Origin of the sequence: Streptomyces sp. NPDC020965, from assembly GCF_044333555.1 — a bacterium.
GTDB lineage: Bacteria > Actinomycetota > Actinomycetes > Streptomycetales > Streptomycetaceae > Streptomyces.
In genome coordinates, this window is the sequence record NZ_JBIRRE010000009.1 from 372657 (window position 1) to 429721 (window position 57065).

Sequence of the window (57065 nt, forward strand, 5' to 3'; positions counted from 1 at the left end):
GAGTTCGGAGTGTTCGCGCAGCCAGGACTTGGGCGTCGTGGGCTCTTCGGCCGTCGGGGACTTCGGTGTGGTCACAGTCCCAGCTCCTTCAGCACCGAGTCGACACGCTTGTTCTGCTCCTTGAGGAAGTCCCCGAACTCGTCACCGGCGAGGAAGGCGTCGCTCCAGCCGTTCTTCTTCAGCGACTCCTTCCACTCCTTGGATGCCTGGAGCTTCTCGATCAGCCCGACGAGCTTCTCCCGCTCGGAGTCGGAGATCCCGGGAGGGGCGACGATGCCGCGCCAGTTGGTGAACTCGGTGTCGAGTCCGGACTCGCGCAGGGTGGGCCCGTCGAGGCCGGGCACCCGCTCGGGGCCGGTGACGGCGAGGAGTCGCAGCTCGCCCGATTTGATCTGGTCGAGGTACTCGCCGACGCCGGAGACGCCGAAGGAGACCTTGTTGCCAAGGATGGAGGCGAGCAGTTCGCCACCGCCGTCGTAGGGGACGTAGTTGACGTCCTTGGGCGGGATGCCCGCCGCCTGCGCCATCAGCATGGGCGCGAGGTGGTCGGGGCCACCGGGCGAGGATCCGCCGCCCACGGGCAGCTTGCCGGGGTTCTCCTTCCATGCCTTGAGCAGGTCCTGGATGGTTTTGTACGGGGAGTCCTTGGACACCACGACGATGTCCTGCTCCTCGGTGATCCGAGCGATCGGGGTGGTGTCGGCGAGGGTCTTGGGGGACTTGTTGGTGTGTACGGCGCCGACGACGCCGAGGCCCATGGACATGGCGAGCCGGCCGTTGCCGTGCTCGCCGACGAGCCGGGTCAGTCCGACGGTGCCACCGGCGCCGGGCAGGTTGAACACCTCGATGTCGGAGGTGAGGTCAGCCTCTTCGGCGTTCTTGGCCATGGTCCGCGCGGTGATGTCATAGCCACCGCCGGGAGTGTTGGGGACCATGAAGCGAAGGCCCGGGATCTGGGTGCCGGTGTCGGAGCCCTTGCCCGCGCTGAGCAGCGGCGGCCCCACGAAAACCAGCAGCGCTGCCCCGAGCAGGGCGAGGGGAGTGCGCATTCGCACGTGAGCCGCCTCTCGTTAGGGGAGTGTGAAGTGGCCCACATGTTGCCTGTGCGTTAAGAAAGTGTCTCTCTTCCGGAATCAACGGACGTTGTGGTCATTGTGGTCACGGGCCTAGCGTGTGCGGGTATGAACGTGCTGGTGGTGGACGACGACTTCATGGTCGCGAAGCTGCACAGCCGCTATGTGGCCACGACGGAGGGCTTCCGGGTCGTCGGTGTGGCCCACAGCGGTGGTGAGGCTCTACGCGCGGCCGAGCGACTTCGGCCCGATCTCGTCTTGCTTGATATCTATCTGCCCGATATGGACGGGATCACTGTGCTGCGTGAGCTGCGGGCGGCGGAGGAGCGTGACGCGACGCGGGCCAGCGTCGATGCGCTCTTCATCACCGCCGCCCGGGACGCGGGTGTGGTGCGGGCAGCACTGCGGGCGGGTGCGCTGCACTATCTGATCAAGCCATTCAGCCAGTCGGCGCTCCAGGAGCAGCTTCGGCATGTGGCTGCCCTCCGATCCCGTTTCGAACGGCTCGGAGAGGCGCGTCAGGAGGATGTGGATCAGATCTTCGGGACCCGTCCGCCGGGGTCCCGGGGGCTCCCCAAGGGGCTGGCGGCACACACCGCCGAGCTGGTGGAACGGATCCTGCGGGAGCGCGGCGGCGATCTGTCGGCGTCCGAGTGCGCCGAGGCGGGCTCGCTGTCCCGGGTGAGCGCCCGGCGGTACCTGGAGTACTTCGTGGAGATCGGGCGGGTGGAGGTGACCCTGCGGTACGGCGGTACGGGCCGACCAGAGCGGCGCTATCGGCTGGCGGGCGGCGGGCGGGGCACGAGCCCCGGCGCGGGCGGGGGTGAGCGGCCGAGAACGGGCGGGGGGTGAGCCCGGGCACGGGCGGGGAGGGGAACCCTCGGCACGGGCGGAGGGTGGGCGGCCGGGAACGGGCGCGGACGGCGGGGGTCAGACCCGGCCGAGGTCCTGGCTGATCCAACGCTGCGGACGCATCCGGACCACCAACTGCTCGCCCAACTCCTTCTCGGCGAACTCGACATACGGGCCGATCTTGTCGGCGGGCATATAGCGGGCCGTGATCTCCACGAGCTGGTCACGGGTGGCGGGGGCGGCGGAGACCACCGGCCCCTCCACGGAGACGTACCGCACGGTGGGCGCCAACCGGTCGACCATCAGGGAGAACCGGCCCGCCCGCTCGATGAGCCGCTGCTTGCGGGAGTCCTCTCCGGTGATGATCCAGGCATCGCCACCCGGGGTGTACTGGTACCAGATCGGCACCGTGAGCGGCGCCCTTCCGGCGTCACCCGAGTCCACGGCCAGGGCCGCGATATGCGGCTCGGCCAGAAACTGTTCACGTTCTTCACGGGTCAGGGCCATGGATGACTCCTTCGCTCTGGGGCGTGGACCGCGCGGGGGCGCCGGAGTTCACCGGCTGGATCAGCTTAACCAGCTAAGCGCCGAACGTGTATGGAGCCGGAAAGATATGGACAAGGAGAACACCGGTTTGAGATTTCCCGGGCGGAGATAACGACGGGAAACTCGCACAGATGAACGGCCCGCGGGCACGGGGACACCGAGCGGCGGGGTACGGCCCGCACACCCGGGGCCCCCGGCCTGAGGGACCTCGGCCCGGAGACCTCGACCAGCGGCCCGACCGTGCGCCGTCCACCCTGATACGCCATGGTCCGCGGGGGGTCGGTCGATGCCCGGGCACCTGTCGGCGCGACCCCGGGGCGACTCCCCAGCCGGGGGGAGCGTCGGGCAGTCCGTCGGCCGGCCGGATTCTCGTCCGTGATCCGGTCCCCCCTCATCCGTAACCCCGGCCGATGCCCCTGTCCGCAATCAGCGGGCGCCTTGTCCGTAATCCCCTCCCGGAGCCCGCCCCTAAAGATATTCACGCCCCCGCAGGGACCATAGAGAAGCCCATGACTATTGACATCGTGAATCCGATCTGCGCACGCCAGCGACCGGACGCGGACCATTAAGGATGGACACCCCGGAAGGGAATTCATCCCGCCCGAAGAGGGTCGGGCGAAAAACACGCCGATACCGCGTGCACGGACCGTGTGGAATTCCGTCACACGCGTCCCAGTGGCGGACGTCCCCGGGGCGCGGCGCCGGGTCCCGGCCGTCCCCCCCGCCGGCAGGGGCCTCTCCGGTGCCGGGCGGCGCGGCCGGCCACCTTTCTGAGCCCCCTCTTATCGGCCCCTTAAGGGGAGCATAAGGATGCCCATGATCCCGTCCCCACCGGCGAATTCGGCGTCCGGAGCGGCTAACTTGCTGATCGCCGGAGCCGGTTCGAACGACCGCTCACCAGGCGAGCGGAGGGCCCCACCCGCCCGTTCGAGCCGGTTCCGGTCCCCCACAGCAACCGTACTGAGGAGAACCTCACCATGACCGCTCGCCGTATGGCCGCCACGGTCGCCGCACTCGGCGTCGCGCCGCTCGCCCTGACCGCGCTGACCGCCGCGCCCGCCGCCGCGCACGGGTCGATGGCGGATCCGGTCAGCCGGGTCTCCGCGTGCTTCGCCGAGGGTCCTGAGAGCCCGGACTCGGCGGCGTGCAAGGCCCTGGTCGCCGCGGGTGGCACCCAGCCCCTGTACGACTGGAACGAGGTCAACCTCGCCGACGTCAACGGCGCCCACAAGCAGCGCATCCCGGACGGCAAGCTCTGTAGCGTGGGCCGTGACAAGTACAAGGGCCTCGACGCGCCCCGTACCGACTGGCCGTCCAGCCAGCTCTCCCCCGGCAGCCACACCTTCCGCTGGCGCGCCACCGCCCCCCACCGGGGCACCCTCTCGCTGTACATCACCAAGGACGGCTACGACCCGACGAAGCCGCTGAAGTGGTCGGACCTGGAGGCGCAGCCCTTCGTCTCCATGGTGGACCCGCCGCTGGTCAACGGCTCGTACGTATTCCCCGGCACCGTGCCGAACAAGTCCGGCCGCCACCTGGTCTACTCGATCCTCCAGCGCTCGGATTCCCCGGAGGCTTTCTACACCTGCTCCGACGTGGTCTTCGGCAAGGAGAGCGGCGGCGTGACCACCCCGGCCGCCAAGGCGCCGTCGGACCAGGAGATCAAGCAGGGCGCGACGAAGTCCACCGTCGACCACAACGGCCACGGCGGTGACTCGCCCGGCGAGGTGAAGAAGAACGCGACGCACGTCGCCCACCAGGCCGGCACCAAGTCCACGGGCAACACCCCGGTGACCAACGCCGTCGTCGTCGCGTCGAACACCGAGACCGCCAGCCTCGCGGAGACCGGTGGCGACAACACCACTCCGTACATCGCGATCGGTGGCGCCGCCGCGCTCGCCCTCGGTGCCGCGGCCATGTTCGGCACCGCCCGTCGGCGCGCGCTCGGTGGCCGTAGCGCCCGCTGACCCCCCTTACCCACCCGGTTCCCCCACACCGGTGGTGATCGGCCCGCGCGTCCGTCGGATTCCCGACGGGCGCGCGGGTCGTTTCCGGTCCGGAGCCCGGGTCGTTTCCGGTCCGGAGCCCGGGTCAGCCATTCGGCCCCGCCCCGACTGCGCCCGGCCCCGGCACCACCGAGCGTGGGGCCATGGCAACGGACGGAACTCCCGACGGACCCCCGCGCACCCGGTTCGCCGACGAGGTGCGGGACGCGGTGAGTCTGCGGGCGGCACTCCTGGTCATCGGGGTGCTGGCGCTCCAGCTCGCCTTCATCACCTCGTACATCGGCGCCTTCCACCTGCCGAAACCGCACGAGGTGCCGCTGGCCGTCGTCTCCCCGACCGGACAGCTCACCGACGAGACCGTACGGCGCCTCTCCGAGCTGCGCGGCGACCCGCTCGACCCCCGGGCCGTACCGGACGAGGCGACGGCCCTGCGGCAGATCGAGAACCGGGACGTCGACGGGGCGCTGATCGTCGATCCCCGGGGCACCACCGACCGGCTGCTGGTCGCCAGCGCGTCCGGCGCCTCACTCGCCGACGCGCTCGCCGAGATCGTCGCGCTCACGGAGCGGGAGCGGGGGCGCGCCCTCGATGTGGTGGACGTCGTGCCGGACGCCCCCGGCGACGCCCGGGGGCTCTCCTCGTTCTACCTGGTCGTGGGCTGGTGCGTGGGCGGCTATCTCTGCGCCGCGATCCTCGCGATCAGTGCGGGGGCGCGGCCCGCCAATGCCCATCGGGCCCTGATCCGGCTGGGTGTGCTGCTGCTGTACTCGATCGTCGCCGGTCTGCTGGGCTCGGTGATCGCGGGACCGGTGCTGGACGCGCTGCCCGGCAGTCTGCCGGCGCTCTGGGGTCTGGGCGCGCTGCTGGTCTTCACGGTCGGCGCGATCACCCTGGCCCTCCAGGGTCTCGCGGGCATCATCGGCATCGGGCTGGCGATCCTGCTGGTGGTGGTGTTGGGCAATCCGAGTGCGGGCGGGGCCTATCCGTATCCGCTGCTGCCGCCGTTCTGGCGGGCCATCGGGCCCGCGCTGCCCCCGGGGGCGGGCACCTTCGCGGCCCGTTCCATCAGCTACTTCCGGGGGAACGGCGCGGGCGGTCCGATGCTGATCCTGGCCGCCTGGGCGGTGGTGGGTTCGGCGGTCACCGTGGGGTGCGCCCTGCGGCGGCGGGCGCCGGACCGGACGGGCTGAGGCGGCGGACTCCCGAGCCGACGGGCCGAAGCGGCGGGCTCCGGAGCGGACGGGCCGAGGTCCGGTACCCCCGCGCGGGGACACCGGACCTCAGCACACCGGAAGGGTGGGCGTACGGGTCAGCCGATCTCGGCCCCGAACGTCGCCAGCACCTCCGGCACCGGCTGGAAGAACGTCACTCCACCGGCCGAGCAGTTACCACTGCCACCGGAGGTGAGCCCGAGGGCGGTGTCCCCCGCGAAGAGGGAGCCGCCGCTGTCCCCGGGCTCCGCGCAGACCGAGGTCTGGATGAGACCGTTGACGACGTCCCCGTTGCCGTAGTTCACGGTGGCGTCGAGGCCGGTGACCGCGCCGTCGTGGAGCTGCGTGGTGGAGCCGCTGCGCTGTACCTGGGTGCCGACGGTGGCCTCGCCCGCGCGGGCGATCGGCTGGGTGTCACCGTTGTAGAGGTTGACCTCGCTGGGGGCCGTGGCCCCGGAGGCGTACTTCACGAGGGCGTAGTCGTTGTCGGGGAAGCTCGATTCGACCATCTCACCGACCGCGGAACCGCCCGCAGTGCCGGACCACTGGCTGCCCGTCTGCCCGCAGTGCCCGGCGGTGATGAAGTGCGGCGCGCCGTCCTTCACCACGTTGAAGCCGAGCGAACAGCGGCCGCCGCCCGAGTGGATGGCGTCGCCACCGGCGAGGTACGGGGTGAACTCGCCCGCCGTGCGCCGCAGCTCGGCCTTGTCGCCGAGCTCCCGCACGGTCTGGTTCAGTCGGGTCAGGGCGGCGCCGGTGACCGTACGGTCGGCGGTGACGACGACCTTGTTGGTGACCGGGTCGACGGCCCAGGAGGTGCCGGGGACGTTCGCCCGGTCACCGACGCCCTGCCGGGCAGCGGCCAGTTCGGCGAGGCTGTGCGCCACGATCCGGGCCGTGCCACCCGCGTCCCGGACGGAGTCGGCGGCGGCCTCGTCGACGACGTTGACCACCAGGGTGCGGGCGCCCGCGTCGTAGTACGTGCCGGCCGCGTCGGCGCCCAGTCGCTTGTCGAGACTGGCGGCCAACTCCCCGGCGGCCGTCGCCGAGAGCTTCTTCGCCGTAAACCCCTCGGTCCGGTCACTGGCGTTGGCGCTCTGGAAGGTCAGGCCCGCGATGAGCAGGGCGACGGCGGCGCCGCCCGCGACGACGGTCCTCCTGCTGGATATGCGTCGGTGCTGCAACTTCGACCTCCTGTGGGGGCCGCGTCCGGGCAGTGTGGGGGGAGCCGTGGACGCGGAGGATGGGCCGCCCACTATGGCGATACCGATCGGTAGCCCACAAGACCGACCCCAGGACGGGCACACGACAACGCGCGGGCGTTCACGGCGCCTTCACGGGGTGTGCGACGGCCACACCTCTGTGACCATCGCCCCCGATGACGGCATGGACCGTGCCGGACGGAGCGGGTGAGGGGTGATCTTCGACCGTCGGGGGAATGCGAGAGAGTTGGAGCCCGCACGGTGGGGCACCCGGCGAAGGGGGCGGGAGTGCGGCATCGTGTGCGCGCGGCTGACGGACGGCATCTGATGGTGGAGCGGCTGGGGGACCCGCGCGGCAGACCGGTCTTCCTGCTCCACGGGATGCCCGGCAGCCGGCTCGGTCCGGCGCCGCGCGGGATGGTGCTCTATCAGCGCCGTACCCAGCTCATCGCCTATGACCGGCCCGGCTACGGCGGTTCGGACCGGTTGGCCGGACGGAGTGTGGCCGATGTCGTCCAGGACGTCCGGGCCATTGCCGACCATCTGGGTCTGGAGCGGTTCGCCGTGGTGGGCCGCTCGGGCGGCGCCCCGCACGCGCTGGCCTGCGCGGCGCTGCTGCCCGAGCGGGTCACCCGGACCGCCGCGCTGGTCACCCTGGCGCCCCGGGACGCCGACGGTCTGGACTGGTTCGAGGGCATGACCGCCTCCAACGTCCTGGAGTTCACCTCGGCCGCCAACGACCCGGCCGGGCTCACCGAACGCTTCATCCTGCGCTCGGCCGAGATCAGGAAGGATCCGATCCGACTCCTTGACGATCTGCGCCGGGAGCTGACCGACTCCGACCGGATGGTCGTCAAGGACGCCGGGGTCCGGTCGATGCTGCTGCGCAACTACCAGGAGGCGCTGCGGACCTCCGCATACGGCTGGATCGACGACGCGCTCGCCTTCTGCGGCCCCTGGGGCTTCGACCCGGCGGACATCACCGGGCGGGTGATGCTCTGGCACGGCGAGAAGGACGTCTTCTCCCCGGTGGGCCACTCACGGTGGCTCGCCCAGCGCATCCCCGGCGCGACGGCGGTCCTGGAACCCGCCGCCGCGCACTTCGACGCGCTGCACGCCCTGCCCCGGGTGCTGACCTGGCTGCTCGACGACTGACGCCCCTCCGCCTGGGGGCCCCGGAGACAGGGAGACGGGGCCGTCATACAGGGGCCATCAGACAGCGAGTGGCTCCAGATCCCGGTGCACCCGGCGCTCGTCGCGGGCGATCCGGGTCAGCGCGTGGTCCTCCCCCAGCAGTCCCCGCAGCTCGTCCACCGTCTCCGCCCGCAGCCGGCCCGCCTCCTCCTTGCGCCCCAACATCCCGAGGGTGACCGCCAGATTGGACGCGATGCCCAGCACTTCGGGGTGGTGGGCGCCGAGGACCTCGCGCAGCCGGGCCACCGTCCGCTCCTCGATCTTCAGCGTCTCCTCCAGGCCGCCGAGGTCGGCCAGCGCGTTGGCGAGGTTGATCCGGCTGTAGAGGGCGTGCGGATGGCTCTCCCCGAGGATCTGCCGCATCGTCTCGCTGACCTCGCGGAGCAGTTCCTCCGACCGCTCCGGATCGCCGCAGCCCCAGAGGAAGATTCCCAGGTTGTTCCTGGCGGCGAGGGTGTAGGGATGCCGCTCCCCCGGCACCCGTCGGTACTGGTCCGCGACCTCCTGCGCCAGATCGCGCGCCGCGACCGGCTCCCCCGCCGCGAACAGGTCGGCCGCCAGATTCAGATCGCAGGCCAGGGTGTCCGGGTTGGCCGAGGAGTAGCGGGCCCGGTAGCGGTTGCGGGTGGCGGTGGTCAGTCGCCGCGCGTCCTCCAGCCGGCCGGCCCTGCGCAGCGACACCGCGAGGCTCTTGCCCGCCGCCAGCGTGCCGGGGAAGGCCCGGCCGAGCTGAGTCTTGTACCGGTCGTAGGTGCGGGCGAGCAGGGTCACCGACTCCTCGTACCGGCCGACCTCGCGCAGATCGCGGGCGAGGGAGGCGGCCGAGGAGAGGGTGTACGGGTGTTCCGGCCCGAGCACCTCCGTACGCCGGTCGAAGACCTCCTGGTCGATCTCGCGGGCCCGCGCGTACTGGCCGACCATCCGCAGGTTCAGGGCCAGGTTGTTGGCCGCCGCGAGGGTTCGGGGGTGGGACTCGTGGAAGATCTGGCTGAACCCGTCGTGCGCCTCGGTGGCCAGCTCCATCGCCCTGCCGTACTGGCCGAGGGTGCCCAGGTCCATCGCGAGACCGCTGGTGGTCATGTACGTGTGCGGATGGGTGGGGCCCAGGACCCGCTGCTGCCGCTCCAGGGTGATCTCGTCGAGCTCCTTCGCCTCCACGTAACGGCCCTGCGAGCGGTAGATGTTGGAGAGGTGGAAGCGCAGGTAGAGGTATTGGAGGTCGTCGTTGCCGAGCATCTCCCGCCAGGTGTCCCGCACCTCGGTGGCGATGGCCGCCGCGCTGACCCAGTCGCCGCGCTTCCACAGGTAGCGCACCCGGTCGATGAGCAGCCGCCGGGTCTCCGGCTCCGAGCAGGTGCGCGCATCCGACGGGCTCAGATGCGGCCAGATGGTGGCGAACCGCGCCCAGGTCTCGGGGTTGTCGATCGGCTCGTCGTCGTCGGGCCGGGCCCCGGCGAGCACCCGGTGGACGGCGTGCCGGGCGTCCCGCTGCTCCTCCTCGGTGAGCTGGGCGCGGATGACGGCCTGCACCAGCCGGTGCACCTGGATGCTGTTGGAGACCTGGTCGACCTTGGCGAGGGCGAACCGGCCGATCTCCCGGATGACCCGCCCGAGCACCAGCTTCTCCTGGAGGGAGGCGTCGTACGGCTTGAGCGCGTCGATCATCTCCTTGCTGTAGAGCAGGTTCGCGGAGATCGGCTCGGGGGCGAAGAAGGCGCAGAGCTGGAGCAGCCGCACCGCCGCGGGCGAGCGCTCCTTGAGCCGCTCGATGGAGAGGTTCCAGGTCGCGGCGACCGGCTCGGGGTACCCCGGGGGCTGGTTGAGCGCGAGCACGCTGGTGGCCTGCTCCCGGAGCCGGTCCAGATACTCGGACACGGGGGTGGCCGTCTCCGCGATCCAGGCCGCGGCCTGTTCCACCGCGAGCGGCAGGTCGCCGACGGCCTCCGCGACCTGGTCGGCCTCCTCGGCGCGCAGCCCGCGGGCCCGGCGCCGGAGGTGTTCGATGGACTCCTCGCGGGTGAAGACGTCGATGGGCAGCGCGTCGCCGTACTGGGACCAGCTCTGGTTCCGGGAGGTGACGAGGATGTGCCCGGGGCCCTGCGGGGGCAGGAACCGCTTGAGCCGCTCGGGGTCGTCGGCGTTGTCGAAGACCAGCAGCCACCGCGACGATGGCACTCCGCGCCGCAGCAGGTCGATGGCCTCCCGGGACGCCGACGCCATGTCCTCGCCGCCGTGCGCACCGAGGCGTACCGCGAGTTCGGCGAGTCCGGAGATCACGTCGTCGGGCTGTTCCGACGAGATCCACCAGACCAGGTCGTAGTCGGCCATGAACCGGTGCACGTACTCGATGGCGACCTGGGTCTTGCCGACCCCGCCGAGTCCGTACAGGGTCTGCGGCTGCGGCAGCACGGCGGCGACCGGCATCCCGCCGCCGAGCCGGTCGCGCATCCGCTCCAGCACCACGGAGCGTCCGGTGAAGCCGGGGTTGCGGGGCGGCGCGTTCCAGATCTTGGGCACGGTGCCGGGGAAGCGCGGTCCCGGCGCCGCGCTGTCGGGGAGTTGTACGGGGCGGTCCAGGGCGCGCAGCAGCGCGCTGGTGGCCTGGACCTCGTCCAGCCGGAAGAGGTCGACCGGGTTGCGGTCGATGTAGGGGGCGCTGAGCCGGACGTCGCCGACGCGGACCGGCACCAGTTGGTGCCGCCCTCCGCCGGGGTCGCCGGCCGCGGCGCGCTGCCAGACGCCGATCGCGGGGGCGGACTGGAGGTAGGCGCCGGAGAGCAGCACCACGGTGCGGGCCGCGCTCTCGCCGGCGAGGGTGTCGTTGGCGGCCGGTTCGCGCTGGAGGGAGACGTCGCGCGGGAGGACGCGGAAGCCGGCCCGGGTGAGCAGGGCCTCGATCCAGTCGGCCCACATCCGGTTCTCGGCGACATAGCTCAGGACGAGGTCGGCGGGGAGCGTGGGCCGGCGCCGGGTGAAGGCGTCCCTGATGCGGAGGCGGGTGTCGTCGCCGACGGTGGGCATCGAGGTGACGCGCTGTTCGGTGATGACGGTGGTGAGCCGTTCGAAGGCGGAGAGCAGGGAGTTCGTCAGTCCGGCCTCGTCGCCGAAGGTGGCCAGCGTCTCCTCGTAGGCGTAGTAGGGCCGGTAGGGGATCTCCACCGCGCCCCAGTAGGAGGTGAGGTCCTCCCCGGTGAGGCCGCTGGGGAAGCGGTCGAATCTGACCCGGGCCAGCGCGCGGCCGGCGTCGGCCTTCTCCTTCTCCCCCTCGTCGATGCGCATCGGCACCGGGTAGATCTTGATGCCCCGGCCGCCGTAGCGCTCGTCGATCTGGCGGGCGACGGAGGCGGCACCGTCGATGGACTGGTCGCTGAGGGTGAAGCAGTCGACCAGGATGTCGGGGAGGTGGACGGTGCAGATGTCGGCGATATCGCTGAGTCCGGTGCGGCTGTCGATGAGGACGTAGTCGTAGTTGGCCTTCATGTCCGCGCGCAGCGCGTCGAAGAAGAGGCCGCCGCCGAGCCGGTCGTAGAAATTGTCCCAGTCGAAGGTGGAGACGGTCGCCGAGTACTCCCGGCTCTGTTTGCCGGCGGAGACGAAGTCAAGGGTGCCGCCGTCGGGGAACTCCCAGCCGAGGAGTTCGGGGGCGAGGGAGACGGCGTGCGGCTGGACGCGCGCGTAGTCGACGTGCCAGTCGTCCCGGCGCCCGGCGTCGGGGGTGATGGCGGCCCAGGCGTACTCGGTGATCAGGTCGATGACCCCGGTGGTGGCGCCGAGCGTCGACGGATCGAGGAAGGGGTGGAAGAAGCGGTGCAGTCCGGGTGCCTCCAGGTCCCAGTCGACCGCCAGGACGCGCTTGCCGTTCGCGGCGAGGATCCAGGCCGTGTTGGCCAGGGCCATCGTGCGGCCGGTGCCTCCCTTGTAGGAGTAGAAGGTGACGACGCGTCCGTCACGACTGGCTGTCATCCGTGTCCTCCGCATCGGGGGCCGTGCGCGTGGTCGGGACGTAGTGGGTGGTGCCGTACTCGGCCACCGGGCCGCGGAGCCGGGGCCGTTCGGGCCGGGCGGCCCCGGGCGACGAGGCGGGCGGGAAGACGGTGGCGTGCCGGAGGTACTCCTGGGCCGCCGATTCGACGACCTGGGGCAGGATCTGCCCGAAGGCTTCCATGCTGAGGACACCTCTCGCGGCCGCCCGGCAGGCGGGTCGGCCTTGTCTCATCTGGTGCGGCATGGTGCGTTCCAGCCTCTCGACGAGTTGCGCCTCGGAGATCCGGCTCTGCGGGTCGTCCCGGTTCCAGGGGACGACGACACTGACCCAGGGGCGCGGCTGGGCGTCGAAGGCGGCGAGCCGGGCGCACCGGTCGTCGTCCTCCAGGGCCCAGCGGTCGACGAGGAGTATCTCGGGCCGGGTGGGCGGCTGACTGTGGTCGGGCGGTGCCTCCAGATCGAAGGCGGAGACGGTGGCCTGGTAGTTCAGCGAGCGGACCAGGTCCTGGGCGACGAGCGCGAGGGGCCGCGCCGAGTCGGGGTGGTAGGGGTTCCAGTCCTGGGACTGTTTGCCGTAGTAGTCGGGGGCGCGGCCCTCGGGGAGGTCGTGCCGGGTGGGCGCGGCGATGGTGAGGTGCATGGGCCGGGGCCCGCCGCTGGGTTTGCCGAAGGCGCTGGGGGCGTGTCGGTAGTCGACCGGGCTGCCGGAGGCGATCCGGGTCGAGTCGGCGACGCTGACGATACGTTTTGCCAGCTCATAGACGGCGGCCTCGTACTCTTCGGCGAAGATGCGCAGTTTGATCAGGCCGTAGAGTCCGTCGGTGAAGTAGCGGTCGCCGAAGGCGCGGTGGTTGAACTGCAGTCGCTCGGCCGGGCCGGGTAACTGCTCCGGTGGTATCGGCACCCAGAGCGCGGGCACGATCGCCTCGGCCGGCCGGTTGGACTTCGCGTGGTGGTAGATCGCCCGCTGGGCGAAGGCGTACCACTCCTTGCCGCACATCTCGCTGGCGAAGTAGCGCGGGGAGAAGAGCGGCACGAAGACCCGGCAGTTCGCCAGCACCTCCCCCAGCCGCTCCGACCAGCCCTCGCCCGAGCGGATCTCCCGGTCCATGAACCCGGCCGGGGCACCGGCCGGTAGATCGGTCAGGGCCATCACATGGCCGCAGAGATCCCGGAAGAGCCGCTCCACCCACATGTCCGGGTCGGGGCCGCCGGCCCCGTACCGCGGTGTGTGCGCGTAGCTCAAGAAGAAGTACGGCCGATGGTCCGCCGTACGCTGCGCTGATTCCGACACACGACCCCCGTCCTGCGTGTACGCCCGCTCCCCCAGCCGGTGTCGATGACCGGGTGAGCGAATGACTCGTTCCGGAGTCCGGCGCGCTCCGGTTCCCCCCGCCGGTCAGTCGGTGAACACCCCTTGTCGTTCCGTACCGTTTCCCGTTCAGCACGGTTTACCGGCCGGTGCGGTTCCCGTGCGGCGCCGATTCTTGATCACCGGCGTGCTCCGATCACCGGCCTTTCGGGTCACCGGTGCCCCCGGTCACCCGCTTCCCCGGCACCCGCTCTTCCGGGTCATCCGCGTATCCGGGCCAGTGACGTATCCGAGCCAGTGACGTATCCGGGTCAGTGGCGTTTCTCTGTCATCCAGCCGACCGCGTGATCGACCGCGTCCTTGATCGGGAACAGCCGTGCCGGCCTGCCTCCCAGTTGCCCCGTCGACTCCATTCCCCAGGTGAGAGCCGCGCCGATGGCACCGAAATCGCTTTCGTCGAGCTGGACGTCCTCATACTCCGTCCATTCCTTACCCCCATTGGGCAGCAGAACTACACAACGATACGACCTCAGGGGAGCTTTGGTGCGGTATTCGGCGAGATGAAAAGCAGTACAGACGTCGAAATCCACATTGATCATCAATATGTGCGCCTCCGCACGGTAGAGCGCCCCCAGCGGGGACGCCTCACCGAGATGGGAGGTGAGGGTGTGGCCGGCGAGCAATTCGGCGGCCCGGGCGCCGACCGCGGCGAATGAGGTCTGCGGATGGGCGCTGCGGACGGCCCCGGGCGCGGTACGGATCGACTCGGCCAGCCGGCCCATGCCCTGGCTCGGGGTGGTGGCCGGATCGAAGGCGGGCATCGCCGCCCGGAAGGCCGTGGCCTGTTCGGGGGTCATCAGCCGCACCAGGGCGCGGTACGAGTCGGAGGTGTCGGAGTTCGCCTCGGTGAAGGCGGGCGTCACCAGGGTGCCCCCGGGGCCCAGCGCGTCCAGCAGCGCGTCCCTGAGGGTGTCGGAGTGGAGGTCGGTGGCCCGCAGCGCGGCGTGGACCAGCAGGGTCATCCCCTCCCGTACCCCCACCGCGCGCAGGGACCGCGCCAGGTGCTCGCGATCGCCGCGGTCAGCCACGGCGACGCTCGTTCCCCCGCTCGTCCCGCTCGTACCCCTGCGCGCGTGCCGGCACGGGCCGCGCGCGTGCCGGCCCGGCCAGCTCGACCGCCAGCTCGGCCAGCAGTCGCCGGCCGGCGACCGTCAGCTCCGGCGCGCCGGCCAGCGTCTCCAGCGCACGCCTGGCCTGATCCGCACCCTCGGGGACGAGGGCCACCAGACCGGCCCTCTCATGGACTCCCGCCAGCAGTTCGGACACCGGAACCTCCCCCTCCTGCCAGGGCGCCGGATGGCGCCACCAGCCGTCCTGGGCGTAGAGATCGCAGACTTCGAGCAGGGCGTTCAGCTTGGCCCGCCTGAACTCCCGCAGCAGCGCCACCGCCAGTTCGCCGGGGGTGCGGGGCAGCGCGATCCCGAGCGCTCCATAACCGTGCCCACGCGGGACCGGCTCACGCGTGGACGACCGGCCAAAGACCGCCGGTTCCCCCGGGTCCGGGGAGGGTACGGGGGCCAGCGGGGTCAGGGTGGTCAGGCAGTCGGCGGCCTCCGCGGCCGGCCCGGGGGCGGCGGCGCTCAGCAGCGCCCAGGCCGCGGTGAGCCGTTCGTCCCAGTGGGCCGCCTCGGCGTCGTCGAGCCTCGGCCGTACGGGTCCGGCGAAGGAGTCCCGGTAGGGATCGAGGTCGTCCAGCCGCAGCGCCGGCACGCCGTCCGCGCCGCCCACCGTCCGCACCGGCAGCCAGCCGCCGTCCGCCCGTCCGAGGCGCACCCGGCGGGGGGCACGGCCGTCGACGGTGACGGTGAAGCCGTCCCCGGTGGCGCGGACCCCGGCCGTGCCGTGTGTGCCGGGGCCGCCGACCGTCAGGGCGCCGAGGGTCGGCAGCGTCAGCGTCCCGTCCGCGTACGGCACGGGGACCGTGATCCGCTCGCCGGGCCGGGCCGCGGGGACCGGGCCGCCGATCCCGGGCCGCGACGCGTCCCGGACCAGTGCGGCGGCGAGGTGGGCGGGCAGCCGGAGCGCGTGGTCGACGGCGTCCGGCCGTCCCGCGTCGAGCGCGTCGAGGCTCTCCCGCAGCCAGCTCCGGGTGTACGGGTGGCCGTAGACGCCGTCGAGCAGATCGCCGTCGCCGTCCAGCGCGAGGGCCAGCTCCCACGCCCGGTCCCAGGCCGCGCCACCGCGCCCGGCCAACTCTTCGTGGAGCGAGGCGAGCAGGGTCCTGGTGACCTCCTGGTCCTCGGCCAGCAGCGCGCCCGGGTCGGTCACGGCCGCCGGTACGAGCGCGGTGGCGGAGCGGTGCTCGACCCCTCTGATGAGGGCCTCCAGGTCGGCGCAGTAGACGGAGGTGTTGTCGAAGCCGTTCCGTGCGCGGTAGCGGTGGGTGTAGAGACCGCCGCCGCAGGAGCGCACCACCGGGCAGTCGCGGCAGGTCGCGGTGACCCCGGCGAGTTCGCGCTGGCGGGCCCTGACCCCGGGGTGGGCCGCGACCTCGTCGAAGGTGTGGGTGAAGACGTCGAAGCCGGTGGCCGCGGCTCCGTCGTAGGCGCTCTTCAAGGAGTCGACCTGCTCCAGCGCGCCGTCGGTCTCCACCACGACGAGGTCGGTGGGGGCGAGCCCCAGCGATTCGGTGAGGCTGGGGCCGCCCGCCAGGGTGGAGAGCACCGAATCGAAGAGTCGTACGGGCACCTGCCGGCCCAGCTCGTCCCAGCGGTCGAAGACGGTCAGCAGCCAGTCGGCGTACGCGGTGGGGGATCCCTCCGGCCGCGGCGGCGGGGTGTCCCAGGTGGCGTGCGGCAGCAGGAAGTCGACGCGCGGGGGATCGAGTTCGGCGAGCGCGTCATAGACGGCGATCGGGTCGTTGGCGATGTCGACCGTGCAGAGCAGACCGAGGTAGAGATGGCGGTAGCGCTCCTGGCGGAGGAGTTCGACGGCCCGGAGGACCAGCGGGTGACTGGTGCGCCCGTCGGCGAACCGGCGGTGCCGGTCGTTCGCGGCGCGGTCCCCGTCGAGGGAGATGCCCACCTTGACGTCGTACGCGTCGAACAGGTCGAGGTACCGGGGGCTGAGCTGGAGGCCGTTGGTGTGGATCCGCAGGTCCAGGGCGGCGACCCCGTCGAGCGCCGTGGTGAGTTCCGCACAGACGCGGCGCAGTCGCGTGGGCCCCGCGAGCAGTGGCTCCCCTCCGTGCAGGATCACTGACACGGAGGGCAGGGCATGACGTTTGACATGCTCGGCCAGTCGCAGAGCCGTCCAGGAAATCGCTTCGTCGGAGATCGCCTTGGGGCGGTTTCGCCAGGTGTGATCGGCGTGCTCGTAGATATAACAGTGGTCACATGCGAGATCACATCTACTGTGAACTTTCAGCACGATCTCGCGGAATGGGACCAGGGGTCCAGTCATTCAGCCATTCTAGAGCGACGAGTTGAAGGTGGACGCCTCCGCGGTACGCCCGGCTGCAACGGGGCGGACCCGGGCCAACTTCTTCGCTGCTTCGCTCTCACGCACATCGATCCGCGCCAACGGCACACGGTTCTTCTTCGCAGCGGCGAAGGATACTGAGGTCTGAAACGTCATGGGCGGGCCGTCCTCGATCGTGTGTTCTGTGCGGATTACCACGCACCATTGCGGTGCTGGCGGCACGACTTTACTCTCATGGCCACTCGCGGCAACTCAGCACGTGGACATGGCACAAAAGAGTTGCAACGCATTCTCGCAGGCGGGTACGGAACAAGCCATTCCGCCTAAAGAGTGACAGTAAAACCGCAGACAGGGGGGCACATGACCGGGTTACCCGGCCCACGCGCCGGCACCGTGTTCCGCACCAGCGATCTACCCGCTCTCTTCCACCATACGGATGTCACCGCCGTCGCCCACCAGCGCGAGGCCGTCGGATCCAGCCGCCGTCAGCTACTGCTCCTGGTCGCGGGGGCCGCCGCCGCGGCCCTGCCGTCGGCCTGGGAGCCCAGCGACACCATCCATCTGTCGGGCGCGCTGAGCGCGCTCGCCTACGCCGGCGTACTCCTGTACGGCTACCGGGCCTCCAGGCGCCGTGCGAAGTCGCATTGGCAACTGAACCGCTCCGCGGCGGAGTTCATCAAGTCGATGTGCTGGCGCTACTGCGTCCACGGAGCGCCCTTCGGCATCCGCGCCGACGAACCAGACGGACTCTTCGCCGAACGGCTGGAGGACGGACTGCGGGAACTGGCCAAGGTCGGCTGGCAGGACCCCCGGGCGGCCGGTACGCCGGGGGGTCGGCGGACCGGATCCGCCGTCGCGGTGCGGGGGAAGGCGCCCGCCACGAGGGAGCCCGCCACGGCGGAGGCGGACCAGGGGGGCCGGGCCGCGGCCGGGGGCCGGGCATCGCTCGACGCACCGGGCGCGGGGACCGGGCCGGACGGGGCGGTGCACGACGGAACCGGGTCCGGGTCCGCCGCGCTCCGGGAACTGATCACGCCGGGGATGCGACGGCTGCGCGCCCAGCCGTTCGGCGTCCGCCGGGAGACCTACATCAGGGACCGGCTGATCGAACAGCGCAACTGGTACCACCGCAGCGCGGAGAACTCCCGTCGCGCGACCCGGTTCTGGTCCCTCTCGATCGGTCTGCTGACCCTGCTGGCGCTGTTCTTCTCGCTGCTGCACACCTTCACGCTCGCGACCGCAGCCCAGGTGCCGGGGCTGCTGTCGGCCGCCGCGGCCGGGTCGGTGGCGTGGAGCGAGATCCGCCGCCATCAGCCCCTGATCGCCGCGCACTCGCTGGTCGAGGAGGATCTGGCGGCGATGCACACGGCGATGGAGACCTCGGTCACCGACGCCCAGTGGCCGTCGGCGGTCTACGAGACGGAGCGCATCGTGTCGCCGCAGCACACGGACTGGCTGGTCCGGCACCGGAGTTGACCGACCGCCGCGGGGGGACTCCTGAGGGGCGCGCCCGGCCGCCCCTCAGGGGGCAGGTGCGCTCTCCGCCGCCCTTCGGGGATCCGGGGGCACGGAACGCCACCCTCAAGGACCCGAGGGCCACGCGGAACGCAGACCCTCAAGCCCCGGGGGCCGCTCGACGGCTCCCAGGGGCCCGGGGTCAGCTCGGCACCGTCGCGCCGCAGGTCCCGAGGGTCACTCAACGCAGGCCCTCAGGACCGGGGACCCCTTGAGGCGCGCGCCTCAGGGGCCCGGGGGCCGCTCGATGCCGTCGCGCCAGATGACCGTCACCGGCTTCCCCAGTTGCCGGGCGTAGTGGACGATGTCGGCCGTCCCGCCCAGTCCACGGGCCGGACACCCGTCCCACACCGCGAGCAGCCGATCGCAGTTGTCGGCGATGTACGCCCCGGCCGCGTAGTACGCCTCACCCGTCGCGTGCGGGTAGTCGAGCCGGACCTCCCGGGTGGCCCGGCCCCGGAGCTGTTGGAAGCTGTCCCACTCGCCGGGGGCGGTGAAGTCGTTCGGGTAGTCACCGCTGGGGATGACCACCGTCAGCTCGGCCCCGCACTCCAGCGCGATGGCCGCGAAGAGCTGGTCCGCGCCGACCGCGAGACTGGAGAACACCTCCAGCGCGCCCTCGTGCCGACCCAGCACGGTCCGCAGCCCGGCCCTGACATGGCGGTAGGCCGCGGAAGGAATATGCCGGTGGCCGGTCACTCCGATGCGTTTCATCGTTCCCGCGCCCCCCGATCTCCGCACCCCCGAAGCCCTGTCATCGTCCCAGACGACGGCCCGGCGTCGAGCCCCCCGTACGCCATCCGAACGTGGCGGTGGCGGACAACTCCCGGCGCGCGGAGGGTCGTCCCGGCGCGCGCCCGGAGCGGAATCCCGACCGGGAGTCCCAGGCCCTGACCGGCACACCCGCACCGGAGCGGGGTCTCCGGCACCGGGTTCCCCAGCTCTCCCCCCTGGTGCGTCAGTAGACCCTGACCCCGTAGGCGTCGAGGGCCTCGGCGACCGGCTGGAAGAACGTCGTACCGCCGCCCGCACAGGTGCCGATGCCGCCCGAGGTGAGCCCGACCGCCTTGGCGCCCGCGTGCAGCGGCCCCCCGCTGTCGCCGATCTCGGCGCAGATGTTGGTCCGGATCATCCCGTGGACCACCTCCCCGCCGCCGTAGTTCACGGTGGCGTCGAGGCCGGTGACGGTGCCCGCGCGGACGCCCGTGGTGGACCCCCGGCGGGTGACCGCCATACCGACCCTGGCGGGCACCGTGCCAGTGATGTCCACGGTGCCGACGCCGCCCGGCCGGGGCAGCCGACCGTTGACGTACCGCACCAGACCGAAGTCGTCGCCGGGGAAGCTCGAACCCGCCGTGGGCCCGATGGCGGTGGTGCGCGCGGCGTTGGTGTACCAGGTGCCCGCGCCTTCGGCGCAGTGGCCCGCGGTGAGGAGTAATAGGTGCCGCCCCTGCGGACGTTGAAGCCCGCGGAGCAGCGCCACCCGGTGGCGTGCACCGCGTCGCCCCCGGCGAGGAGCTTGGTGAACACCCCGGGGGTGCGCTCGACCCGGATCACGCCGGCGTGTACACCCGCCGCCTTCCTGATCCGTCGCGTATCGGCCCGCGAGACGGTGCTGTCGGCGGTGACGATCAGGGTCCCGGTCGCCGGGTCGGCGTTCCAGGCGGTGCCGGGCACATCGGCGGCGAGCAGCGCATCGCCGGCGGCGGCCAGTCCGGCCGCGCCGGAGAGCCGGCTGGGCTCGGCGTCGGCGCTGGGGACCCCGCCCGGTACGGCCAGCGCGGCGGTGACGAAGAGGCCGGTGGTGACGGCGAGCCGCCGTAGGTGCCCCGTACCGGAGAGACAGGGGTGGTCCCCGCCACGGGAGGGGCGAGGGTCGGGCTCGGTACGGGAGGGGCGAGGGTCGGGCTCGGTACGGGAGGGACAGGGGCGGCTTTTGATACGGGATCGAGCGGTAGGGGAGAGAGGGTTACGGGATCGAGCGGTACGGGAGCGGGCGCTGGTCGGCTCGGTCCTCATGGGGGCGTCCCTCCCGGGGGAATCCGGGCCCGTCGGGGGGTGGGGGCCCATGCGGTGCGGACGGCGGGCGGTTACTTTCCGACGACCGGGACGACCGGGACCCTCCGGGTCCCCCGGCGCGTTGATCGGGAGTATTCGGACCGCTGATTCGCGGCGCAAGGGGTGTTTCGGCCGGGCGGCATCGCGCCGTCCGGTGCACGGCTGCTCCGGACGGCACGGCGGGTGGGCGCCCCGGCCGGTCAGCCGGTGCGGAGGGCCCGCTCCCCGGCCGGGACGCCGATCGGCAGGGTGTTCCCCGGCGGCGGCAGGGGGCAGATGAAGTGGTCCGCGAAGGCGCACGGCGGCAGCAGCGCGCGGTTGAAGTCGACGGTCACGGTGTTGTCGGCGGCCGGTGCCGGGGGCCGCAGGAAGCGGAAGCGGTAGCTGCCCGCCCCGCTGGTGGCGTCCGCGAAGACGGCCCAGAGGGAGCCGTCCTGTTCGACGGCGACCCGGAGCGTGCGCTCCGCGCCGTCGAGGTCGAAGGCGATCTCGCCGCCGAGGCCGAGCCCGCGTTCCCGCCCGTCCGCGTTGGCCACCCGGACGCTCCGGTGCTCCGGGTAGGGGCGGAAGTGCCCCGGCCGTACCCAGCGGGGGTCGTACGGGGTGGTCTCGATGCCGGTGAACGCCCGGCGCGCGGGTGCGTCCGGATCGAAGTCGCGTACCGACCAGAGCCCTTCACGGCGCATCACCACCAGCCGCCGTTGACCGTGGGCGATCCGGGATCCGGGGATGGGGCCGTGGTCGGCGGTGAGCCGGACCGTGCCGGTGAAGGGCTTGCCGTCGAGGGTGAGACCGTCCGGGTCCGCCGCGCGGAGCACCACCTCGTCGCCGTCGGCGCTCCAGCGCCCCGGGACGGCCGGAACCCGTCCGTCGGGGTGGTCCGCCAGCCAGTGGGTCCCGGTGAGGGAGAGCGGCCCGTACGGCGCGGTGATGGTGTCGATGCGGTGCTCGTGCCACCGGCGCCAGTCGCGCGGTTCGGGTCCGCCGTGACCGTCTTCGGCTGCTTGTCGTGCGTCCGTACTCATGCCGTCAACCTTTCCACACGGGCGTGGGCAGCCCGAGGTGGGAACGGAGCGTCGTGCCCTCGTACCGGGTGCGGAAGATCCCCCGTTCCTGGAGCAGCGGGACGACCCGCGCGACGAAGTCGTCGAGTCCGCCTGGGGTGAGGTGGGGGACGAGGATGAATCCGTCGGCCGCCCGCTCGGTGACGAAGGTGTCCATCGCCGCGGCGACGCTGTCGGGGCTGCCGATGAAGGACTGCCGGCCGGATGTCTCGACGACGGTCTGGCGGATGGACAGTCCCTTGGCACGGGACAGCGCGCGCCAGGCGGCGACGGTCTCGAAGGGGTCGCCGCCCGCGCGGGCCCGCCCCTGGACGATGGTGGCGCCGGGGTCGGGGTCGATCTCGGGGAGCGGCCCGTCGGGGTCGTACGAGGAGAGGTCACGGCCCCAGACCTGTTCGGCCGCGAGGAGGGCGTTCTGCGGGGTGATCTGCTGGCGGAGGAGTTCGACGGACAACTCCTGGGCCTCCGCGTCGGTGTCACCGATCACGAAGGTGACGCCCGGCATCACCTTGAGGTGGTCGGGGTGGCGGCCGTGGGCGGCGAGGCGGGATTTGACGTCGGCGTAGAAGGCGCGGCCCGCCTCCAGGGTGCCGTGCCGGGTGAAGATCACGTCCGCGGCCGCGGCGGCGAAGGCGCGGCCCTCGTCGGAGTCGCCCGCCTGGATGACGACCGGGTGTCCCTGTGGGGAGCGCGGGAGGGTGAACTCCCCTTCGACGGTGAAGTGGGGTCCGGTGTGGGCGAAGGGCCGCGGTCGCCCCTCGGGTGTCCAGGAGTCCCAGAGTGCGCGGGCCGTACGGACGAACTCGGCGGCCCTGGTGTAGCGGTCGGCCCGGTCCAGATAGCCGCCGCGCCGGAAGTTCTCGCCGGTGAAGGCGTCGGACGAGGTGACGACGTTCCATGCGGCCCGGCCGCCGCTGAGGTGGTCCAGGGAGGCGAGTCTGCGGGCGAGTTCATACGGCTCGTTGAAGGTGGCGTTGACGGTGGCGGCGAGTCCGAGCCGGTCGGTGACGGCCGCGAGGGCGTTGAGGACGGTGATCGACTCGGGACGGCCGACGACGTCGAGGTCGTGGATGCGGCCCTTGTGCTCGCGCAGCCGCAGCCCCTCGGCGAGGAAGAAGAAGTCGAACAGTCCGCGTTCGGCGGTGCGGGCGAGATGGTCGAAGGAGGCGAAGTCGATCTGGCTGCCGGAGCGGGGGTCGGTCCAGACGGTGGTGCTGTTGACGCCCGGGAAGTGGGCGGCGAGGTGGAGCTGCTTGCGGCGCTGCCCGCGGCCGCGGGGTTCGCGTACGGCGGTCATGGGGTCCCCCCGGTGGTGACGTACTGGTTGGCGGGTCGGGCGAGCCCCAGGTGCTCCCGGAGGGTGCCGCCCGGGTGGAAGGTGCGGAACAGGCTGCGGTGCTGGAGCAGGGCGACGGTTCCGTTGACGATGCGTTCCAGATCGCGGTGGGGCGCTATGGGGGCGAGGTGGAAGCCGTCCACGGCACCGGCCCGGTGCCATTCGGTGATCAGGTCGGCGAGGTCCACGGGGCCGCCGCTGTAGTACGTGGACTGGGCGGCCAGCCGGGGTCCGTCGGCGAGCCCCGGCTCCGGCGTGGCCTCGCTCTCGCCGAGGTCGACCGCGAGCGAGAGCAGTACGCGGACGGTGTCCGGGTTCCGGCCGTGGCCGGCGGCGTCGCGACGGATCGCGGTACGGAGGGCGGCGGCCCGCTCGGGGGAACCGGCACGGACGAGGACGACGTCGGCGTGCCGGGCGGCGGCGCGACGTCCGGCCTCACCGGTGCCGGTGATGTCGATGAGGGTGATGGGACGGCCCTGCGGCGGCCGGGGCACGATCGAGGGCCCGCGGACCCGGAATCCGGTGCCCTGGAAGTCGACGTAGTGCAGCTTTTCGCGGTCGATGAAGCGTCCGGTGGCCGGATCACGGATCTCGGCGTCGTCCTCCCAGCTGTCCCAGAGCCGGGCGACGACATCGGCGACTTCGCCGGCCTCCCGCCAGAGCGCCGCGGTGGGCGCGGCGGGCCGCCGCCCGAAGAGCCGGGCCTCGGCCTCGGTCGTGGAGACTCCCACGGCCCAGCCGGCCCGGCCCCGGCTGACCCAGTCGAGGGTGGCGACCGCGGTGGAGACGTGGAAGGGCTCGGTGTGGGTGGTGGTCACGGTCGGCACCAGACCGATCCGCCGGGTGAGCGGGGCGACCCGGGCCAGTACGGCGAGTGCGTCGGGGCCGGGGCGGGCGAACGAGTCGCCGAGGGTGACGAAGTCGAGGGCGCCGTGCTCGGCGAGCCGGACGAGGCCGGCGTAGTGCTCGGCGTCGTACCGCGCCGGGCCGTCGAGCGCGACGGCCAGATGCAGTGGTCGGGTGACGGACATGGTGTGGCGTCTCCGAATCGGTCGGTTCCGGCTGGCGGAGGTGCGGAGTACGTGGGGCGGGGCTGGAACGGGGCGGTACTGGGTCGGGGCGGAGCGGAGTACGTGAGGCCGGGCAGTGCTGGATCGGGGGCGGGGCCGGGCTGGATCGGGGTGGCGCGGAGTACGTGAGGCCGGGCAGTGCTGGATCGGGACGGTGCTGGATCGGGGTGGCGCGGGTCTTCGAAGTCCCGTCGGTCCGCCGTGCCCTCCGGCCGTGCCGCCGTGCCGGGCAAGCGCATCCCGTCGCGCGGCTCAGCCGCTGAGACAGGGCCGACAGGAGAGCGCGCGCAGCAGGGTCAGGGCGGTGCGCGCGGTGGCGTCGTTCTGGCCGAAGGCGGCGCCGCCGGTACGGGGCCGGGTGAAGGCCCCGCCCGATCGGGCGTCGGTGTGCGGACCGAGCGCGAAGCGGCGCGGGTACGGCCGCCCCGCCCGGTCCAGCACCCGCCCGTCCGCAGGGTCCACGGCGAGTAGCCCGGTGGGGGTGGCGGCGGCCCCGTCCTCGAACAGCGAGCGCAGCAGCGGGCTCCGGGTGCGGTGCACCGTCGGTTCCGGCAGCCGCGCCTCGACCAGGGCGCGGGCCTCGATCCACTCCCCCGGCACGCTGGCGCCACCCGCCCGGAACACCCCGCGCCGCTCGTCGGCGGTCACCGTCATGTCCGCGCCGACGAAGCGGACGATCCCGGCGCGGGAGAGCGCGAGGAGTTGGCGCAGCCGGACGCCCGGGGGCCCCGAGGCGAGGTAGCTGAAGAAGCCGTGCCACCAGCCGCCGATGTCACCGAGCCGGATGAGCTGTCCGTAGACGGAGAGCAGGGCCGAGAACACGGCGAGGTCGGCGCTGTGCGCGGGGTCGTGGCGGCGGGTGAGGTCGGCCTCGATATGGCGGCGCAGCCCGTCCTGGAGCGCGTCGTAGGACGGGAAGCGCCGGCCTTCCAGCGGTCGGTCGAGTGCCTGGAGGTCGAGTCGGTCGGCGGGGTCGGGGACGGCGGCGGCGATCAGGGCCCGGAGTGCGGGGCTGTCGGGCTCGGCCGCCCCGTACCCCTCGGCGAAGTCGCTCGGGGTGCCCCGGGTCCGTTCCCGGTGGGCGGTGAAGAGTCGGTGGTAGTGGGCGTGCCCGGCTTCCTTGGCGATGAGTGGCCAGATGTCGCGCGCGAAGTCGAGGGACGGCAGCTTCCGCAGCGCTTCGGTCCGGTCGGGGTCGAAGAAGCGGGGCAGCGGTGGTCGGTCGCCGTCCTGCGGGTAGCCGATCTTCGCGCGGTACGGGACGCCGCGCCGCGATCCGACGTGCAGCACCGGTTCCCGGCCGGAGGGGAGGTACTCGCCGTTCCGGTGCCGTCCGCCGCGGCCCTCGGTGAGGAGGACCATGAGGTCGATGAAGGCGAGTCCGAAGCCGCGGACGATGACGGGTTCGCCCGGCGGCAGGGCGTCGAGGTCGCTGTCGGCGGTGTGGTCGGGCGGCAGGTGGACGAGCCCGTTGCGGCGGGCGAAATCGGCCAGCGCGCGCTGTTCGGCGTCGGGTTCGGCGTCGAGGTGCCCGAGGGTGAGGACGACCGCGTCGGCGGCGAGGGGTTCGGCGCGGTCCCGGAGCGTGACCAGTTGGCGCCCGTCCCGTGTGCCGGTGATCCGCAGGGCGGAGGTCCGGTGCTCGCGGACGGTGACGGTCGGCGGGAGGGCCGCCACCGCCTCCTCGTACACCCAGCGCAGATAGCCGCCCTGCCGTCGGCGGGTGGGGAAGGTGGCGCCGTCGAGACCGGCCCATTCGGCGAGGGTGGGCCCCCGGCGGATCGGGCCGTCCTGCCGGACCGTCTCGTCGGTGAACATGGTGACGTCCTCGGCCATGGAGTTCATCCAGAGCAGCGGGGACTGGTCGGTGCGCCATATCCGGCCGGCCCCCGGCGGGAAGGGGTCCACGAGGTGGAGGTCGAGCGGCAGTTCCCCGTACAGCTCGGGAAGGTTGGCGGCGAGCCGTTCCAGCACCCCCGTACCGCGCGGGCCGGCCCCCACGATGACGAGGGACGGTCTCATCGGTCACCCGCCGCGACGGCGGTGGTCCGAGCCGGGCGGGACACCGGTGTGACGTCGGTGGTTAACGCCAAGGCGGCGGACGCGGCGGATGCGGCGGGGCTCAGCGGTCGGGTCGCGGGAGCGGGATCGGCGGCGGGGAACTCGGGGGCGACATCGGTGGATTCGGCCATACGAAGGCTCCGTGGATGCAACGATCGAACACGGGACGACCTTCACCGGAGTCAACCGGAAACACCGGGCACACGATGATGCCGGGACGCGTGGCGGACCGGCCCCTCAGCACGATCCGCTCCCGCAGGCTAGGCGGTGGGGACGGCCCGCTGTCAAGGCTGTCCACACTGTGGGCGTGATGTCTCACGGCAGTTGACGCGGAAACGGATGCCTGTTCCACTTGTGCCATGAATTCGCAGCAGCCGCTGGTCAAGCGCTCCCACATCGACCTCGGTCGCGTGTGGTCCGCCTCCTGTTGAGCCGACCTCGCTGCTCCTGGGGCGCCGTTCACCGCGCCCGGCCGTGATTCCCTGTCGCGTCAGTCCGTGCCGCCCATCGCGCACGGCACCGCGCATCTCTCCTCGTACGGCCTTCACCACACCGCGACGCGCACCGCCACCCCCCTCACCCCATCACCCGCCGCCGCCCGCCCCTCAAGCGCCGGCGAGGCCGCAATTCAGCCCGTCCGGCGATTGAGGACGGACCCTTGTACACAGGGGGCTGGAATGGACAGGCCCCTCAGACGGAACCGCCAGCCCGTAGCCATGCCTCCCGCAGGCACCGGCACCTCGCCGGGCACTGCCCCCAACCCCGCGCCTCAAGCGCCGGCGAGGCTGCAAATTCAGCCCGTCCGGCGATTGAGGACGGACCCTTGTACACAGGGGGCTGGAAAGGGCAGGCCCCTCAGACGGAACCGCCAGCCCGTAGCCATGCCTCCCGCAGGCACCGGCACCTCGCCGGGCACTGCCCCCAACCCCGTCACCCCGACGGCGGCGGTCACACCCCATCCGGCTTACGGCTTACGGCCCGAGCTCGGCGCCGTCAGCAGTCGCAGCCGCAGTCCGGGCAGTCGCAGTGGTCCCGGCACCCCTTGCGCCGCTTGCGCGACCAGGGGCCCTCATAGGTGTCCGCACAGCACATCTGGCAGCTACAGCAGACCCAGGTGAAGGCGGCGCACCCGGCCAGGAAGCCACGCGGTTTGGGCTGCTGCGGATCGGGCGCGGACGGCCCGGAGCCGCCACCAGAACCGCCCGCACCCCCGGAGCGACCCGCACCCCCGGCGCCGAAGGGGTTGCCGGAGCCCGAGGCGCCGAAGCCACCGGGCTGACCGCCACCTGACGGGTCGCCGCCCCCCTGCTGGCCGGCGCCGTAAGGGTTGCCGGAGCCGCCGTACGGGTTCCCGCTCTGCGCCTGGTGGGAGCAGGTCGTCGTCCCGAAGACCCGGTTCACCGCGGCGGCCGTCTCATGCGCGAGCAGGACATGCACCAGCTTGTCGTCCACGAAGCGGACGTCCCGCAGCGCGAGCCGCATCCCGTGGATGGCGTCGTCGGCGAACCGGCGGGCCTCCGTGAGGGAGGTGCCGGTCCCGGTCAGCGGGTTCCAGGCACCGGCTGCGGCGTCGGCCGCCCGGTCCTCCACGGCGTCCAGCAGATGCGCCAGCCGCCCGAAGAGCCGGCCGACCTCGGCGAGCGGGGCCATGTTCTCCGGTCGCCCGGCGAGCACGGCGGTGTGCGCGAAGGCGGCGGCGGTCGCCGTCTCGGTGGGCTCGGTGACCGTCAGTACGGAGGTCCCGGGCCCGGCGAGCGCCTCGATCCCGCTCTGCCGGTCGACCGCGTCGAGCAGGACGGCGGTGTCGAAGCCCAGCTCCGCCCCCGTCCGCGCGCCGGCCCGGTCCCAGCCGGCCGCGACCTTGCGCGCGGCGGCGGCCACCGGCCTGCGGGCCAGCAACCCGTCCCGGTCGGCGACATGGTCCCGCACCTTCGCCGACGCCAGCACCAGGGAGACCGCGGCGGCGAGCCGGGCCCCCTCGCCCCGGGCGACGGGTGCGGTGCGCATGGCCCGCAGGGGGCAGGGCCCCGCGGTGCGCCGGGCGTCGGGCGCGCGCTCGGCCTGAGCCTCCGTCAGGACCGATACGATCAGGCCGTCGTAGTTGGTCACCATGCGGGCGAACTGGCCATGATCGGCGCGGAGCGCCAAGCAGAGGCCACAGAGGTGAGCCATCCACTCCGTTTTCAAGCCATCGGTGAGTCGATGGGCGCAGGGCCTGACTATTCCGAACATTTGCTGATCCCCCGTGCGTCGTGCGGCAGTGCGGGCATCGTATCGATCGACCCGTTCACCCGTACGACCCCTGCGTCACCCATCCGGCCCGACGTTCCTATTTTGGACAGATCACCCGCCTTATCCAGGAAGAACCCTGACGAACCGCCACATCCTCTGCATCAGTACCGTCACGAAACCCCTGCGCGGCGGCTATCCACTTGGCGCCCGATCCGCATGATGGACGAGCATAGGGACAGGAAAGACGTAAGACCGCTCGTGAGCGGACCACAGTGGAAGGAGGCGTCGATGGGATCTGTGCGCAAGGCGAGCGCCTGGCTGGGACTGGTTGAGGACGACGAGCGTCATCACTCCGACAGGTACGCCGAGTACGCCGAGTACGGCGAGTACTCCGACGATGCCGAGACGGGTGACGCGTGGGTCACCGACCCTCGGGTGCGCGTTGCCTCCGAATCCGCCCCGGCCGAGAGCCGCAGGATCGCCACGGTCTCGCCCACCTGTTTCCGGGACGCCCGGGGCATCGGTGAGCTGTTCCGGGAGGGCGTCCCGGTCATCGTGAACCTGACCTCGCTGGAGTCCGGCGACGCCAAGCGCGTCGTGGACTTCGCGGCCGGGCTGACCTTCGGGTTGCGCGGATCCATCGAGCGGGTGGCGACCCGGGTCTTCCTGCTGAGCCCCGCGCATACGCAGGTCGTCAGCGGAGAGGCACCGGGCCGGCCCCAGGACGGCTTCTACAACCAGAGCTGAGCGGGGCGCTCGCCGACTCCTGTCCGGTCACCGCGCTTCATCGGTCACCGGAAGGCGTCCAGGCCGGTGAGCGCCTTGCCCAGCACGAGCTGGTGCATCTCGACGGTGCCCTCGTAGGTGAGCACCGACTCCAGATTGGTCGCGTGCCGCATCACCGGGTACTCCAGCGAGATCCCGTTGGCACCGAGGATGGTGCGCGCGGTACGGCAGATCTCGATCGCCTCGCGCACATTGTTGAGCTTTCCGAAACTCACCTGCTCGGGGCGGAGCCCGCCCGCCGCCATGCGCCGCCCCAGATGGTGGGCGAGCAGGATGCCCTTGTGCAGCTCCACCGCCATGTCGGCGAGTTTGGCCTGGGTGAGCTGGAAGCCACCGATGGGCCTGCCGAACTGCTCACGGGTGCGCGCGTACTCCAGCGCCGACGTGAAGCTGGCGCGCGCGGCGCCCATCGCGCCCCAGACGATCCCGTAACGGGCGTGGTTCAGACAGCTCAGCGGCCCGCGCAGGCCGGTGACCCCCGGCAGCACGGCGTCGGCCGGCAGCCGGACCCCGTCCAGCACCAGTTCACTGGTGACGCTGGCGCGCAGGGACCACTTGTGCTTGATCTCGGGCGCGGAGAAGCCGGGGGCGTCGGTCGGTACGGCGAAGCCGCGGATGCCGTCGTCCGTCTGCGCCCAGACGACGGCGACCTGGGCCACCGAGCCATTGGTGATCCACATCTTGCGACCCGTCAGCACCCAGTCGGAGCCGTCCCGCCGGGCGTGCGTGCGCATCCCGGCCGGGTCGGAGCCGTGGTCGGGCTCGGTGAGACCGAAGCAGCCGATGATCTCGCCGGCCGCCATCCCGGGGAGCCAGCGCAGCCGCTGCTCCTCGGAGCCGTACCGGTGGATCGCGTACATGGCGAGCGAGCCCTGTACGGAGACCAGGGAACGGATGCCGGAGTCGACCGCCTCCAGCTCCAGACAGGCCAGTCCGTACTGGACCGGGGTGGCGCCCGCGCAGCCGTAGCCGGTCAGCGGCATCCCGAGGGCACCGAGCGCGCCGAGTTCCCGGGTCAGTTCCCGGATCTCCGGCAGCTCCCCGCGTTCGTACCAGTCGGCGATGTGCGGGAGCACCCGGTCGGCCGCCCAGTCGCGCACGGTGTCGCGGATGGCGAGGTCCTCGGGGTCGAGCAGATCGTCGAGGCCGAGGGGGTCGGCGGCGTCGAAACGGGCGGGCTTCGCGGATGCGGACATGTCATGGCCTCCGATGACGCTGGCGAGCGCTCGCCGACGGCACGACGGCACGGGTCAACAGCGCACCCCCGACCACGCTCACCCGAACAGGGGAATCGAAAAACTAGCGGTGCTAGTAAACGAATCCCGACGGTACGGGGTCAGCCCGCCGGGCGTCCAGACCCGCTCGCCGCGGCCGGCGTCCGGCCGGCCTGGACCGTGGGCCCCGCCCCCTCCGACGGGGCGCGCGGCGGCGGACACTTCTCGGCCACCACGCAGTCCATCAGCCGGGGCAGTTTCAGCGCGGCGAGCGCGCCGAGCAGCAGCAGCCCGGCACTGACCAGCAGCGTGACATGGAGTCCGGTGACGAAGGAGTGACGCGCCGTGGACCGCAGCACCTCACCGGCCGCGCCACCCAGTCGGTCCGACACCTGGTACGCCTCGCCCAGCGAGTTCGACGCGGCGGAACTGGCGGCGCGCGGGACACCCGCGAGCGAGTGGAAGGCGGGCGCGTAGGCCGCGTTCATGACGCTGCCGAGCAGCGCGATGCCGATCCCCGCGCCCAGTTGGTACGAGGTCTCGCCGATCGCCGCCGCCCCGCCCGCGTGCTCCGCCGGGGCATCGCTGAGCATCGACTCGTACGCCGCGAAGAGCGTCGTCTGGAGCCCGAAGCCGAGCAGGACGAAACCGGTGGTCAGCAGGAGCGGACGGTCGTCCTGGCCCATCAGCGTCAGCAGCAGCACGGCCGCCGCGGTCAGGGCGAACCCCCAGCAGGCCATCCGGCGCGGTCCGACCCGGCGCAGGGTGTACGAGCCGGTCGCGCCGGCCGCCATCGCGGCGAAGGTGAGCGGGAGCAGCCGCAGACCGGTCTCCAGCGGGCCGAGGCCCAGGATGAGCTGGAGGTACTGGACGGCGATCAGCTCCAGGCCGACCAGCGCGAGCATCGCGAGCACGATGCAGCCCACGGAGGTGGAGAAGGTGGCCGATGCGAACATCCGGATGTCTATCAACGGATGGCTGAGCCGCTTCTGCCGGCGGACGAACAGGGCCAGCAGCACCGCGCCGGCCAGCAGCGGACCGAGGGTCGCGGGCTCCAGCGGGGAGTGACCCACGCCGAGCCGCTTCACCCCGAGGACCATGCCGAGCACCCCGGCCGCGGCCATCAGCGCGCCGAGCACGTCCCAGGGCCCACAGAGGTCCCCGCGGGACTCGGGCAGCAGCCAGCGGCCCAGCGGGAGGATCACGGCCATCAGCGGGATGTTGATCAGGAAGACCGAGCCCCACCAGAAGTGCTCGATGAGGAAACCGCCCAGCACCGGCCCGGTGGCGGCACCGACGGCGGCCACCGCCGTCCATATCCCGATCGCCGTCGCCCGCTCGCGCCGGTCCGGGAAGACGGTACGGAGTATGGAGAGGGTCGCGGGCATGATCATCGCGCCACCGACGCCGAGCAGGGCGCGCGCGGCGATCAGCACCTCGGGGGTGGTGGCGAGTGCCGCCGCCGCGGAGGCGACACCGAAGATGCCGTATCCGATGAGCAGCACCCGGCGCCGTCCGACCCGGTCGCCGAGGGTGCCGAAGAGGATCAGCAGGGCGGCGCAGATCAGCGGGTAGGCGTCGACGATCCACAGCAGTTCGACACCGGTGGGACGCAGATCCTCCGTGACCGCGGGGACGGCGATGTGGAGCACGGTCGCGTCCAGCGCGACCAGCAACAGACTGACACAGAGGACGAAAAGGACGACCCAGCGGTTGGCGCCACCGGCGACGGCACGCAACCGTGCGGCCGTGGTCGTCCCTGACATGCGGTACCTCCAGTGGTGCGCTCGCGCTCGGTGGGCCGGCCGGGGACGGGGACGGTCCCTCCGGGCGGTCCGGCATCGACGGGCGAGCGAGCCGTCAGCGTACGCGAGTTCAAGCCGTGGGCGAGTGGCACCCCCTCACCACTTCGGGCCGGGGAGTGTGGCGTACGACACGCCCGCGCGCCCCGGACCGGCGCCCGCGCGCGGCGCCGGTCCGGAAGGTCCCCGACCGCTCCTGAGGCGTCGGGAAATCGATACATCCGGGCGGCACGCGTCAATTCATGGCGCGAAAAGGGCCTTCGGTGGGAGCACCGACGCAATGGTGCTCATGACATCGGGAATTTCTGAATTGTCGCATGATTGACGCGCGATAAATCACGCCACTGAGACCCACTCCACATCACATCGTCATCACAAAGCAGCGGGATCGACCTAGCCACACACTCACTCGCTGTAACGTCGATAGGGTGCGTACCGACATCTTCGCCCGCTTGGACCGAGAGCCGGAACCGCCGAAGATAGAGATCCCGCGGATGAGCCGCACCCGTCTCGCCCTCTTCGGCGGGACGTCTGCGTTCTATCTCGCCATCGTCGTCGCCGTGCTGGCGTCGACCTGGTTGGTGATCATCGACTGGAAGGTCATGCTCTTCCGGCCCTACCAGCAGTGGCCGGAGCTGCACGCCTTCCTCGACTACTTCGTGGTCCTCGGACAGCGCGGCCCCACCGCCGTGATGGTCGCCGCCTGGCTGGGCTGGCGCTCCTGGCGTCAGCACACCCTGCGGCCCCTGCTGGTGCTCGGCGTCTCGCTGCTGCTCCTCAACACGACCGTGGGCGCGGTCAAGATCGGCCTCGGCCGGCTCGGCCCCCACTACGCGACCCAGGTCGGCTCTCCCGAGCTGTTCGCCGGCGGCGATATATTTCCGTCAGGACATACCGCGAACGCGGTCGTGACCTGGGGAATCCTGGCCTATCTGGCCACGACTCCGCTGACTCGGCGCTATCTGTCGGCGCTCTCCGCCACGGTCTCGCTCGGTGTCGGTCTCACCACCGTCTACATCGGTACGCACTGGCTGAGCGATGTGCTGCTCGGCTGGGCGGCCGGGCTGCTGATCCTCCTCGCGCTGCCCTGGTGCGAGCCGCTGATCGGCCGCGCGGAGGCGTGGATCCTCGGACAGCGCGAACGGTGGCGCGCGCGCCGTCGGCTCGCTCCGTCGCTGCCGGTCGCCACGGGCGGCCCACGGCCCGGAATGGTTCCGCGGCACGCTCCGCTGGAGCCCGCGGAGGCCCCGGCGCGTGAGCCGGTGGGGGCGGTGGGGACGCTCGCCGGGGCGGGCGGCCGGTCCACCGCGCAGCTCACCCAGCAGAGACCGCACACCGCCCGCTCCGAGCGGACCCCGCTCACCCCGTCGGGTCACCGTCGCCCGTCGTCGGCACGGCACCCCACCGGAAGCTGATCCGCCTTCCCGCCTCTCCCCCGCCCCAGCGAGTACGACACAGGGCCCCGATGCCGGATCGGGGCCCTGTTCTCTGCGGTGCCCCTTTTACGTGGGGGGCGGGGGCCGGGACGGCGTACGGGCGTACGGGCGTACGGGACAGGTGTACGGGTCCGGGCGGCCGGGGGCACGCGACAGCGGCCCCCGGGGGCGGGAGGCGAGGGGCTCAGCCGTGCCAGCAGCGGATGACCGTGCCGCCCCGCACCTCGAAGTTCAGCCTGCCCTCCAGATACTCCAGGGTGATGATCGCGCCCGGAGGCAGGGACCGCACCGTGGTCCAACCACCCTGCCGGGCTCGTCGCTCGGCGTCGTCGGCCGGCAGGCCGACATAGGACTCGGGGGCGTCGCCCGGCGCTGCGGAAGAAGGCTCTATGGGTGCCATGACACCCACCGTAGGCGGCAGCGGACGGTGACGGAAGCCGAGCGGGGGTTGATCCGCCGGCAGTCCCGCACACCTCAGTGGTCACGCTTCTGTCACAGGTCACGACACGCGTTCAGCCTAAAATCCATCACCCGAACGGGCAGTTCGACACCTGGGGCACGGTAATTCCCCCGCAGGTCGAGGATCATGCAGAATTCCCGCTGGGAATGCGCCTGGGACGAACACCGGAGGGCGAATTGACGGACCGTGAAGCATCCACCGTTTCCTTACAGAATCCCCCCGCGTGTTCGAATTCCCCGGTGGGTCGGTCGACAGCGGAGCGGGTTCCGGGGCGCGTACGCACCCCTGGGCGCGCGGCCACCGGGCGGGCGCCCCGAGCCGGACGCGGGACCGATCAAACCCGGCCAAGAGCGGCGGGACGCGGGTGACCGGTACGGAGACCGCGCGAGCCGCGGGCCCCCCGACACCGGCCAGGCGCCCGGGTCGCGTACTCGCGGAATGGCTGACCACCACCGACCACAAGAAGGTCGGGCACCTCTATCTGATCACTTCCTTCGTCTTCTTTCTGATCGCCGGCCTGATGGCGCTGCTGATGCGCGCCGAACTGGCCCGTCCGGGGCTTCAGCTCATCGACAACGAGCAGTTCAATCAGGCGTTCACCCTGCACGGCACGATCATGCTGCTGCTCTTCGCCACCCCGGCCTTCGCGGGATTCGCCAACGCGATCATGCCGTTGCAGATCGGCTCACCCGATGTGGCCTTTCCGCGGCTGAACATGTTCTCGTACTGGCTCTACCTCTTCGGCGGGCTGATCGTCCTCGGCTCGCTGCTGACGCCGAGCGGGCCGGCCGACTTCGGCTGGTTCGCGTACGCCCCGCTGAACTCGCTGGAACGGTCGCCGGGCGTCGGCGCGGATCTATGGATCATGGGACTCGCGCTGGCCGGATTCGGCACCATCCTCGGCGCGGTCAACTTCGTCACCACCATCGTGGCGATGCGCGCCCCGGGGATGACGATGTTCCGGCTGCCGATCTTCACCTGGAACGTGCTCTTCACCTCGATCCTCGTGCTCTTCGCCTTCCCGGTGCTCGCGGCGGCGCTGCTGGTCCTGGAGGCGGACCGGAGGTTCGGGGCGGTGGTGTTCCAGCCCCAGAACGGCGGGGCGCTGCTCTGGCAGCACCTGTTCTGGTTCTTCGGGCATCCCGAGGTCTACATCATCGCGCTGCCGTTCTTCGGCATCGTCACGGAGATCCTGCCGGTCTTCTCCCGCAAGCCGATCTTCGGCTATCTCACGCTCGTCGGCGCGACGATGGCCATCACCGGGCTCTCCGTGGTGGTGTGGGCGCACCATATGTTCGCCACGGGGGCGGTGCTGCTGCCGTTCTTCTCGTTCATGTCGTTCCTGATCGCGGTGCCCACCGGGGTCAAGTTCTTCAACTGGTCGGGCACGATGCTCCGGGGCTCGCTCTCCTTCGAGACCCCGATGCTGTGGTCCGTCGGCTTTCTGGTGTCGTTCTTGTTCGGCGGGTTGACCGGAGTGATCCTGGCGTCACCGCCGATGGACTTCCATGTCACCGACTCGTACTTCGTGGTGGCCCACTTCCACTACGTCGTCTTCGGCACGGTCGTCTTCGCGACCTTCGCCGGCTTCTCCTTCTGGTGGCCCAAGCTCACCGGCCGGATGCTGGACGAGCGGCTCGGCAAGATCCATTTCTGGACGCTCTTCGTCGGGTTCCACACCACGTTCCTGGTGCAGCACTGGCTGGGCGCCGAGGGGATGCCCCGGCGGTACGCCGACTATCTGGCGGCCGACGGCTTCACAGCCCTCAACACCCTGTCGACCATCGGCTCGTTCCTGCTGGGGGCCTCCACGCTGCCGTTCCTCTACAACGTCTGGAAGACGGCGAAGTACGGGGAGCGGGTCACGGTGGACGACCCCTGGGGGTTCGGGCGGTCACTGGAGTGGGCCACCCCCTGTCCGCCGCCCCGGCACAACTTCACCACGCTGCCCCGGATCCGCTCGGAGTCGCCGGCCTTCGACCTGCACCACCCGGAGTTCGCCGCCTTCGAAGCGGCGGACCGGGAGGCGATCAGCCGAGCGCGTGCGAAAGACGGTCCCGGACGGTCCTGATCCGCTCGGTCAGCTCCACCGGCTCCACGACCTCGAACTCGACGCCGAGGAGCACCACATGGATCACCATCACGTCCAGGCTCGACGCGCCGGTCCGCAGCAGACAGCTCTTCTCGTCGATCGCCTCCAGCACGCCGACGGACGGGCCGACGACCTTCGCGGCCTCGGCGGCCGAGAGGTGCAGGCGGAAGGTGGCCCGGGTGGCGTAGACGCGGGTGGAGACGCCCTGCGAGACATAGGCGGCGAGATCGTCGGCCGGTGGGGTGCGCGGGGTGAAGCGGGGGCCGTGCGGCGGCTTCGGGACGATCCGGTCCGCCCGGAACGTACGCCAGTCTTCCCGGTCGATGTCCCAGCCGACCAGGTACCAGCGGTGCTCGGTGCAGACGAGGCGGTGGGGTTCGACGGTACGGCGGCTGCTGGCTCCGGAGTGGTCGCTGTACTCGAAGCGCAGCCGTTCGCCGTCCCGGCAGGCGTTGGCCAGCTCGGTGAGGACGGAGGGGTCGATCAGCGAGCTCTGCGGGCGCAGCATGGGCACGGTGAAGGCGTTGAGCGCGCAGACCCGCCGCCGGAGCCGGTCCGGCAGCACCTGCTCCAGCTTGGCCAGGGCGGCCACGGACGCCTCGCCGATGCCCTTGATGCCATGGCCGGCCGCGGTACGCAGTCCGACGGCGACGGCCACCGCCTCGTCGTCGTCGAGGAGGAGCGGCGGCAGTTCGGCGCCGGCGCCGAGCTGATAGCCACCGCCGGTGCCGGGGCTGGCGTTGACCGGGTAGCCCAGCTCTCGCAGCCGGTCCACATCGCGCCGCACGGTGCGCGGGGTGACACCGAGCCGTTCGGCCAGTTCGGGGCCGGACCAGTCGCGGTGCGCCTGGAGCAGCGAGAGCAGGCGCAGGAGTCGTGCCGAGGTCTCCAGCATGGGGAGAGTCTGCCAGTGCTCGCGGACAGCTTCTGTCCGCGATTCCCTGGCGGAGAGGGCCGGGCAGCCGCCCGGCCGGTGACATGACCGGCGCCGTCGCGGACCGCGGCCACCGTCGCCCGCGCCGGCCCGCGCCGGCCCGCGCCGGCCCGCGTCGCCCGCGTCGCCCGCGTCGCCCGCGTCATGCTTGCCGCCGGTGCCGCCCTTACCCGCGCACCGCCGCTTCCACCGTGCCGGGGGTGGTTACCGCTTCCTCTTGCGTATCGCGTCGGCCAGCCCGTGGCGGAGGGAGTACAGCCCCGCGTGGAGCGTGCCCCGGACCCGGTACGCGGCGTCGCGCAGGCCGCCGCGCGGGCCGGACCGGTCGCGGGCCAGCAGATCGGTGAAGATGGCCTCGTGGCGTTCGGCGATCCGCGCCGGATCGAAGCGCTCGGCGGCGGCAAGGGCCGCGGTGGCCGTGCGCCGACGCAGTTCGTCGTCATCGATCAGTTCGAGGAGCGCGGCGGCGACGGCGGCCGAGTCGCCGACGGGCACCAGCCGCCCGTCCACGCCGTCCTCGATGATCTCGCGCGGGCCGTGCGGGCAGTCGGTGGCGACGACGGGGAGGCCGCAGCGCATCGCCTCGACGATCGTCATCCCGAAGGACTCCCGGGCGGAGGTGACCGCCGCGATCGAGCCCTTGACCCACTCCGTCTCCATCGGATGGGCGTTGCCCATCAGCGCGATGTTCTTCTCCAACTGTCGCTCGGCGATCAGCGCCGTGAGCGTGTCCCGTTCGTTCCCGGTGGCGTCACCGCTCCCGTAGATCCGCAGTTGCCAGTCGGGCCGGGCCTCGGCCACCGTGGCGAACGCCTCGACGAGGACGTCGTACCGCTTGACCCGGGTGAGCCGGCCCGCGGCGACCACGAACTTGGCGGTGCTGTCGGCGGGCGGCACGGCCGGTGCGGGCACACTGTTGGGCACCCCTTCGATCCGTACGCCGGGCAGGCGCATCCCGGTGCGGTACGCCCGCGCGTCCGCCTCGGTGACCGTGGTGATCGCGTCGAGCAGCGGATAGCGGTGGCTGATCTCCCGGCGCAGCCGGTAGCCATGGCTGTCCAGCGAGAGGTGTTCCTGGGCCACCCGGACGATGGCGCGGTCGGCCTGGCGGGCGATGTGGACGTTGAGCCCCGGCCGGGTGCCGACGACGACATCGGCGCTGAGTGAGCCCAGATGGGCGGCGATCCGGGCGTCGGTCAGCCGGCTGTACTGGCGGTGCCTGCCGTCGCCACGGGGGAAGACCTTGGCGGGGCGCTGGTAGTCGGGATGGTCGCCGTCGAAGTCGGGGCTGTGCTTCCGCAGGTCGACCAGGTGCTTCATGGTGACGCCGGTCGGCACTCCCATGAGCGGTGTGTCGCGGTGCCGGAAGACCGAGACGACCTCCACCTCGTGCCGTTCGGACAGGGCCTCGGCGAGGGTGAAGGTGGTACGGATCGTTCCCCCGATGCCGTACCCGTTGTGGAGCAGGAATGAAATGCGCATGCCGCTGAGCGTCCGTTCCCCCGTGGTCAAAAAATGGTCAAGATCGGACTCTACTGCGCCGATTCGATCAGAGAACGCCAGGGGTGGAAGGGACGTGGTGGATGGAGCAATCGGTTCACGCCATCACCCGGTCCCGGGTCCGTACGGGTGACGGGATCCGGAGGCGGATCGAGGTATCGCGGCCCGGGCTCGCGGCGGGAGCCGCACGACCGGGTTCGGTGCGGGAGCGGCACGGGGGCACGTGGCGTCCCGGCCCCGGGCAACAGGCCCGGAGGTCGCCTCGCCGACCGGGCACCCGGGGCCGGGACAGGAGCTGCCCGACAGGCCGCTCCGGGCCACGACGCCGGGAATCACGGCACCGGACACCGGGGTTCAGGGCCGGCGCGGACCAGGGCCGGCGCGGACCGGTCCAGCAGGGGCCAGACGGGCAAGGATCAGGCCGGCAGGGGCCAGAGGGGCAGGGGTCAGGCCGGCAGGGTCAGCAGCATTCCCACCGTCAGGTGGTCCGGCGAGGGGCCGATGACGTCCCGGTTGGCCTCGTACAGGGCCTGCCAGCCGCCCTTCACCCGGAACCGGGTGGCGATGGCGAACAGTGTGTCCCCGGGCTGGACGGTGTGCGCCCGCCCACTGAGCCCGTACCGCTGCGAGCAGACCGGCCACGCACCCCAGCCCTGCGTCCGCAGTACGTCCTGCGCCACCGTGATCTGCTGGGCGCGGGTGGCGAGGTCGGCGCGGGGCGCGTACGTCAGCCCGCCGAACCCCTCCCAGGTCGGCTGCCAGAACTGCAGACCGCCGTACTAACCGTTGCCGGTGTTGGCGGCCCAGTCGCCGCCGCTCTCGCACTCCGCGACGCAGCTCCACGGCCAGCCCGTCGCGGCACAGGCATGGGTGCCCGGCCCGGAGTCGACGCCGGCGCCGGGGCTCCCGGGCGCCGGCGGGGGCGGGAGCGTGGGTGCCGCCAGCGCGGTGCCCCACGGCAGGAGGGCCAGCAGCAGGGCCGCCACGGCGACGGCCGGCGAGCGGAAGGTCGGCATCGCCTCACGCTAGGCGGCCCCGCGGCGCGCGGTCCGGCGCCGCGCACAGCCCGGCCCACCGCCCCACCCGGTCGGCCCCACCCGGGGACCGACTGCTGCCCGGAGCCCCCGACTACCGCAGGTAACGGCGAAATCAAGTCGCCCCATTGATTCGCGGATTTCCTGATTTGTCGACCTACCGACGAACACACCAGAGCCGGACCGATCCCCCAACGCCCGCACCCCCACGCGCCGTTGACCCGGAGTAACCGTTTCCGCCCGTCTTCTCACCACCCGCGCCGGTTGGTTCGATTCGGTTCCCCGCCATGCGTGACTCCGGCCACCTGAGCCCGTTGAACTCTTTATGAGCCGGGACTCACCCGGTCCACCAGATCAAGTCCGAGGAGCCACCCGTGCCGCGCATGCTCGACGTCAGTGAGGACGTACGCGCCGAGATCGGTGATGAAGAAGCCGACCGGCTGCTCACCGGCGAGAACGCCCCGGGCAGCTACGACTGCACCTCCTGCCGCACCCCGGGCGACACCGAGCAGGAGCGCACCAGCACCGTGCTCTTCGTCGGCGAGGAGTCCGCCGTTCTCGCCTTCGCCCACGCCGGCTGCATCCCCTCGCAGGTCGTCCAGATCGCCGAGGCCGAACTACAGGGCGCCGTCCGGTCCATCACGGGCGACCAGCCCGGCCCGTACGGGACCGCCGCCAACCCGCTGAACGTCGCCCCCGGCCAGGCGGTCCTCGGTATCACCAGCGGACTGATCCTGATCAACGGCGAGCTGCATCCGGCCCTCGTCGTCGAACCGACCGCGCCCATCGCCCGCCCCGGCACCCCGGGCGACGGCGTGGACGACTTCCTGCCGCTCCTCATCGAGCAGGGCTTCCAGCCGGTCCACGACGTCAACCAGCGGCCCGGCCCGCTGCACGGCTGGTCCGTGCTGCTCGCCATGGGCCAGCTACACGCCGTGCTCCAGCCGGGCACCGGCGGCGGCACCCCGGTCGCCTGGTGGCAGGCCCATCAGCCGCTCCAGGTCACCGAGGGCTGGCGGACGGCCGCCAACAAGTCCCACACGGTGCTGGTCTACGCCGCCCCGGCCGGCTCGATCGGCCAGCAGCCGCGCGAGGACCTGCTGCGGGACTCGCTGGAGAAGGCGGCGGCGGGCGGGCGGCTGGTGGCCGTCGCGATGCCGCTGGCGGGCACCTGAGCCCCCGCCCGGGCCCGACGCCCCCGGGGGCACCCGCCCGCCGCGTGCGCCCCGTACCCCCGCCACCGTACGGGCGTACGGGCGGCGAAACCCCGGGCGGTCGGGAGTGACGGGCGGGACCCCCGGTCGTTTCAGGTACGTGCACTCATACGACCCCTCCGGCCCGCCGTACCAGAGCGGCATCCCGGGTATGCGACCCGCGCACGAGACCACCGCGGGCCACTCCCCCACACCCATCTTCGACCGGCTGTACGCCGAGTACCGCAGGTCGTTCCGGACGCTGCCCGGTGACCGGAGCGGTGAGGAGGATCTCGGCTTCCAGGCGTTCGGCCCGGGGCCGACGGGCGGCCGGGGACTCGCGGCGGTGAGCCACACCCCGTACCCGGGGGCCGGCTGGGCGCCGTACCCCGTACCCCGGGCGTACGTCACCCACCATCCGGCCGCGCTGCCCCCGGCCCCGCGCGGCGGCTGACCGCTGGCGTCACGGCCCCCGGCGTCACGGGGGCGCCGGTACGGGGACGGGGCGCCGCCCCAGGACCGGTTCACCCGGTCCGGAGCGGCGCCCCGTCGTCCGTCACCCGCGCGGGCGGGCGATCACTTCTTGCGGCCGCGCTTCTCCCGCACCCGTACCGAGATGTGGATCGGGGTGCCCTCGAACCCGAACTCCTCACGGAGCCTGCGCTCCACGAAACGCCGGTAGCCGTGCTCCAGGAAGCCGGAGGCGAAGAGCACGAACCGCGGCGGCTTGGTGCCCGCCTGGGTGCCGAAGAGGATGCGGGGCTGCTTGCCGCCCCGGATCGGGTGCGGGTGCGCGGCGACGATCTCGCCGAGGAAGGCGTTGAGCCGTCCCGTCGGCACCCGGGTCTCCCAGCCGGCCAGCGCGGTCTCGATCGCCGGGACCAGCTTCTCCATGTGGCGGCCGGTGCGGGCGGAGACATTGACCCGGGGCGCCCAGGTGATCTGCGCCAGCTCGGTCTCGATCTCGCGCTCCAGGTAGTACCTGCGCTCCTCGTCGAGGTTGTCCCACTTGTTGAAGGCGATCACCATGGCACGGCCCGACTCGACGGCCATGGTGATGATGCGCTGGTCCTGCACGCTGATGGATTCGGTCGCGTCGATCAGGATGACCGCGACCTCGGCCTTCTCCACGGCGGCGGCGGTGCGCAGGGAGGCGTAGTAGTCGGCGCCCTCCTGAAGGTGGACCCGGCGCCGGATACCGGCGGTGTCCACGAACTTCCAGGTGACCCCGCCCAGCTCGATCAGCTCGTCGACCGGGTCACGGGTGGTGCCCGCGATCTCGTTGACGACCACCCGGTCCTCGTTGGCGACCTTGTTGAGCAGCGAGGACTTGCCGACGTTCGGACGGCCGATCAGGGCGATCCGACGCGGTCCGCCGACGGCGGTGCCGAAGGTCTGCGCCGGAGCCTCGGGCAGCGCCTCCAGGACGGCGTCGAGCATGTCGCCCGTACCGCGGCCGTGCAGGGAGGAGACGGGGTGCGGCTCGCCGAGGCCGAGGGACCACAGCGCGGTGGCGTCCGCCTCGCCGCTGGGGCCGTCGACCTTGTTGGCGCAGAGGACGACGGGCTTGCCGGCCCGGCGCAGCAGCCGGACGACGGCCTCGTCGGTGTCGGTCGCGCCGACCGTGGCGTCCACCACGAAGACGACCGCGTCGGCGGCCTCGATCGCGTACTCCGCCTGGGCGGCGACGGATGCGTCGATCCCGAGGACGTCCTGCTCCCAGCCGCCGGTGTCGACGAGCTTGAAACGGCGGCCCGCCCACTCGGCCTCGTAGGTGACCCGGTCGCGGGTGACACCCGGCTTGTCCTCGACGACGGCCTCACGGCGGCCGATGATCCGGTTCACCAGGGTCGACTTGCCGACATTGGGCCGGCCGACGACGGCGAGAACCGGCAGCGGGCCGTGACCGGCCTCACCGAGGGCGTCCTCCACCTCGTCTACTTCGAAACCCTCTTCCGCGGCGAGCTCCATGAACTCCGCGTACTCGGCGTCGCCGAGTGCTCCGTGGTCGTGCTGGTCGTTCATGAAGTCCGTTCCTCGTTCGTCAACCGGATCACGATCACGCGATCCACTACTCAAGTCTTACCCGGCGCGCCCGGTGAGGCGCCTGGCGTTTTCCAGGTGGGCGGTCAGCCGCTCCTGGATGCGTACGGTGGCTTCGTCCAGCGCCGTGCGGGTACGACGGCCGCTGCCGTCACCCGCCGCGAAGGCGTTCCCGAAGACGACGTCCACCCGGCCGCGCAGCGGAGGCAACGCCTTGACCAACCGTCCGGCGCGCTCCGTGCTTCCCAGTACCGCGACGGGTACGACGGGGGCTCCGGTGCGTACGGCGAAGTAGGCGAGCCCGGCGCGCAGCGAGGCGAAGTCTCCTTCGCCCCGGGTGCCCTCCGGGAAGATGCCCAGGACCCCGCCGTTCTCCAGGACGCCGATGGCGCCGGTGACGGCGGTGCGGTCGGTGCCCGTGCGGTCCACTTTGAGCTGACCGATTCCCAGCAGGAAGGGGTCGAGCGGACCGACGAACGCCTCTTTCTTGATCAGGAAGTGCACCGGCCGGGGGGCGGTGCCCATCAGCATGGGGCCGTCGACCATGTGCGAGTGGTTCACCGCGAGGATCACCGGGCCGGCCGACGGGACCCGCCAGGCGCCCAGGACCCGGGGCTTCCAGAGCCCGTACATCAGGCCGATGCCTATGCGCCGTCCGACGACCGCGCCGCGCGCGGAGGGAGCGGTCACCGCACCGCCCGCCGCTCCGTGCCCGCAGCGCCCTCGGCGGCCTCGGCGGCCTCGGCGGCCTTGGTGGCCGCTCCGCGGCGGGACTCGACCAGGGTCACCACACACTCGATGACCTGCTGGAGCGACAGCTCGGTGGTGTCCACCTCGACCGCGTCGGCGGCCTTGGCCAGCGGGGAGGTCTTCCGGCCGGAGTCGGCCGCGTCCCGCTTGATCAGGGCTTCCTTGGTGGCCGCGAGGTCAGAACCGGCCAGCTCGCCACTGCGGCGGGCGGCCCGGACCTCGGCCGACGCGGTGAGGAAGATCTTCAGATCGGCGTCCGGGAGCACTGTGGTGCCGATGTCCCGGCCCTCGACGACGATGCCGGTCACCGCGGAGGCGGCGATGGCCCGCTGCAGCTCGGTGATCCGGGTCCGCACCTCGGGGACCGCGCTGACCGCGCTGACGCGGGAGCTGACCTCCTGGGTACGGATGGGGCCCGCGGCGTCGACGCCGTCGACGGTGATGGTCGGCTCGCCGGGGTCGGTGCCGGAGACGATGACCGGCTTGGCCGCCGCGGTGGCGATCGCGGCCGGATCGTCGATGTCGACACCGTTGTTGATCATCCACCAGGTGATCGCCCGGTACTGCGCGCCGGTGTCCAGGTAGCTCAGCCCCAGCTCGGCGGCGACCGCCCTGGAGGTGCTCGACTTGCCCGTGCCGGCGGGGCCGTCGATGGCGACGATCACGGATTCCACGGTGTCGGACACCTTTCCTGGGGGGTGCGGGGGCCGAGCGGAAGTGCGGTGGGCCCCGAACAAGGTTACCGATTGCCGGGACCCGTCACCGACCACGGACGGGCGGAAGCGGTCGGGGCCGGGCCTGAGGACCCCGCGGCAGGTCCGGCCGGAGCGCCCGCGGCACCCCGGCCGGACCTGCCGGCCATGGCACCGGGCACCCCCGCCGGGGGGGGTGGGGGCCGTCCCGTGATCCGCCGGGGGGGCCGGGGGCGCTACTGCCGGATGGACCAGCCCCGGTCCCGCAGGGACGCGGTCAGCTCCGGGGCCGCCGCGGGCTCCACCATGAGCTGCACCAGACCCGCCTGCTGTCCCGTGGCGTGCTCGATGCGGACGTCCTCGACATTGACGCCCGCACGGCCCGCGTCGGCGAAGATCCGCGCCAGCTCGCCCGGCTGGTCGCTGATGAGCACCGCGACGATCTCGTACGAGGCCGGGGCGGTGCCGTGCTTGCCGGGGACCCGGGCGCGGCCCGCGTTGCCCCGGCGCAGCACGTCCTCGATGCCCTCCACCCCGCCCCGCCGCTCGGCCTCGTCCGCGGACTGGAGCCGGCGCAGCGACCGGACCGTCTCGTCGAGGTCGGCCGCGACCCCGGCCAGCACATCGGCGACCGGGCCCGGGTTGGCGGAGAGGATCTCCACCCACATCCGGGGGTCGGATGCGGCGATCCGAGTGACGTCCCGGATGCCCTGGCCGCAGAGGCGGACGGCCGTCTCATCGGCCTCCCGCAGCCGGGCGGCCACCATGGAGGAGATGAGCTGGGGGGTGTGGGAGACGAGTGCGACGGCCCGGTCGTGGGCGTCGGCGTCCATGACCACCGGGACGGCCCGGCAGAGCGCGACCAGTTCGAGGGCGAGGTTGAGGACCTCGGTGTCGGTGTCCCGGGTGGGGGTGAGCACCCAGGGCCGCCCCTCGAAGAGGTCGGCGGTGGCCGCGAGCGGACCGGAGCGTTCCTTGCCGGCCATCGGATGGGTGCCGATGTAGGCGGAGAGGTCGAGGGCGAGCCCCTGGAGTTCCCGCCGGGGGCCGCCCTTGACGCTGGCGACGTCGAGATAGCCGCGGGCGATGCCGGCGCGCATCGCGTCGGCGAGTGCGGTGGCGGTGTACGCCGGGGGCACGGCGATGATCGCGAGGTCGACGGGCCCCTCCGGGGGCTGGTCGGTGCCCGCGCCGAGCGCGGCGGCGGTACGGGCCCGCTCGCCGTCGTGGTCGACGAGGTGGACGGCGACCCCGCGGCCGGCCAGCGCGAGGGCGGCCGAGGTGCCGATCAGGCCGGTTCCGATGACGACGGCGGTTCTCACTGGGCGATGTCCTTGCGCAGGGTGGCGGCGGCTCCGAGGTACACATGGGTGATCTCGGCCCGGTCCAAGCTCGACTCGATATGGGCGAGGATCCGTACGACCCGGGGCATCGCGCCGGTGACGTCCATCTCCTGCGCGCAGATCAGCGGTACGTCGGTGATGCCGAGCCTGCGGGCGGCGGCGGCCGGGAAATCGCTGTGCAGATCGGGGGTCGCCGTGAACCAGACGCTGATCAGATCGTCGGCGATGAGTCCGTTCCGTTCCAGAATGGCGGTGAGCAGCTCGCTGACCTGCTCGTCCATGTGCCCGGGCTCGTCCTGTTCGAGCTGGACGGCTCCACGGACCGCTCGTACCGCCACGTCGTACTCCTTCTCGGTGCCTCGTCTGCGCGGGTGCTCCGATCAGCGTAGTCAGCTCGGCGCGGTCGGCTCGGCGCGGTCGGCTCAGCTCGGTCAGCCGCGCGGGAGGGGCGCGGCCCCCGGGTGCCGTCTCGGCGCCCCGGAGACGGCACCGGCGCGGAGACGGATGCGGAGGCCAATGTCACCCGGCCGGGACCACCCCGCCACTCGGCACCCCCCGGCGCCTGCCGGGGCGGCGGATCACCGTCCTCAGGGGAGCCGACCCCGCTCGCATAGCCTGTTCCCATGACACCGGACGAGCTGATACGCGACCACACGATCTACTCCTGTGTCATGGGCTCCCGGGCCTTCGGTCTCGCCACCGAGAGCAGCGACACCGACCTCCGCGGGGTCTTCGTCGCCCCCACCCCGCTCCACTGGCGCTTCGAGAAGCCGCCGACCCACATCGACGGTCCGGACGACGAACAGTTCTCCTGGGAGCTGGAGCGCTTCTGCGTGCTGGCGCTGCGGGCGAACCCCAACATCCTGGAGTGCCTCCACTCCCCGCTCGTCGAGCGGATCGACGACACCGGCCGCGAACTGCTCGCGCTCCGGGAGGCGTTCCTGTCCCGCGCGGTGCACCAGACGTTCGTCGGCTACTCGCTGGGACAGCTCAAGAAGCTGGAGGCGGACGTACGACAGCACGGCGCGCCCCGCTGGAAGCACGCCCAGCATCTGCTGCGCCTCCTGCTGAGCTGCCGGGATCTGCTCCGTACGGGAGAACTCGTCCTCGACGTGGGCGACGAGCGGTCCCGGCTGCTCGCGATCAGGAACGGCGAACACTCCTGGCCCAAGGTGGAGTCCTGGGTCGCGAGCGCGGCCGACGAGGTGGACGCGGCGGCGCTGCGCAGCCCGCTGCCCGCCGAACCCGACCTGGCCAGGGTGGAGGACTTCCTCGTCCGGGTCCGCCGCGCCTCGGCGCTCTGAGGGGCTCCCCCCGGCCAACTGGGGGAACCCCGTCCGGGCGGCGGGTCAGGCGTCCCAGAGCGCGCCCAGTGACATCAGGTCGCTGTGGTGCTCGACCCGTTCGGACCACTCCTTGGGCCAGGCGCCGGCGCCCAGGTGCGCCCCCGCGAACGCGCCCGTGAGGCAGGCGATGGAGTCGGAGTCGCCCCGGGTGCAGGCCGCCCGGCGCAGCGCGGTGACCGGGTCGCCGGGGAAGAGCAGGAAGCACTGGAGGGCGGTGGCCAGGGCCTCTTCGGCGATCCAGCCGTCGCCGGTGGTCAGGCAGGGGTCGGTCTCCGGGGCGGGGTCGCGCAGGGCCGCCGTGAGCCGGTCCAGGGCGGCGAGGCACTCGTCCCAGCCGCTGGCGATGAACGCCTCCGGGGTGCGGGCGCTGGAGCGGCTCCAGAGGGTGCCGAGCCAGCGCGCGTGGTACCGGGAGCGGTTGTCGTACGCGTAGGAGCGCAGCCGGCCCACCAGGCCCAGCGGCTCCACGCCGCGCACCAGCAGGGAGACAGCGTGGGCGGTGAGATCGCTCGCGGCGAGCGCGGTGGGGTGGCCGTGGGTGAGCGCGGACTGCAACTGGGCGGCGCCGGCCCGCTGCTGCTCGCTCAGCCCGGGGACGAGCCCGATCGGCGCGACGCGCATATTGGCGCCGCAGCCCTTGGAGTCGATCCGGCTCGCCTCCGTCCACGGCAGTTGTGCGTCGTCGAGCAGCCGGCAGGCGGTCAGGCAGGTGTTCCCGGGGGCGCGGTTGTTCTCCGGGGAGTGGTACCAGGCCACGAACTCCTCGCGGAGCGGCCCGGTGAACCGGCCGGGGTCGAGCAGTCCGTGGTCCATGGCGGTCCGGACGGCGCGTGCCAGGGCGAGCGTCATCTGGGTGTCGTCGGTGACGAAGGCGGGGCTGGGCAGCTCCATCTCCCGCCAGGGGCCGCACTTGACGAGGATCTGCGGCACGGTGTTGAACTCGGTGGGGAAGCCCAGCGCGTCCCCGAGCGCGAGCCCCATCAGCGCCCCGGTGGCGGCCTGCTTGGTGCGGGTCCTCGTGGTCCTGAGCGTGGTCATGGCTGCCGTCCTTCCGGTCGCAGGAGGGGCGGACGCAGCGTGGTCGCGGCACCCGCCGTGTAGAGCGCGGCGGGTTTTCCCCGTCCGCCGGTGCGGCGCGGCGGGCCCTCGACGGCCTGGACGAAGCCGGGCGTGGCGAGGACCTTGCGCCGGAAGTTGGGCGGATCCAGCTCGACGCCCCAGACCGTCTCGTACACCCGCCGCAGCTCACCGATGGTGAACTCGGGGGGGCAGAAACTGGTGGCGAGGCAGGTGTATTCGAGCTTGGCGCCGATCCGGTCGTGGGCGTCGGCGAGGATCCGGTCGTGGTCGAAGGCGAGTCCGGTCGCGGGGCGGAGCGGCATCCACTGGGCGTGGGCAGCGTCTCCGCCGCCGTGCGGTTCGGGCAGATCGGGCAGGAGGGCGGTGTACGCGACGGAGACGACCCGCATCCGGGGATCGCGGTCCGGTTCGCTGTAGGTGCGCAGTTGCTCCAGGTGGTGGCGTTCGACGACGCGGCGGGAGAGGCCGGTCTCCTCGGCGAGTTCGCGGAGCGCGGCGGCCCCGGCCGACTCGTCGGGGCGGACGAACCCGCCGGGGAGCGCCCAGGCGCCGAGGTAGGGGTCTTCGCCGCGCCGGACAAGCAGTACGTGCAGCCGCTGTTCGCGGACGGTGAAGACGGCGAGATCGACGGTGACCGCGAAGGGCGGGAAGGCTCGCGGGTCGTACTCCTGGACGGTCATCGGCCGCACCGGGACGGTTCGGTGGCGCCGGAGGCCCGGCGGCGCGATCCGGTGCCGCTCCAGGGGGTCGTGGTCGGCATCAGTGGCGCTCCGTGAGGTCGGGCAGGGGTGCGGCGAAGTCCCAGCCCTCGCCGAGCAGGGTGTCGACGGCGGTGATCGCGGTGGCCAGCCGGTGTTCCCGCGATCCGGTGAGGCGTACGGTCCGCCGTCCGGTCCTGGCCAGTTCGGCCGCGAAGCGTTCGGTCATCCAGGGCCGCAGGTGCTCCCCGTCGCGGAGTCCGTCGTCCTCGAAGCCAACGCCCTCGTGGTCGGTGAGCAGCCAGAGATGACGCCGTCCCCGGTCGGCGATCCGCGCGACCTCGTCGTGTGTCCCGCCCAGGTAGCGCTCGTGCCAGATGGTGGTGGCGAACGCGTCGGTGTCGCAGATGAGCAGCGGCGACCCCAGCCCGGCAGCCTCCTCCTCCCGTTCGCTCTGCCGTCGGGCGATCACCGGGAAGTCCTCCGAGGCGAAGGTGACCTCGCTCCATTCCGCCCCGGGCCGTTCGGCGCGCAACCGGGCCAGTTTCCGTTCGCTGTACTCGCGCCCGTACTCCGGTACCCAGCGGGTACGGGCCCAGACGCCGCCGCGTCGCCGGTAGTGGTCGGCGAGCGCGCGGGCGATGGTGGTAGTGCCCGTCGATTCGGCGCCGAGGACGACCACCCGGCGGGCGAGCGCCGCGCGCACCGGCCGGCGCAGATAGTCCCAGCAGCCGATGGGGTCGGCGCGCACGGCGGTGCCGGAGACGGGGAACAGGGTCCGGTCGGGGTCGACGCTGACGGACTCGGCGCCGAAGCGACGGCCCAGTTCCGCCCCGTACGACTCCGAGGTGAAGACGGCGTCGACGGGTTCGGGGACGGCGGTGCGGAAGACCTCCATATGGGCGTCCCAGATCGCCGGGTCACCGAGGTCCATCGGGATGTCGTCCACGGCGCCGACCACCCGCACCCCCGGGTGGATCTCGCGCAGCCACGCCACCCGGTCGGCGAGCGGTACCGATTCGACGGACGCGGCGCAGACCAGGACGGTCAGCCGCTCGCACCGGTCGGCGGCGGTCGCCACCAGGTGGTGGTGTCCGGCGTGCGGTGGATAGAACTTGCCGAGGACGAGTCCGTGCCGGTGGCGGGTCACGCGATCACCTTCGCGGGTTCGGGGCGGCGGGTGCGGAGGTCGCGGGACCAGTCGCGCAGCCCGAGCAGGCACAGGGCCAGGAATCCGGTGTAGAGCAGGGAGGTGAGGTACAGCTCCTTGTGCGCGTACAGCGGGATGTAGACGAGGTCGGCGGCGATCCACAGCCACCAGGACTCCAGCCGCTTGCGGCACTGCCCGTAGGTCGCCGTCAGGGAGAGCGCGGTGGTGAGCGCGTCCCAGAAGGGGACGGTGGAGTCGGTGGCGTGGTCGAGGAGGAGGGTGATTCCGAGGGTCCCCACCGCCCCCGCCGCGAGCAGCCAGATCCATTCGGTGCGGCTGGTGCGCCGCACCGGGAGTCGGTCGGAGCCTGGTCCACCCCCGTGGGTCCAGGTCCACCAGCCGTAGGCGGCGAGGGCGATGAAGACGATCTGCAGACCGGCGTCGGCGTACAGACCGGCCTGGGTGAAGAGCAGGACGAAGAAGAGGTTGTTGGCGATACCGACGGGCCAGTTGGCGAGGTGCTGGCGGGTGACGAGCCACACACAGAGGGCCCCACTGCCGAAGCCGAGGACCTCGGTCCAGCTCACCGGGGTGTCGAGCACGGTGAACAGCGGTTCCCGCAACGGGTCCAGCAGATCCGTGAGTGTCACGCGCGCTCCTTTATGGTCATCCTGACTATAAATGCGGGCGGGGCATCGACACAAGACCGGGCCGGCACGGGGCTGAGTCGGTCGGGGCTGAGTCGGTACGGGGCCGCGGCGGCAGGGGCCGGGCCGCGGCAGGGGACGCGGGAACGCCGAAGGCCCGCGACTGGCAGCAGTCGCGGGCCCTCGGTCCGTACGGTCGCCCTCGGGGGGCGGTCGGTCTGTCCAGCGGTCGGGTCCTTCTGGAGGTTGGTCCCTCTAGAGGTCGACGTCCTTCATCAACATGCCGACCTCGGTGTTGGTGAGGCGGCGCAGCCAGCCGGACTTCTGGTCGCCGAGCCCGATGGACCCGAAGGCGGTCCGGACCAGCCGGTCGACCGGGAAACCGGCCTCGGCGAGCATCCGGCGCACGATGTGCTTACGGCCCTCGTGGAGGGAGACCTCGACGAGGTAGTTCTTGCCGGTGTTCTCGACGATCCGGAAGTGGTCGGCGCGGGCGTAGCCGTCCTCCAGCGGGATGCCGTCCTTGAGGCGCTTGCCCAGGTCGCGCGGGATGGGTCCCTGGATGGCCGCGAGATAGGTCTTCCGCACGCCGTACTTGGGGTGCGTCAGCCGGTGGGCCAGCTCGCCGTGGTTGGTGAGCAGGATGATGCCCTCGGTCTCGGTGTCGAGCCGACCGACGTGGAAGAGCCGGGTCTCCCGGTTGGTGACGTAGTCGCCCAGGCACTGACGGCCGTCAGGGTCCTCCATGGTGGAGACCACACCGGCGGGCTTGTTCAGCGCGAAGAAGAGATACGACTGGGTGGCGACGGTCAGGCCGTCGACCTTGATCTCGTCGTGCTGCGGGTCCACCCGCATGCCCTGCTCGGTGACGATCTGGCCATTGACCTCGACCCTGGCCCGCTCGATCAGCTCCTCACAGGCGCGACGCGAGCCCATACCGGCCCTGGCCAGCACCTTCTGTAGCCGCTCGCCCTCCTGCTCGGCGCCGGGGAAGGTCTTGGGCGCCTTGACCTCGGGCTCATTCGCGTACCGCTCGCGGTTGCGCTCCTCGGTACGGGCGTCGTACTCGCGCGAGCGGGCGGGGGTGGAGCGCCCGTCACGCTGCGACGACTGGCGGGGGCGGCCCTTGGCCCCGCCGCGCGCCGCCGTGCCACGGCCCTTCTGCGGCGTCTCGGGGAAGCCGCCCACGTCGTAGCGGCGCTCCTCGGGACGGGGCTTGTCGGCGCGCTGCTGCCTGTCGTCGCGGTTTCCCCCGGCCTTCGGCCGGGAGGCGCCGGAGCCGGCTCCCCGCTGGTTGCCACGGCCACCGGTGCCGCCACCGCTGTTGCCACGGCCGCCACCGCTGTTGCCACGGCCACCGGTGCCGCCACCGCTGTTCCCGCGGCCACCGGAGCCGCCGTTCCCGCGCCCGCCGTTGTTGCCGCCGCTGTTCCCGCTGGTGTTCCTGCCGCTGCTTCGCATCAAAGTTCCGTCGCCGTCGTGTCATCTACGTCTGAGTCCGGAGCGTCCGGATCGAACGACGGAACGCCTTCCTGCGTCTCGGCCTCGATCGCCTCGGCCTCGGGGAGGAAGGGCGCCAGCTCCGGCAGCTCGTCCAGACCTCGAAGGCCCATCCGCTCCAGAAAGTAGTTCGTCGTCCTGTACAGGATCGCACCTGTTTCGGGTTCCGCGCCCGCCTCCTCGACCAGACCCCGCTGGAGGAGGGTGCGCAGCACGCCGTCGCAGTTCACTCCGCGCACGGCGGAGACCCGGGAGCGGCTGACCGGCTGGCGGTACGCGACGACCGCGAGGGTCTCCAGGGCGGCCTGCGTCAGCCGGGCCTGCTGGCCGTCGAGGACGAAGCGCTCGACGGCGTCGGCGTGCTCGGCCCGGGAGTAGAACCGCCAGCCGCCGGCGACGAGGCGCAGCTCGAAGCCGCGGCCCTGGACGGTGTACTCGTCGGCCAGCTCCCGCAGCGCGTCGGCCACGGCCCGGGGCGACCGCTCCAGGACCTTGGCCAGGTGCCCCTCGGTGGCCGGCTCGTCGACGACCATCAGGACGGCTTCGAGGGCGGGCCTGAGATCGCTCACGCCCCGCCCCGGCTCGTCGCCCGGGGCGCCCTGTCCCGTCACCGTTACCTCGCTCACGCCCTGTCCCGGCTTGTCGTTCACGCCCTGTCCCGTCACCGTTACCTCGCTCACGCCGTGTCCTCCGGGATGTCGGGTGCTCGGTCGAACTCGTCGGTGACGGTCGCGCCGCCGTCGCCACCGGCCCAGCCGACCAGCAGCTCCCCGAGGGCCTCCGGCTGGTCGAGGGTGACGGCCCGGTCGCGGTACAGCTCCAGCAGGGCGAGGAAGCGGGCGACGACGGTGAGTGTGTCGGCCCCCGCGTCCGCCACCAGCTCCCGGAAGGTGGCCCGGCCTCGTTCCCGCAGCAGGGCGACGACGATCTCGCCCTGTTCGCGGACGCTGACCAGGGGCGCGTGGATATGGTCCACGTACACCTGCGGCTCGGGTCTGGGCCGGGCGGCCCTGGCGGCGAGCCCGGCGAGCCCCTCGGCGCCGATCCGGATGACGACCTCGGGCAGCAGCGCGGCGTGGTGGGGTTCGAGCCCGACCGTACGGGGGTATCTGCGGCCCTCCGCCTCGAACCGGTCGCTCAGGATCTCGGCGATCCGTTTGTACGCGCGGTACTGGAGCAACCGCGCGAAGAGCAGGTCGCGCGCCTCCAGAAGGGCGAGGTCGGCCTCGTCCTCCACTTCGGCGGCGGGCAGCAGCCGGGCGGCCTTCAGGTCGAGGAGGGTGGCGGCCACGACCACGAACTCGGTGGTCTGATCGAGGTCCCAGTCGTCGCCCATGGCGCGGATATGGGCCATGAACTCGCCGGTGACCTTGGAGAGGGCGACTTCCGTCACATCGAGCTTGTGCCGGGAGATGAGCTGGAGCAGCAGATCGAAGGGGCCCTCGAAGTTCGCCAGCCGTACGGTGAACCGCCCGTCGCCCTCCGTGTCGCCGCTGGGGGCGCCGGTAGCGGCCGGGGTGTCGGTGGCTTCGGGCGCGGCGGGCGCGACCGGTTCGCCGGGCGCCGGGAGGTCGGGCGCCGGTTCGCCGGGCGCCGGGAGGTCGGGCGCCGGTTCGCCGGGCGCCGGGAGGTCGGGCGCCGGTTCGCCGGGCGCCGGGAGGTCGGGAACCACAGCAGTCCCGGGCGCATCGGGGGCTTCGGGCGCGGGCGGCGCGGCGGGCGCGGGGCCCCCGGCACCATCCGCGTCCACGACCACATCCGCGACCGTGTCCACGACGGCGTCGAGGGGCGTGTCGATGGGTGTGTCCACGGCAACGGCGAGTGGTCCGGCCGGAGCCGGCACACCCGCCTCCGCGGGCGTCGCGCCCGACCCGGCCGTCGACTCACCCGGCGGCGCGTCCCCCGGCGGACCCGCCCCCGGCCCGCGGCCCAGGGAACGGCGCGGCGGGCGGGGCGGGTCGATCGAGGGCATCGCGGTCCAAAAACAGAAGAGGGCGGAACGGCCGTACCTCCCCGGCCAGGGCGCCGCGAGGCACCGCGAGGACACGGAGTCACGGAGAGGGCACGGCAGAAGGTAGCGCAGGCTACCGTCAGCGGCCCCGCAGGCGTCGCACGAGAATGCTCGCGTCGCCGCGCTGCTCCAGATCCGCCAGCACCACCGCCACCGCCTCACGCACTATCCGGCCACGGTCGACCGCGAGCCCGTGTTCGCCGCGCAGCACCAGCCGCGCGTGCTCCAGGTCCATCAGTTCCTCGGCCGAGACATAGACCGTGATCTTCTCGTCGTGCCGTTCGCGCCCGCTGGGGCGGCGGTTGGCACCGCGCCGGCCACGCCGCGTGGAGGCTCCAGCGGCCTCCTGGGCGGCCTGGGAGCGCCTCGCCTTGGACGCAGGGTCCGAAGCCGTCGCCGCGGCCTCCTCGGCCCTGTTACGGCCCTCGGCGCCACCGTCGGGGTCGGCGGGGCCGTCGGTGGGGCTCGCGGCCGTGGGGTGCTCCCGCGGGCCGGACCCGGCTGCGGGCGCCTCCAGCGGATCGCTCTCCCCCGCTGGTGCCGGGACCCTGGGCTCGCCGTTCGTCTGCCTGCGCGGCGACGACGACTGTAGGGCCATCCCGCCGGTGGTGCGGAACAGCTCGTCGGCCCCGGGCAGACTCACTCGGCGGGACACCGGGCGAGCACCTCCCTGGCGAGCTGGCGGTAGGCGGCGGCGCCGACGGAGTTCGAGGCGTACGTGGTGATGGGCTCGCCCGCCACCGTGGTCTCCGGGAAACGCACCGTGCGCCCGATGACCGTGTGGTAGACGTGGTCGTCGAACGCCTCCACCACCCGCGCCAGCACCTCACGGCTGTGCACGGTCCGGGAGTCGTACATGGTGGCGAGGATGCCGTCCAGCTCCAGTTCGGGGTTGAGCCGCTCCTGGACCTTCTCGATGGTCTCGGTGAGCAGCGCCACTCCGCGCAGCGCGAAGAACTCGCACTCCAGGGGGACGATCACCTTGTGCGCCGCGGTGAGCGCGTTGACCGTGAGCAGGCCCAGCGAAGGCTGACAGTCGATCACGATGTAGTCGTAGTCGGCCAGCAGCGGGCGCAGTGCCCGCTGGAGCGTCGACTCGCGCGCGACCTCGCTCACCAACTGCACCTCGGCCGCCGACAGGTCGATATTGCTCGGCAGCAGGTCCATGTTGGGCACGGCGGTCTTCAGCAGCACCTCGTCGGCCGACATCCCCCGCTCCATGAGCAGGTTGTAGACGGTGAGGTCCAGCTCCATCGGATTGACGCCGAGGCCGACCGACAGGGCTCCCTGCGGGTCGAAGTCGACGAGCAGGACGCGCCGTCCGTACTCCGCGAGCGCCGCGCCCAGGTTGATGGTCGACGTGGTCTTGCCGACGCCGCCCTTCTGGTTGCACATCGCGATGATCTTCGCGGGCCCGTGCTGGGTCAGCGGGCCGGGGATCGGGAAGTACGGCAGCGGACGTCCGGTGGGGCCGATCCGCTCGCGGCGCTGACGCGCGGCGTCGGGCGCGAGGGTGGCCGCGTACTCGGGATCGGGCTCGTACTCGGCGTCGGGGTCGTAGAAGTGCCCTTCGGGGACTTCCTCGTAGGCGGCGAAGTGGGTGGACTCTCGGCCACTCTCGTTGCCGGCCATGGCGTTCACGTGTAGGCCGTCCGTCATCGTCATCGTGTGGGCTGTCGTCATGTGCGTGGTGTCCTGGCGTGTCGCGAAGGTCCGGACAGCGACGGAGCCGACAGCCTCCAGCCCGGCCGACGGGCTCAGGCCCCGCGCAGGCGTTCCCGCGTGACCACCCCCGGGAGTAAATGTCGACTCATTCACAAGTCGTCTTACCTCCTTGGATGTGTCCAGGACTTTATCGATAGGTCAGCGTGGCACCATGCCGACGGTTGGCGACTCTATGGCGTGTCACCGCTCCGCAGCAACACAATCCACCGGACCCGGCCCGATGTGTCGGCAACGGAACACTCGTCTGTCAAGGGTCCGCGACCGTCCGGACGCGATCGGGCGCACGGGTTTCACGGGCGGGTGAATCGGCTGCGGAGTTGCGTCCGAGGCGAGTTGGGCGAAGATCGCCGGGAGCCACCCCGGACCTTCCGGCGGGGGCGGCCGGGGACCCCGCCCCGGAGACACATCCGGCCGGACCTCGCAGAGCAAGATCCGGCCGGGGGTGCGATGTTGACGTCGTATGTTGACCGGTCAGCCGAGCAGCGCGCCCAGTTCGACCAGCGGCAGCGCGTGCGCCTCAGCGACCGGTCCGTAGACGACCTGTCCGTCATGGGTGTTGAGCCCCAGCGCGAGTGCCGGGTCACGGCGGAGCGCCTCGACCCAGCCACGGTTCGCCAGTTCGACGATGTACGGAAGCGTGGCGTTGGTGAGCGCGTACGTCGAGGTGTGCGGAACGGCACCCGGCATGTTGGCGACGCAGTAGAAGACCGAGTCGTGGACGCGGAACGTCGGCTCCGCGTGGGTGGTCGGGTGCGAGTCCTCGAAGCAGCCGCCCTGGTCGATCGCGATGTCGACAAGGACACTTCCGGGCTTCATCCGGGCCACCAGTTCGTTGGTGACCAGCTTCGGCGCCTTGGCGCCCGGGATGAGCACGGCACCGATCACGAGGTCGGCCTCGGTGACGGCCTTCTCCAGCTCGTAGGCGTTGGAGACGATCGTCTGCACCTTCGTGCCGAACACTTTGTCCGCCTCGCGGAGCTTATTGATGTCCCGGTCGAGCAGGGTCACGTGGAAGCCCATGCCGACGGCGATCTGAGTGGCGCTCCAGCCGGAGACGCCGCCGCCGATGACGACCGCCCTGGCCGCGTGGGTGCCGGGGACTCCGCCGGGCAGCACACCGCGACCGCCGGCCGAGCGCATCAGGTGGTACGCGCCGACCTGCGGGGCCAGCCGGCCCGCGACCTCGGACATCGGGGCGAGCAGCGGCAGCGCGCGGTTCGCGGTCTCGACCGTCTCGTAGGCGATGGCGGTGGTGCCGGACTCCAGCAGGGCGTCCGTGCACTCGCGGGAGGCGGCGAGGTGGAGGTAGGTGAAGAGGGTCTGGCCCTTGCGGAGGCGGTGGTACTCCTCGGCGATCGGCTCCTTGACCTTCAGCAGCAGGTCGGCGGCGGCCCAGACCTCGTCGGCGGTGGGGAGTATCCGTCCACCGGCGG

The 57065-nt window shown here is 72.0% G+C and carries 49 protein-coding genes and 2 pseudogenes (2 of these 51 cut by a window edge); 11 read left to right on the top strand and 40 right to left on the bottom strand.

What is annotated here, in order from left to right:
- Nucleotides 1-75: the 5' end (the start) of a tripartite tricarboxylate transporter TctB family protein gene (locus ACH4S7_RS26870; RefSeq protein WP_398523861.1), read on the bottom strand. Its footprint begins 462 nt before the window's first position; only the first 75 of its 537 coding nucleotides appear in the window; its start codon is at nt 73-75; the stop codon falls past the left edge of the window.
- Nucleotides 72-1055, bottom strand: a complete 984-nt coding sequence (locus tag ACH4S7_RS26875) for a Bug family tripartite tricarboxylate transporter substrate binding protein (RefSeq protein ID WP_398523862.1) — start codon at nt 1053-1055, stop codon at nt 72-74. Before ACH4S7_RS26875 ends, ACH4S7_RS26870 begins: the two co-directional genes overlap by 4 nt.
- Nucleotides 1056-1181: 126 nt before the next feature.
- On the opposite strand from ACH4S7_RS26875, the gene ACH4S7_RS26880 reads away from it, so the two are divergent.
- Nucleotides 1182-1925: a response regulator gene (locus ACH4S7_RS26880; RefSeq protein WP_398523863.1), complete on the top strand. Its 744-nt coding sequence runs from the start codon at nt 1182-1184 to the stop codon at nt 1923-1925.
- Between the two features lie 78 nt (nt 1926-2003).
- Here the strand turns inward: ACH4S7_RS26880 and ACH4S7_RS26885 are convergent, their stop codons facing one another.
- A complete protein-coding gene (locus ACH4S7_RS26885) occupies nt 2004-2432 on the bottom strand; it encodes a pyridoxamine 5'-phosphate oxidase family protein (RefSeq protein WP_398523864.1) in 429 nt (142 codons plus the stop codon).
- Between the two features lie 1016 nt (nt 2433-3448).
- Here ACH4S7_RS26885 and ACH4S7_RS26890 point away from each other — a divergent pair.
- Nucleotides 3449-4438, top strand: coding sequence for a lytic polysaccharide monooxygenase (locus ACH4S7_RS26890; RefSeq protein WP_398523865.1), 990 nt, complete (start codon nt 3449-3451; stop codon nt 4436-4438).
- A 182-nt stretch (nt 4439-4620) separates the two neighbouring features.
- Entirely contained in the window at nt 4621-5667 is a 1047-nt protein-coding gene (locus tag ACH4S7_RS26895; protein WP_398523866.1) for a DUF3533 domain-containing protein, read from the top strand.
- Nucleotides 5668-5786: 119 nt separating this feature from the next.
- On the opposite strand, the gene ACH4S7_RS26900 is transcribed toward ACH4S7_RS26895, so the two are convergent.
- The gene (locus ACH4S7_RS26900; RefSeq protein ID WP_398523867.1) at nt 5787-6872 is read right to left on the bottom strand and encodes a S1 family peptidase; all 1086 of its coding nucleotides are present in this window, start codon (nt 6870-6872) and stop codon (nt 5787-5789) included.
- A gap of 306 nt (nt 6873-7178) precedes the next feature.
- Here ACH4S7_RS26900 and ACH4S7_RS26905 point away from each other — a divergent pair, with 306 nt between their 5' ends.
- Entirely contained in the window at nt 7179-8045 is an 867-nt protein-coding gene (locus ACH4S7_RS26905; RefSeq protein ID WP_398523868.1) for an alpha/beta fold hydrolase, read from the top strand.
- A gap of 57 nt (nt 8046-8102) precedes the next feature.
- Here ACH4S7_RS26905 and fxsT read toward each other — a convergent pair whose 3' ends face one another.
- The 5 genes from fxsT to fxsA form a co-directional block, all read right to left on the bottom strand.
- Entirely contained in the window at nt 8103-12047 is a 3945-nt protein-coding gene (gene fxsT / locus ACH4S7_RS26910) for an FxSxx-COOH system tetratricopeptide repeat protein (RefSeq protein WP_398523869.1), read from the bottom strand.
- Entirely contained in the window at nt 12031-13362 is a 1332-nt protein-coding gene (locus ACH4S7_RS26915) for a TIR-like protein FxsC (RefSeq protein WP_398523870.1), read from the bottom strand. The genes fxsT and ACH4S7_RS26915 overlap by 17 nt, the downstream gene beginning before the upstream one ends.
- A gap of 329 nt (nt 13363-13691) precedes the next feature.
- Nucleotides 13692-14468, bottom strand: coding sequence for an aminoglycoside N(3)-acetyltransferase (locus ACH4S7_RS26920; protein ID WP_398523871.1), 777 nt, complete (start codon nt 14466-14468; stop codon nt 13692-13694).
- Nucleotides 14461-16842, bottom strand: coding sequence for a radical SAM/SPASM protein FxsBH, inactivated beta-hydroxylase extension form (gene fxsBH / locus ACH4S7_RS26925; RefSeq protein WP_398523872.1), 2382 nt, complete (start codon nt 16840-16842; stop codon nt 14461-14463). Before fxsBH ends, ACH4S7_RS26920 begins: the two co-directional genes overlap by 8 nt.
- A 9-nt stretch (nt 16843-16851) precedes the next feature.
- Nucleotides 16852-17016: an FxSxx-COOH cyclophane-containing RiPP peptide gene (gene fxsA, locus ACH4S7_RS26930; RefSeq protein WP_398523873.1), complete on the bottom strand. Its 165-nt coding sequence runs from the start codon at nt 17014-17016 to the stop codon at nt 16852-16854.
- A gap of 204 nt (nt 17017-17220) precedes the next feature.
- On the opposite strand from fxsA, the gene ACH4S7_RS26935 reads away from it, so the two are divergent.
- Nucleotides 17221-18336: a DUF4231 domain-containing protein gene (locus ACH4S7_RS26935; protein ID WP_398523874.1), complete on the top strand. Its 1116-nt coding sequence runs from the start codon at nt 17221-17223 to the stop codon at nt 18334-18336.
- A 264-nt stretch (nt 18337-18600) separates the two neighbouring features.
- On the opposite strand, the gene ACH4S7_RS26940 is transcribed toward ACH4S7_RS26935, so the two are convergent.
- From ACH4S7_RS26940 to ACH4S7_RS26975, 8 genes and pseudogenes are all read right to left on the bottom strand, one after another.
- On the bottom strand, nt 18601-19089 hold the full coding sequence (locus ACH4S7_RS26940) for a hypothetical protein (protein WP_398523875.1): 489 nt from the start codon (nt 19087-19089) through the stop codon (nt 18601-18603).
- A gap of 244 nt (nt 19090-19333) precedes the next feature.
- Nucleotides 19334-20394: pseudogene (locus ACH4S7_RS26945) on the bottom strand (S1 family peptidase).
- A 239-nt stretch (nt 20395-20633) separates the two neighbouring features.
- The gene (locus tag ACH4S7_RS26950) at nt 20634-21458 is read right to left on the bottom strand and encodes a DUF1684 domain-containing protein (protein ID WP_398523876.1); all 825 of its coding nucleotides are present in this window, start codon (nt 21456-21458) and stop codon (nt 20634-20636) included.
- A 4-nt stretch (nt 21459-21462) separates the two neighbouring features.
- Nucleotides 21463-22794 carry an NtaA/DmoA family FMN-dependent monooxygenase gene (locus ACH4S7_RS26955; RefSeq protein ID WP_398523877.1) on the bottom strand — a complete coding sequence of 444 codons (1332 nt, stop codon included), beginning with the start codon at nt 22792-22794 and terminating at the stop codon, nt 21463-21465.
- Nucleotides 22791-23864 (bottom strand): LLM class flavin-dependent oxidoreductase, encoded by a 1074-nt coding sequence (locus ACH4S7_RS26960; RefSeq protein ID WP_398523878.1) that lies wholly within the window; start codon nt 23862-23864, stop codon nt 22791-22793. The genes ACH4S7_RS26955 and ACH4S7_RS26960 overlap by 4 nt, the downstream gene beginning before the upstream one ends.
- Nucleotides 23865-24155: 291 nt before the next feature.
- Nucleotides 24156-25925 (bottom strand): FAD/NAD(P)-binding protein, encoded by a 1770-nt coding sequence (locus ACH4S7_RS26965; RefSeq protein ID WP_398523879.1) that lies wholly within the window; start codon nt 25923-25925, stop codon nt 24156-24158.
- Nucleotides 25922-26095 carry a hypothetical protein gene (locus ACH4S7_RS26970; RefSeq protein ID WP_398523880.1) on the bottom strand — a complete coding sequence of 58 codons (174 nt, stop codon included), beginning with the start codon at nt 26093-26095 and terminating at the stop codon, nt 25922-25924. Before ACH4S7_RS26970 ends, ACH4S7_RS26965 begins: the two co-directional genes overlap by 4 nt.
- 862 nt (nt 26096-26957) lie before the next feature.
- Complete coding sequence (locus tag ACH4S7_RS26975) at nt 26958-28196, bottom strand: DUF5685 family protein (protein ID WP_398523881.1); 1239 nt, start codon at nt 28194-28196, stop codon at nt 26958-26960.
- Between the two features lie 288 nt (nt 28197-28484).
- On the opposite strand from ACH4S7_RS26975, the gene ACH4S7_RS26980 reads away from it, so the two are divergent.
- Nucleotides 28485-28943 (top strand): cell division protein SepF, encoded by a 459-nt coding sequence (locus tag ACH4S7_RS26980; RefSeq protein WP_398523882.1) that lies wholly within the window; start codon nt 28485-28487, stop codon nt 28941-28943.
- Between the two features lie 44 nt (nt 28944-28987).
- Here ACH4S7_RS26980 and ACH4S7_RS26985 read toward each other — a convergent pair whose 3' ends face one another.
- Nucleotides 28988-30178, bottom strand: coding sequence for an acyl-CoA dehydrogenase family protein (locus ACH4S7_RS26985; protein ID WP_398523883.1), 1191 nt, complete (start codon nt 30176-30178; stop codon nt 28988-28990).
- A 140-nt stretch (nt 30179-30318) separates the two neighbouring features.
- A complete protein-coding gene (locus ACH4S7_RS26990) occupies nt 30319-31962 on the bottom strand; it encodes an MFS transporter (RefSeq protein WP_398523884.1) in 1644 nt (547 codons plus the stop codon).
- A gap of 464 nt (nt 31963-32426) precedes the next feature.
- Here ACH4S7_RS26990 and ACH4S7_RS26995 point away from each other — a divergent pair, with 464 nt between their 5' ends.
- Entirely contained in the window at nt 32427-33413 is a 987-nt protein-coding gene (locus ACH4S7_RS26995; RefSeq protein ID WP_398523885.1) for a phosphatase PAP2 family protein, read from the top strand.
- 205 nt (nt 33414-33618) lie between these two features.
- Here ACH4S7_RS26995 and ACH4S7_RS27000 read toward each other — a convergent pair whose 3' ends face one another.
- Nucleotides 33619-33834, bottom strand: coding sequence for an I78 family peptidase inhibitor (locus ACH4S7_RS27000; protein ID WP_398523886.1), 216 nt, complete (start codon nt 33832-33834; stop codon nt 33619-33621).
- Between the two features lie 424 nt (nt 33835-34258).
- On the opposite strand from ACH4S7_RS27000, the gene ctaD reads away from it, so the two are divergent.
- Nucleotides 34259-35965: a cytochrome c oxidase subunit I gene (gene ctaD, locus ACH4S7_RS27005; protein WP_398523931.1), complete on the top strand. Its 1707-nt coding sequence runs from the start codon at nt 34259-34261 to the stop codon at nt 35963-35965.
- Here the strand turns inward: ctaD and ACH4S7_RS27010 are convergent.
- The 5 genes and pseudogenes from ACH4S7_RS27010 to ACH4S7_RS27030 form a co-directional block, all read right to left on the bottom strand.
- The gene (locus ACH4S7_RS27010; RefSeq protein WP_398523887.1) at nt 35925-36881 is read right to left on the bottom strand and encodes a helix-turn-helix transcriptional regulator; all 957 of its coding nucleotides are present in this window, start codon (nt 36879-36881) and stop codon (nt 35925-35927) included. The two genes, ctaD and ACH4S7_RS27010, sit on opposite strands and share 41 nt — an antisense overlap.
- 243 nt (nt 36882-37124) lie before the next feature.
- Entirely contained in the window at nt 37125-38402 is a 1278-nt protein-coding gene (locus ACH4S7_RS27015; RefSeq protein WP_398523888.1) for a glycosyltransferase, read from the bottom strand.
- A 464-nt stretch (nt 38403-38866) separates the two neighbouring features.
- A complete protein-coding gene (locus ACH4S7_RS27020) occupies nt 38867-39100 on the bottom strand; it encodes a LysM peptidoglycan-binding domain-containing protein (protein ID WP_398523889.1) in 234 nt (77 codons plus the stop codon).
- A 9-nt stretch (nt 39101-39109) separates the two neighbouring features.
- Nucleotides 39110-39190 (bottom strand): annotated as a pseudogene (locus ACH4S7_RS27025) (transglycosylase family protein); the annotation flags it as partial.
- Between the two features lie 9 nt (nt 39191-39199).
- The gene (locus ACH4S7_RS27030; protein WP_398523890.1) at nt 39200-39436 is read right to left on the bottom strand and encodes a hypothetical protein; all 237 of its coding nucleotides are present in this window, start codon (nt 39434-39436) and stop codon (nt 39200-39202) included.
- Nucleotides 39437-39828: 392 nt separating this feature from the next.
- On the opposite strand from ACH4S7_RS27030, the gene ACH4S7_RS27035 reads away from it, so the two are divergent.
- Complete coding sequence (locus tag ACH4S7_RS27035; protein WP_398523891.1) at nt 39829-40629, top strand: hypothetical protein; 801 nt, start codon at nt 39829-39831, stop codon at nt 40627-40629.
- Between the two features lie 190 nt (nt 40630-40819).
- Nucleotides 40820-41101, top strand: coding sequence for a hypothetical protein (locus tag ACH4S7_RS27040; protein ID WP_398523892.1), 282 nt, complete (start codon nt 40820-40822; stop codon nt 41099-41101).
- A gap of 122 nt (nt 41102-41223) precedes the next feature.
- On the opposite strand, the gene der is transcribed toward ACH4S7_RS27040, so the two are convergent.
- The 5 genes from der to aroH all read right to left on the bottom strand — a co-directional run bounded on the left by der (nt 41224) and on the right by aroH (nt 45813).
- Nucleotides 41224-42672 (bottom strand): ribosome biogenesis GTPase Der, encoded by a 1449-nt coding sequence (gene der, locus ACH4S7_RS27045; RefSeq protein WP_398523893.1) that lies wholly within the window; start codon nt 42670-42672, stop codon nt 41224-41226.
- A 57-nt stretch (nt 42673-42729) separates the two neighbouring features.
- Nucleotides 42730-43380, bottom strand: coding sequence for a lysophospholipid acyltransferase family protein (locus ACH4S7_RS27050; protein WP_398523894.1), 651 nt, complete (start codon nt 43378-43380; stop codon nt 42730-42732).
- Nucleotides 43377-44126: a (d)CMP kinase gene (gene cmk, locus ACH4S7_RS27055; protein ID WP_398523895.1), complete on the bottom strand. Its 750-nt coding sequence runs from the start codon at nt 44124-44126 to the stop codon at nt 43377-43379. The genes ACH4S7_RS27050 and cmk overlap by 4 nt, the downstream gene beginning before the upstream one ends.
- A 242-nt stretch (nt 44127-44368) precedes the next feature.
- Entirely contained in the window at nt 44369-45454 is a 1086-nt protein-coding gene (locus tag ACH4S7_RS27060) for a prephenate dehydrogenase (RefSeq protein ID WP_398523896.1), read from the bottom strand.
- Nucleotides 45451-45813: a chorismate mutase gene (gene aroH, locus ACH4S7_RS27065; RefSeq protein WP_398523897.1), complete on the bottom strand. Its 363-nt coding sequence runs from the start codon at nt 45811-45813 to the stop codon at nt 45451-45453. Before aroH ends, ACH4S7_RS27060 begins: the two co-directional genes overlap by 4 nt.
- 285 nt (nt 45814-46098) lie before the next feature.
- On the opposite strand from aroH, the gene ACH4S7_RS27070 reads away from it, so the two are divergent.
- Nucleotides 46099-46779, top strand: a complete 681-nt coding sequence (locus ACH4S7_RS27070; RefSeq protein WP_398523898.1) for a DNA polymerase beta superfamily protein — start codon at nt 46099-46101, stop codon at nt 46777-46779.
- A gap of 45 nt (nt 46780-46824) precedes the next feature.
- Here the strand turns inward: ACH4S7_RS27070 and ACH4S7_RS27075 are convergent, their stop codons facing one another.
- From ACH4S7_RS27075 to ald, 10 genes are all read right to left on the bottom strand, one after another.
- The gene (locus ACH4S7_RS27075) at nt 46825-47859 is read right to left on the bottom strand and encodes an ADP-ribosylglycohydrolase family protein (RefSeq protein ID WP_398523899.1); all 1035 of its coding nucleotides are present in this window, start codon (nt 47857-47859) and stop codon (nt 46825-46827) included.
- The gene (locus tag ACH4S7_RS27080) at nt 47856-48581 is read right to left on the bottom strand and encodes an NUDIX hydrolase (RefSeq protein ID WP_398523900.1); all 726 of its coding nucleotides are present in this window, start codon (nt 48579-48581) and stop codon (nt 47856-47858) included. Before ACH4S7_RS27080 ends, ACH4S7_RS27075 begins: the two co-directional genes overlap by 4 nt.
- A gap of 79 nt (nt 48582-48660) precedes the next feature.
- Nucleotides 48661-49749: an AAA family ATPase gene (locus tag ACH4S7_RS27085; RefSeq protein WP_398523901.1), complete on the bottom strand. Its 1089-nt coding sequence runs from the start codon at nt 49747-49749 to the stop codon at nt 48661-48663.
- On the bottom strand, nt 49746-50399 hold the full coding sequence (pnuC, locus tag ACH4S7_RS27090; protein ID WP_398523902.1) for a nicotinamide riboside transporter PnuC: 654 nt from the start codon (nt 50397-50399) through the stop codon (nt 49746-49748). Before pnuC ends, ACH4S7_RS27085 begins: the two co-directional genes overlap by 4 nt.
- A gap of 252 nt (nt 50400-50651) precedes the next feature.
- A complete protein-coding gene (locus ACH4S7_RS27095) occupies nt 50652-51857 on the bottom strand; it encodes a pseudouridine synthase (protein ID WP_398523903.1) in 1206 nt (401 codons plus the stop codon).
- Nucleotides 51857-52429 (bottom strand): SMC-Scp complex subunit ScpB, encoded by a 573-nt coding sequence (gene scpB / locus ACH4S7_RS27100; protein WP_398523932.1) that lies wholly within the window; start codon nt 52427-52429, stop codon nt 51857-51859. Before scpB ends, ACH4S7_RS27095 begins: the two co-directional genes overlap by 1 nt.
- Before the next feature lie 143 nt (nt 52430-52572).
- Nucleotides 52573-53868 (bottom strand): segregation/condensation protein A, encoded by a 1296-nt coding sequence (locus ACH4S7_RS27105; RefSeq protein ID WP_398523904.1) that lies wholly within the window; start codon nt 53866-53868, stop codon nt 52573-52575.
- A gap of 118 nt (nt 53869-53986) precedes the next feature.
- Complete coding sequence (locus ACH4S7_RS27110; protein WP_398523933.1) at nt 53987-54550, bottom strand: hypothetical protein; 564 nt, start codon at nt 54548-54550, stop codon at nt 53987-53989.
- Nucleotides 54547-55572: a ParA family protein gene (locus ACH4S7_RS27115; protein ID WP_398523934.1), complete on the bottom strand. Its 1026-nt coding sequence runs from the start codon at nt 55570-55572 to the stop codon at nt 54547-54549. Before ACH4S7_RS27115 ends, ACH4S7_RS27110 begins: the two co-directional genes overlap by 4 nt.
- 531 nt (nt 55573-56103) lie before the next feature.
- Nucleotides 56104-57065, bottom strand: the 3' portion of a protein-coding gene (gene ald / locus ACH4S7_RS27120) for an alanine dehydrogenase (RefSeq protein WP_398523935.1). Its footprint extends 154 nt past the window's final position; 962 of the gene's 1116 nt are visible here — the last part of the coding sequence; the start codon falls outside the window, past its right edge; the stop codon is at nt 56104-56106.

Bases quoted from the DNA above. Each gene is read 5' to 3' on its own strand.
- ACH4S7_RS26880 (WP_398523863.1), top strand. From the start codon at position 1,182: ATGAACGTGCTGGTGGTGGACGACGACTTCATGGTCGCGAAGCTGCAC.
- ACH4S7_RS26885 (WP_398523864.1), bottom strand. From the start codon at position 2,432: ATGGCCCTGACCCGTGAAGAACGTGAACAGTTTCTGGCCGAGCCGCAT.
- ACH4S7_RS26890 (WP_398523865.1), top strand. From the start codon at position 3,449: ATGACCGCTCGCCGTATGGCCGCCACGGTCGCCGCACTCGGCGTCGCG.
- ACH4S7_RS26895 (WP_398523866.1), top strand. From the start codon at position 4,621: ATGGCAACGGACGGAACTCCCGACGGACCCCCGCGCACCCGGTTCGCC.
- fxsT (WP_398523869.1), bottom strand. From the start codon at position 12,047: ATGACAGCCAGTCGTGACGGACGCGTCGTCACCTTCTACTCCTACAAG.
- fxsBH (WP_398523872.1), bottom strand. From the start codon at position 16,842: ATGACTGGACCCCTGGTCCCATTCCGCGAGATCGTGCTGAAAGTTCAC.
- fxsA (WP_398523873.1), bottom strand. From the start codon at position 17,016: ATGACGTTTCAGACCTCAGTATCCTTCGCCGCTGCGAAGAAGAACCGT.
- ACH4S7_RS26935 (WP_398523874.1), top strand. From the start codon at position 17,221: ATGACCGGGTTACCCGGCCCACGCGCCGGCACCGTGTTCCGCACCAGC.
- ACH4S7_RS26940 (WP_398523875.1), bottom strand. From the start codon at position 19,089: ATGAAACGCATCGGAGTGACCGGCCACCGGCATATTCCTTCCGCGGCC.
- ACH4S7_RS26950 (WP_398523876.1), bottom strand. From the start codon at position 21,458: ATGAGTACGGACGCACGACAAGCAGCCGAAGACGGTCACGGCGGACCC.
- ACH4S7_RS26955 (WP_398523877.1), bottom strand. From the start codon at position 22,794: ATGACCGCCGTACGCGAACCCCGCGGCCGCGGGCAGCGCCGCAAGCAG.
- ACH4S7_RS26960 (WP_398523878.1), bottom strand. From the start codon at position 23,864: ATGTCCGTCACCCGACCACTGCATCTGGCCGTCGCGCTCGACGGCCCG.
- ACH4S7_RS26965 (WP_398523879.1), bottom strand. From the start codon at position 25,925: ATGAGACCGTCCCTCGTCATCGTGGGGGCCGGCCCGCGCGGTACGGGG.
- ACH4S7_RS26970 (WP_398523880.1), bottom strand. From the start codon at position 26,095: ATGGCCGAATCCACCGATGTCGCCCCCGAGTTCCCCGCCGCCGATCCC.
- ACH4S7_RS26975 (WP_398523881.1), bottom strand. From the start codon at position 28,196: ATGTTCGGAATAGTCAGGCCCTGCGCCCATCGACTCACCGATGGCTTG.
- ACH4S7_RS26980 (WP_398523882.1), top strand. From the start codon at position 28,485: ATGGGATCTGTGCGCAAGGCGAGCGCCTGGCTGGGACTGGTTGAGGAC.
- ACH4S7_RS26985 (WP_398523883.1), bottom strand. From the start codon at position 30,178: ATGTCCGCATCCGCGAAGCCCGCCCGTTTCGACGCCGCCGACCCCCTC.
- ACH4S7_RS26990 (WP_398523884.1), bottom strand. From the start codon at position 31,962: ATGTCAGGGACGACCACGGCCGCACGGTTGCGTGCCGTCGCCGGTGGC.
- ACH4S7_RS27000 (WP_398523886.1), bottom strand. From the start codon at position 33,834: ATGGCACCCATAGAGCCTTCTTCCGCAGCGCCGGGCGACGCCCCCGAG.
- ACH4S7_RS27010 (WP_398523887.1), bottom strand. From the start codon at position 36,881: ATGCTGGAGACCTCGGCACGACTCCTGCGCCTGCTCTCGCTGCTCCAG.
- ACH4S7_RS27015 (WP_398523888.1), bottom strand. From the start codon at position 38,402: ATGCGCATTTCATTCCTGCTCCACAACGGGTACGGCATCGGGGGAACG.
- ACH4S7_RS27030 (WP_398523890.1), bottom strand. From the start codon at position 39,436: ATGCCGACCTTCCGCTCGCCGGCCGTCGCCGTGGCGGCCCTGCTGCTG.
- ACH4S7_RS27040 (WP_398523892.1), top strand. From the start codon at position 40,820: ATGCGACCCGCGCACGAGACCACCGCGGGCCACTCCCCCACACCCATC.
- der (WP_398523893.1), bottom strand. From the start codon at position 42,672: ATGAACGACCAGCACGACCACGGAGCACTCGGCGACGCCGAGTACGCG.
- ACH4S7_RS27070 (WP_398523898.1), top strand. From the start codon at position 46,099: ATGACACCGGACGAGCTGATACGCGACCACACGATCTACTCCTGTGTC.
- ACH4S7_RS27075 (WP_398523899.1), bottom strand. From the start codon at position 47,859: ATGACCACGCTCAGGACCACGAGGACCCGCACCAAGCAGGCCGCCACC.
- ACH4S7_RS27080 (WP_398523900.1), bottom strand. From the start codon at position 48,581: ATGACCGTCCAGGAGTACGACCCGCGAGCCTTCCCGCCCTTCGCGGTC.
- ACH4S7_RS27095 (WP_398523903.1), bottom strand. From the start codon at position 51,857: ATGCGAAGCAGCGGCAGGAACACCAGCGGGAACAGCGGCGGCAACAAC.
- scpB (WP_398523932.1), bottom strand. From the start codon at position 52,429: ATGGTCGTCGACGAGCCGGCCACCGAGGGGCACCTGGCCAAGGTCCTG.
- ACH4S7_RS27105 (WP_398523904.1), bottom strand. From the start codon at position 53,868: ATGCCCTCGATCGACCCGCCCCGCCCGCCGCGCCGTTCCCTGGGCCGC.
- ACH4S7_RS27115 (WP_398523934.1), bottom strand. From the start codon at position 55,572: ATGACGATGACGGACGGCCTACACGTGAACGCCATGGCCGGCAACGAG.